This is a genomic window from Treponema sp. OMZ 799, from assembly GCF_024181365.1.
In the GTDB taxonomy this organism is placed as follows: Bacteria; Spirochaetota; Spirochaetia; order Treponematales; family Treponemataceae; genus Treponema_B.
In genome coordinates, this window is sequence record NZ_CP051301.1 from 1,384,115 (window position 1) to 1,441,785 (window position 57,671).

Annotated in this window: 55 protein-coding genes (1 of these 55 cut by a window edge); 43 read left to right on the plus strand and 12 right to left on the minus strand. The window is 37.3% G+C overall.

Annotated elements, in window-relative coordinates:
- The 19 genes from ftsA to E4O04_RS06320 all read left to right on the plus strand — a co-directional run.
- Positions 1-1,034 carry the 3' portion of a cell division protein FtsA gene (gene ftsA, locus E4O04_RS06230; protein WP_253684832.1) on the plus strand. It extends 211 nt beyond the left edge of the window, so 1,034 of the gene's 1,245 nt are visible here — the last part of the coding sequence; its start codon lies beyond the left edge, outside the window; it ends in the stop codon at positions 1,032-1,034.
- A 25-nt stretch (positions 1,035-1,059) separates the two neighbouring features.
- Entirely contained in the window at positions 1,060-2,343 is a 1,284-nt protein-coding gene (ftsZ, locus tag E4O04_RS06235) for a cell division protein FtsZ (RefSeq protein WP_253684831.1), read from the plus strand.
- A 13-nt stretch (positions 2,344-2,356) separates the two neighbouring features.
- Positions 2,357-3,271 carry a site-specific tyrosine recombinase gene (locus E4O04_RS06240; protein WP_253710819.1) on the plus strand — a complete coding sequence of 305 codons (915 nt, stop codon included), beginning with the start codon at positions 2,357-2,359 and terminating at the stop codon, positions 3,269-3,271.
- Positions 3,268-3,990: a tetratricopeptide repeat protein gene (locus E4O04_RS06245; RefSeq protein WP_253684830.1), complete on the plus strand. Its 723-nt coding sequence runs from the start codon at positions 3,268-3,270 to the stop codon at positions 3,988-3,990. The genes E4O04_RS06240 and E4O04_RS06245 overlap by 4 nt, the downstream gene beginning before the upstream one ends.
- A gap of 4 nt (positions 3,991-3,994) precedes the next feature.
- Complete coding sequence (dprA, locus tag E4O04_RS06250) at positions 3,995-4,927, plus strand: DNA-processing protein DprA (RefSeq protein ID WP_253684829.1); 933 nt, start codon at positions 3,995-3,997, stop codon at positions 4,925-4,927.
- An 18-nt stretch (positions 4,928-4,945) separates the two neighbouring features.
- Positions 4,946-7,111: a type I DNA topoisomerase gene (gene topA, locus E4O04_RS06255; RefSeq protein ID WP_253710601.1), complete on the plus strand. Its 2,166-nt coding sequence runs from the start codon at positions 4,946-4,948 to the stop codon at positions 7,109-7,111.
- A complete protein-coding gene (gene xerC, locus E4O04_RS06260; protein ID WP_253710603.1) occupies positions 7,104-8,021 on the plus strand; it encodes a tyrosine recombinase XerC in 918 nt (305 codons plus the stop codon). Before topA ends, xerC begins: the two co-directional genes overlap by 8 nt.
- Before the next feature lie 71 nt (positions 8,022-8,092).
- Positions 8,093-8,629, plus strand: a complete 537-nt coding sequence (gene hslV, locus E4O04_RS06265; RefSeq protein WP_253679685.1) for an ATP-dependent protease subunit HslV — start codon at positions 8,093-8,095, stop codon at positions 8,627-8,629.
- Positions 8,629-10,092 (plus strand): ATP-dependent protease ATPase subunit HslU, encoded by a 1,464-nt coding sequence (hslU, locus tag E4O04_RS06270; RefSeq protein ID WP_253684826.1) that lies wholly within the window; start codon positions 8,629-8,631, stop codon positions 10,090-10,092. Before hslV ends, hslU begins: the two co-directional genes overlap by 1 nt.
- Positions 10,093-10,143: 51 nt before the next feature.
- On the plus strand, positions 10,144-10,563 hold the full coding sequence (flgB, locus tag E4O04_RS06275) for a flagellar basal body rod protein FlgB (RefSeq protein WP_253684825.1): 420 nt from the start codon (positions 10,144-10,146) through the stop codon (positions 10,561-10,563).
- 23 nt (positions 10,564-10,586) lie between these two features.
- Positions 10,587-11,042 (plus strand): flagellar basal body rod protein FlgC, encoded by a 456-nt coding sequence (gene flgC, locus E4O04_RS06280; protein ID WP_253684824.1) that lies wholly within the window; start codon positions 10,587-10,589, stop codon positions 11,040-11,042.
- Between the two features lie 20 nt (positions 11,043-11,062).
- Positions 11,063-11,428, plus strand: coding sequence for a flagellar hook-basal body complex protein FliE (gene fliE, locus E4O04_RS06285; RefSeq protein ID WP_253684823.1), 366 nt, complete (start codon positions 11,063-11,065; stop codon positions 11,426-11,428).
- A 65-nt stretch (positions 11,429-11,493) separates the two neighbouring features.
- Complete coding sequence (gene fliF / locus E4O04_RS06290) at positions 11,494-13,197, plus strand: flagellar basal-body MS-ring/collar protein FliF (protein ID WP_253684822.1); 1,704 nt, start codon at positions 11,494-11,496, stop codon at positions 13,195-13,197.
- 1 nt (position 13,198) lies between these two features.
- The gene (gene fliG, locus E4O04_RS06295; RefSeq protein WP_253684821.1) at positions 13,199-14,248 is read left to right on the plus strand and encodes a flagellar motor switch protein FliG; all 1,050 of its coding nucleotides are present in this window, start codon (positions 13,199-13,201) and stop codon (positions 14,246-14,248) included.
- Between the two features lie 20 nt (positions 14,249-14,268).
- On the plus strand, positions 14,269-15,195 hold the full coding sequence (gene fliH, locus E4O04_RS06300; RefSeq protein WP_253684820.1) for a flagellar assembly protein FliH: 927 nt from the start codon (positions 14,269-14,271) through the stop codon (positions 15,193-15,195).
- 9 nt (positions 15,196-15,204) lie between these two features.
- A complete protein-coding gene (gene fliI, locus E4O04_RS06305) occupies positions 15,205-16,629 on the plus strand; it encodes a flagellar protein export ATPase FliI (RefSeq protein ID WP_253710605.1) in 1,425 nt (474 codons plus the stop codon).
- Positions 16,629-17,072, plus strand: coding sequence for a flagellar export protein FliJ (fliJ, locus tag E4O04_RS06310; protein ID WP_253710607.1), 444 nt, complete (start codon positions 16,629-16,631; stop codon positions 17,070-17,072). Before fliI ends, fliJ begins: the two co-directional genes overlap by 1 nt.
- Positions 17,066-19,498: a tetratricopeptide repeat protein gene (locus tag E4O04_RS06315; RefSeq protein ID WP_253710610.1), complete on the plus strand. Its 2,433-nt coding sequence runs from the start codon at positions 17,066-17,068 to the stop codon at positions 19,496-19,498. The genes fliJ and E4O04_RS06315 overlap by 7 nt, the downstream gene beginning before the upstream one ends.
- 13 nt (positions 19,499-19,511) lie before the next feature.
- A complete protein-coding gene (locus E4O04_RS06320; protein WP_371922267.1) occupies positions 19,512-20,714 on the plus strand; it encodes a glycoside hydrolase family 3 N-terminal domain-containing protein in 1,203 nt (400 codons plus the stop codon).
- On the opposite strand, the gene E4O04_RS06325 is transcribed toward E4O04_RS06320, so the two are convergent.
- The 5 genes from E4O04_RS06325 to E4O04_RS06345 are packed head-to-tail and all read right to left on the minus strand — an operon-like array spanning position 20,707 to position 25,151.
- Complete coding sequence (locus E4O04_RS06325; RefSeq protein WP_253684815.1) at positions 20,707-21,375, minus strand: metal-dependent transcriptional regulator; 669 nt, start codon at positions 21,373-21,375, stop codon at positions 20,707-20,709. The genes E4O04_RS06320 and E4O04_RS06325 overlap by 8 nt on opposite strands.
- Before the next feature lie 25 nt (positions 21,376-21,400).
- Positions 21,401-22,501, minus strand: a complete 1,101-nt coding sequence (locus E4O04_RS06330) for a metal ABC transporter permease (RefSeq protein WP_253684814.1) — start codon at positions 22,499-22,501, stop codon at positions 21,401-21,403.
- Between the two features lie 4 nt (positions 22,502-22,505).
- Entirely contained in the window at positions 22,506-23,411 is a 906-nt protein-coding gene (troC, locus tag E4O04_RS06335; RefSeq protein ID WP_253710615.1) for a transition metal ABC transporter permease subunit TroC, read from the minus strand.
- A complete protein-coding gene (locus E4O04_RS06340) occupies positions 23,408-24,178 on the minus strand; it encodes a metal ABC transporter ATP-binding protein (protein WP_253684812.1) in 771 nt (256 codons plus the stop codon). Before E4O04_RS06340 ends, troC begins: the two co-directional genes overlap by 4 nt.
- Before the next feature lie 28 nt (positions 24,179-24,206).
- Positions 24,207-25,151 carry a metal ABC transporter solute-binding protein, Zn/Mn family gene (locus E4O04_RS06345; protein ID WP_253710616.1) on the minus strand — a complete coding sequence of 315 codons (945 nt, stop codon included), beginning with the start codon at positions 25,149-25,151 and terminating at the stop codon, positions 24,207-24,209.
- Positions 25,152-25,294: 143 nt separating this feature from the next.
- On the opposite strand from E4O04_RS06345, the gene E4O04_RS06350 reads away from it, so the two are divergent.
- The 5 genes from E4O04_RS06350 to E4O04_RS06370 are packed head-to-tail and all read left to right on the plus strand — an operon-like array spanning position 25,295 to position 28,706.
- Positions 25,295-26,563, plus strand: a complete 1,269-nt coding sequence (locus E4O04_RS06350) for a YncE family protein (protein ID WP_253710619.1) — start codon at positions 25,295-25,297, stop codon at positions 26,561-26,563.
- A gap of 41 nt (positions 26,564-26,604) precedes the next feature.
- Positions 26,605-27,177, plus strand: coding sequence for a GNAT family N-acetyltransferase (locus tag E4O04_RS06355; protein ID WP_253684809.1), 573 nt, complete (start codon positions 26,605-26,607; stop codon positions 27,175-27,177).
- Positions 27,170-27,697 carry a pentapeptide repeat-containing protein gene (locus E4O04_RS06360; protein WP_253684808.1) on the plus strand — a complete coding sequence of 176 codons (528 nt, stop codon included), beginning with the start codon at positions 27,170-27,172 and terminating at the stop codon, positions 27,695-27,697. The genes E4O04_RS06355 and E4O04_RS06360 overlap by 8 nt, the downstream gene beginning before the upstream one ends.
- Positions 27,694-28,281 (plus strand): MBL fold metallo-hydrolase, encoded by a 588-nt coding sequence (locus E4O04_RS06365; RefSeq protein ID WP_253710621.1) that lies wholly within the window; start codon positions 27,694-27,696, stop codon positions 28,279-28,281. Before E4O04_RS06360 ends, E4O04_RS06365 begins: the two co-directional genes overlap by 4 nt.
- Before the next feature lie 2 nt (positions 28,282-28,283).
- On the plus strand, positions 28,284-28,706 hold the full coding sequence (locus tag E4O04_RS06370) for a hypothetical protein (RefSeq protein ID WP_253710622.1): 423 nt from the start codon (positions 28,284-28,286) through the stop codon (positions 28,704-28,706).
- 15 nt (positions 28,707-28,721) lie between these two features.
- Here the strand turns inward: E4O04_RS06370 and E4O04_RS06375 are convergent, their stop codons facing one another.
- The 3 genes from E4O04_RS06375 to E4O04_RS06385 form a co-directional block, all read right to left on the minus strand.
- Positions 28,722-30,464 carry a capsule assembly Wzi family protein gene (locus E4O04_RS06375; RefSeq protein WP_253684805.1) on the minus strand — a complete coding sequence of 581 codons (1,743 nt, stop codon included), beginning with the start codon at positions 30,462-30,464 and terminating at the stop codon, positions 28,722-28,724.
- A 36-nt stretch (positions 30,465-30,500) separates the two neighbouring features.
- Positions 30,501-32,123, minus strand: a complete 1,623-nt coding sequence (locus E4O04_RS06380; RefSeq protein ID WP_253684804.1) for a hypothetical protein — start codon at positions 32,121-32,123, stop codon at positions 30,501-30,503.
- 66 nt (positions 32,124-32,189) lie between these two features.
- On the minus strand, positions 32,190-33,326 hold the full coding sequence (locus E4O04_RS06385; RefSeq protein ID WP_253684803.1) for a glycosyltransferase: 1,137 nt from the start codon (positions 33,324-33,326) through the stop codon (positions 32,190-32,192).
- A gap of 132 nt (positions 33,327-33,458) precedes the next feature.
- Between E4O04_RS06385 and tpiA the strand changes: the two genes are divergently transcribed.
- The 8 genes from tpiA to E4O04_RS06425 all read left to right on the plus strand — a co-directional run bounded on the left by tpiA (position 33,459) and on the right by E4O04_RS06425 (position 41,743).
- Entirely contained in the window at positions 33,459-34,208 is a 750-nt protein-coding gene (gene tpiA, locus E4O04_RS06390; protein ID WP_253684802.1) for a triose-phosphate isomerase, read from the plus strand.
- 132 nt (positions 34,209-34,340) lie between these two features.
- The gene (locus E4O04_RS06395) at positions 34,341-34,709 is read left to right on the plus strand and encodes a hypothetical protein (RefSeq protein WP_253684801.1); all 369 of its coding nucleotides are present in this window, start codon (positions 34,341-34,343) and stop codon (positions 34,707-34,709) included.
- A gap of 79 nt (positions 34,710-34,788) precedes the next feature.
- Entirely contained in the window at positions 34,789-35,139 is a 351-nt protein-coding gene (gene secG / locus E4O04_RS06400) for a preprotein translocase subunit SecG (RefSeq protein ID WP_253684800.1), read from the plus strand.
- Between the two features lie 155 nt (positions 35,140-35,294).
- Positions 35,295-36,236, plus strand: coding sequence for a PhoH family protein (locus tag E4O04_RS06405; RefSeq protein WP_253710624.1), 942 nt, complete (start codon positions 35,295-35,297; stop codon positions 36,234-36,236).
- On the plus strand, positions 36,223-38,517 hold the full coding sequence (locus E4O04_RS06410; protein ID WP_253710626.1) for an HD family phosphohydrolase: 2,295 nt from the start codon (positions 36,223-36,225) through the stop codon (positions 38,515-38,517). The genes E4O04_RS06405 and E4O04_RS06410 overlap by 14 nt, the downstream gene beginning before the upstream one ends.
- Complete coding sequence (gene ybeY, locus E4O04_RS06415) at positions 38,510-38,977, plus strand: rRNA maturation RNase YbeY (protein WP_253684797.1); 468 nt, start codon at positions 38,510-38,512, stop codon at positions 38,975-38,977. Before E4O04_RS06410 ends, ybeY begins: the two co-directional genes overlap by 8 nt.
- Positions 38,978-38,979: 2 nt before the next feature.
- Positions 38,980-39,756 carry a hemolysin family protein gene (locus E4O04_RS06420; protein WP_253684796.1) on the plus strand — a complete coding sequence of 259 codons (777 nt, stop codon included), beginning with the start codon at positions 38,980-38,982 and terminating at the stop codon, positions 39,754-39,756.
- Positions 39,757-39,766: 10 nt separating this feature from the next.
- Positions 39,767-41,743 (plus strand): tetratricopeptide repeat protein, encoded by a 1,977-nt coding sequence (locus E4O04_RS06425; RefSeq protein ID WP_253710629.1) that lies wholly within the window; start codon positions 39,767-39,769, stop codon positions 41,741-41,743.
- Here the strand turns inward: E4O04_RS06425 and E4O04_RS06430 are convergent.
- Entirely contained in the window at positions 41,740-42,738 is a 999-nt protein-coding gene (locus E4O04_RS06430) for a tetratricopeptide repeat protein (RefSeq protein ID WP_253710631.1), read from the minus strand. The genes E4O04_RS06425 and E4O04_RS06430 overlap by 4 nt on opposite strands.
- A gap of 135 nt (positions 42,739-42,873) precedes the next feature.
- Between E4O04_RS06430 and E4O04_RS06435 the strand changes: the two genes are divergently transcribed.
- Genes E4O04_RS06435 through E4O04_RS06465 form a run of 7 tightly spaced genes read left to right on the plus strand, consistent with a single transcriptional unit; the run spans position 42,874 to position 49,194 of the window.
- Positions 42,874-43,818, plus strand: a complete 945-nt coding sequence (locus E4O04_RS06435) for a DUF58 domain-containing protein (RefSeq protein ID WP_253710633.1) — start codon at positions 42,874-42,876, stop codon at positions 43,816-43,818.
- Positions 43,803-44,738, plus strand: a complete 936-nt coding sequence (locus E4O04_RS06440; protein ID WP_253684792.1) for a hypothetical protein — start codon at positions 43,803-43,805, stop codon at positions 44,736-44,738. Before E4O04_RS06435 ends, E4O04_RS06440 begins: the two co-directional genes overlap by 16 nt.
- The gene (locus E4O04_RS06445) at positions 44,731-45,729 is read left to right on the plus strand and encodes a VWA domain-containing protein (protein WP_253684791.1); all 999 of its coding nucleotides are present in this window, start codon (positions 44,731-44,733) and stop codon (positions 45,727-45,729) included. Before E4O04_RS06440 ends, E4O04_RS06445 begins: the two co-directional genes overlap by 8 nt.
- On the plus strand, positions 45,726-46,694 hold the full coding sequence (locus tag E4O04_RS06450) for a vWA domain-containing protein (RefSeq protein ID WP_253684790.1): 969 nt from the start codon (positions 45,726-45,728) through the stop codon (positions 46,692-46,694). Before E4O04_RS06445 ends, E4O04_RS06450 begins: the two co-directional genes overlap by 4 nt.
- Entirely contained in the window at positions 46,678-47,292 is a 615-nt protein-coding gene (locus E4O04_RS06455; RefSeq protein ID WP_253710635.1) for a tetratricopeptide repeat protein, read from the plus strand. Before E4O04_RS06450 ends, E4O04_RS06455 begins: the two co-directional genes overlap by 17 nt.
- The gene (locus E4O04_RS06460; protein WP_253710638.1) at positions 47,241-48,671 is read left to right on the plus strand and encodes a hypothetical protein; all 1,431 of its coding nucleotides are present in this window, start codon (positions 47,241-47,243) and stop codon (positions 48,669-48,671) included. The genes E4O04_RS06455 and E4O04_RS06460 overlap by 52 nt, the downstream gene beginning before the upstream one ends.
- Before the next feature lie 10 nt (positions 48,672-48,681).
- Complete coding sequence (locus E4O04_RS06465; protein ID WP_253710640.1) at positions 48,682-49,194, plus strand: Smr/MutS family protein; 513 nt, start codon at positions 48,682-48,684, stop codon at positions 49,192-49,194.
- Here the strand turns inward: E4O04_RS06465 and E4O04_RS06470 are convergent.
- On the minus strand, positions 49,186-50,373 hold the full coding sequence (locus E4O04_RS06470; protein WP_253684786.1) for an HD-GYP domain-containing protein: 1,188 nt from the start codon (positions 50,371-50,373) through the stop codon (positions 49,186-49,188). The genes E4O04_RS06465 and E4O04_RS06470 overlap by 9 nt on opposite strands.
- Positions 50,374-50,425: 52 nt before the next feature.
- Here E4O04_RS06470 and E4O04_RS06475 point away from each other — a divergent pair, with 52 nt between their 5' ends.
- Positions 50,426-51,238: a hypothetical protein gene (locus tag E4O04_RS06475; protein WP_253710642.1), complete on the plus strand. Its 813-nt coding sequence runs from the start codon at positions 50,426-50,428 to the stop codon at positions 51,236-51,238.
- 49 nt (positions 51,239-51,287) lie between these two features.
- Here E4O04_RS06475 and E4O04_RS06480 read toward each other — a convergent pair whose 3' ends face one another.
- The gene (locus E4O04_RS06480; protein WP_253710645.1) at positions 51,288-51,683 is read right to left on the minus strand and encodes a GrdX family protein; all 396 of its coding nucleotides are present in this window, start codon (positions 51,681-51,683) and stop codon (positions 51,288-51,290) included.
- 66 nt (positions 51,684-51,749) lie between these two features.
- Positions 51,750-53,174 (minus strand): alanine/glycine:cation symporter family protein, encoded by a 1,425-nt coding sequence (locus tag E4O04_RS06485; protein ID WP_253710646.1) that lies wholly within the window; start codon positions 53,172-53,174, stop codon positions 51,750-51,752.
- Positions 53,175-53,408: 234 nt separating this feature from the next.
- Here E4O04_RS06485 and E4O04_RS06490 point away from each other — a divergent pair, with 234 nt between their 5' ends.
- The 3 genes from E4O04_RS06490 (at position 53,409) to E4O04_RS06500 (ending at position 57,645) form a co-directional block, all read left to right on the plus strand.
- On the plus strand, positions 53,409-55,196 hold the full coding sequence (locus E4O04_RS06490) for a phosphotransferase (protein WP_253710649.1): 1,788 nt from the start codon (positions 53,409-53,411) through the stop codon (positions 55,194-55,196).
- Positions 55,186-56,751, plus strand: a complete 1,566-nt coding sequence (locus tag E4O04_RS06495) for a BCCT family transporter (RefSeq protein WP_253710650.1) — start codon at positions 55,186-55,188, stop codon at positions 56,749-56,751. The genes E4O04_RS06490 and E4O04_RS06495 overlap by 11 nt, the downstream gene beginning before the upstream one ends.
- Positions 56,752-56,841: 90 nt before the next feature.
- Positions 56,842-57,645 carry a zinc dependent phospholipase C family protein gene (locus E4O04_RS06500; protein WP_253710653.1) on the plus strand — a complete coding sequence of 268 codons (804 nt, stop codon included), beginning with the start codon at positions 56,842-56,844 and terminating at the stop codon, positions 57,643-57,645.
- Positions 57,646-57,671 lie beyond the last annotated feature (26 nt).

The window sequence follows — 57,671 nt, forward strand, 5'->3', positions numbered from 1 at the left end:
ATATTTTTAATTGCACCGTCGGATTGGGCGGAGTTCACATAGAGGGAATTAATTCTAGAGGAGTTTTCCCTATAAGAGATAAGGGTAAAAATAATAAGGAAATTGACCGCTCCGATATAGATGCCGTAATTAATTCTGCACAGGCTGTTGAGTTCACAGGAGACAGAGAAATAATTCATGTGGTTCCTCAGTCCTATACGGTAGACAAGCAGCGTGGAATTAAAGATCCGTTAAATATGATAGGTACCAGACTTGAAGCCGAGGTTCATTTAATAACAGGTGTAGCTACATCTATGAAAAATATACCCAACTGTGTTCAAAGAGCTAATTTAAATATAGACGGTTTAATGCATAACGGTTTGGCAGATGTAAGAGCTGTTATGACAAATGATGAACAAGAGCTTGGTTCTATTTTAATAGATATTGGAGCGGGTACTACCGACATAGTTGTTATGCAAAACGGAGGGCCTGTAATTACGGCCTCCTTACCTGTCGGAGGAATACAGGTTACCAACGATCTTGCAATAGTAAAAAGTATTCCCTTTGATATGGCAGAAAAAATAAAAATATCAAGCGGATGTTGTTGGATGCCCTTTGTTGAACATGATGAACAGGTTTTGATTCCGGCTTTTGGAGGAAGAGGACCTGAAGAAATTTATAGAAGTGAGATCTGCGAAATATTGCAAGCCCGCATGGCTGAAATTTTTGTAATGGTAAAAAATAAGGTGGATAGTCTTATGCAAGGTTCCCGCCTCGGCGGTTCTGTTGTAATATGCGGAGGCGGAGCCTTGTTAAACGGCACAACGGAATTAGCGGATGAAATATTCGGTATGCAATCTGCCAGACTTGGAATTCCTTCAACTATAGGAGGAGTTGTAGGGCAATATAGAAGCCCGGAGTTCGCTACAGTTTTGGGATTAATATTGCATAGATTGGATGATCAAAATAAGTTAGGGTTGGTTTCAAGTTCAAGAAAAGAAAATTCGGGACTTGTTTTTTCAAAAATAAAAAATTTTATAAAAGAACTATTTTAAAATTGCATACGGGAGGGTTATTGGTATGTTATATGAAGTAATGGAAGACAAGGTAAATGATGAAGTTGTTGATGCAGGTACTCCGGCTATAATCAAGGTTATAGGTGCAGGAGGAGGCGGTTCAAATGCCGTAAACAGGATGATGTCCAGCAGTATGAGGTACGTTGACTTTATAGTTGCAAATACCGACTTGCAGGCTTTAAGTCATTCAAATGCTCCATTAAAATTACCTATAGGAACAAAGATCACTAAGGGGTTGGGTTCAGGAGGAGATCCCGGAATCGGGGAGCAGGCTGCTATCGAAGATCGCGAAATAATTGCAAATGCAATCAAAGATGCGGATATGCTTTTTATAACGGCAGGTATGGGCGGAGGTACAGGTACCGGTTCAGCTCCCGTTATTGCCGAAATTGCCAAAGAACAAGGAATATTAACTGTTGCAGTAGTTACAAAACCTTTTGCATTTGAAGGCCGTAAAAGAATGAGTCTTGCAGAGGAAGGAATTAAGAAATTAAGAGAATCCGTAGACACAGTAATTACTATTCCGAATCAACACTTATTAAACATGGTAGATCCTTCAACACCTGTTGTGGAAGCTTTTAAAAAGGCTGATGATGTTTTGCGTCAGGCTGTTCAAGGCATCTCCGATTTAATTTATCAGCATGGAGAAATTAATGTTGATTTAGCGGATGTAAAGGCTGTAATGAAGGAGCAGGGTAATGCTCATATGGGTGTAGGTATAGGTGAAGGACAAAATAGGGCGGTGGATGCGGCAACAAATGCACTTAACAATCCTTTACTTGAAGAAGCCAGGGTTGAAGGTGCCAAAAAGCTTTTGGTAAATATTTGCGGAAGCGAAAAACTAACCATGCATGAGCTTGAAGAAATCATGAATATAATTAATGCCGGAGCTGATCCTGATGTTGCTACTTTTTTCGGTACAACCATAGATCCTTCTGTAGAAAACAAAGTTGTTGTTACTCTGATTGCAACTGGTTTTAGATCAAACGATAAGTTTCCTATTGATGATGCAGCATCTAACCGTAAGCCTATTCGTGACAATGCAGAAAACTTGGTCTTCACAGATGATTCTTTTATGACATCTAGGGAGTGGACTAAGGTAAATAAAACAACGCCTCCTACTCTTTCAGGACTTGGATTAAGAAATAGAAGTGAGAGCGCTTCCGAAAAAAACTATGAAGAGATCTATGTTGCAGAAAGAAAGCCTTCTTTTAGTTCTATTGTTCCGCCGATGGAAAGTGATTTGGAAACTCCTGCATATTATAGGAATCAAAATATTTTAAGATAAGGGGGAAAATAAACTGACAAAGATACAGCTTAGGGCTTTTTACGGATTTTTAATTTCAGCAGAATCTCATTCTAAGACAACAGCTCAAACTTATATTAATACTTTGCAATTATTTCAAGAGTATATGTCCGATGCCTTAATTGAAAATGCGTCTGAAGTCGACTGTATTAATTTTATTTTGCATAGATCCGAATCCGGAATTATGGCTAAAACCATAGCCAAGGATATTGCAGCTCTTAATTCCTTTTTTCGATTTTTGATTATTGAAGGAGTTAGAAAAGATAATCCGAGTGAAGGTATTGAAAGACCTAAAAGAGAAAAAACCTTACCCAGAGTTTTATCTCCCGATGAGGTCGACAGTCTTTTTGCTGCAATTCCTTTGGATTCGCCTAATAATATTAGAGACAGGGCTCTATTTGAGCTTATTTATTCGGCAGGTCTTAGAGTAAGTGAAATTGTTAATTTAAAACTGGAAGATATTTTTTATGATGAAGATTTAATTAAGGTTACGGGAAAAGGCAACAAAGAAAGAATTGTTCCTTTTGGAAGGGCTGCAAAGTATTGGTTGAAACAATATATACTTGAAGCCCGTACCGAATTATTAAAGCCTAAACATCCTGAAAATACTTTGACTTCCGGTTCCGTATTTTTAAATAACAGGGGAGCTGTTTTAACCAGAAAGGGAATTTGGAAAAGAATAAATGAACTTTCGAATTTTTCCGGTATTGAAACAAAGGTACATACTTTAAGGCATTCTTATGCCACTCACTTGCTTGCCGGAGGGGCTGATTTGAGATCCGTACAATGTCTTTTGGGGCATTCCGATATTTCTACCACTCAAGTTTATACGCATATCGAGGATAAATCTTTGCAAATGTATCATAATAAATTTTTTGATACTAAAAAGTTAGAAAGAGGTATAAAATGAAAAAAAGTTTTTTTCTTGTAATAATTACTTTGTTGTTAATTCTTATATTGGTAGGCTGTAATAAGGTTACAAGTATCCGCAGACTGCAGGAGCTGGAAGAGGGAGTAAGTAATCCGAATACGGAGGCCGAATTAAAGGATGCCATAAAGAAGTATGAAAAAAGAGTTGACGATATAATTATTGCAGAAGGAAGAATAGGCATTTGGTATAAAATACTCGGATCAAGATATATGGATCAAAAAATGTATAAAAAAGCATTAAAGGCTTTTCAAACAGCTTTAGAGTACTATCCCGAGAATCAAAATTTATTTTATCAAGCCGGGCTTGCTGCAAGTTTAACGGCAAAGAATTCTTTGGATTTTGAATTGACGGGAACCGATATAGAGAAAAAAAGATATTTTTCTCTTGCCGTTTCCGCCTATACCCGTGCACTTGAAATAGATCCTAAACATTCAAAAGCTGTTTATGCTTTGTCGGTATTGTATATATTCGAATTAAACAGACCTGCAGATGCGATTCCCATTTTAGAAAAAATTGCCGAGTGGGAAAAGAAGCCTATAGATCATTTATTTTTACTCGGTGCTGCTTATTATATGACGGGTGAAAATGAAAAAGCTATTGCAGTTTATGAGCGCATTATCGAAATTTCAAGCAGTGCAGAAAAAAAAGCAAAGGCGGAAACTAATATTAGGGAGATTAGGAGCTCGGGAGGAAAATAAAAGAATGAATATATCCGAAAAAGAAAGATTGTATATAGGATTATCTCATTGTTATTTTCTTAAAGGAAAAGAAAAACTTCTTCTTTCCGAAAAGCTTGACTCCTTATCTTCTCTTGTATCGCTTTCGATAAAAGATATTTCCGAAATTATCGGCCGGCAAGTAAGACCTAAAAAATGGGATAAGGATTTACTTAATTCTCTTACGGATTCAAGTATAAAAATTATGAATTCATATGATGTGAGAATGCTTTATTTCTATGATTCAGGATTCCCTCCGCAGCTTAGAGAAATTCCCGATCATCCATTTACGGTTTTTTATCGCGGAAATCTTCTGTCTCCCGAACAGCCCATGCTTGCAATGGTAGGAACCAGACGGCCTACGGGAGAAGGAATTGCGCAAGCCTTAAATTTGGGAAAAGAAGCCGGCGAAAAAAATATTCCTGTAGTGTCTGGATTAGCCTTCGGTATAGATGCTTTTTCTCACAGGGGCTGTCTTGAAGGTATGGGAAAAACTGTAGCTGTTTTGGCTTGCGGGCCTGAAATGATTTATCCCCGCTCAAATAAAAAACTTGCTGCAAGTATTTTAGAATCGGACGGCTGTATTTTAAGTGAATATGCTCCGGGAACAGAGCCCCTTTCTTACCGTTTTCCCGAACGCAATAGAATTATTTCGGGGCTTTCGCGTTCCGTTTTAATTGTTGAAGCTCCGAAAAAATCGGGGGCTCTTATTACCGCAGATTTTGCCTTAGAGCAGGGCAGGGATGTTTATGTATGTGAGCCTATTTTACATTCTTTACAAAATGAGGGGTGTCTTAGTCTTTACGAACAAGGTGCCTTTGCTATAAAATGTATAGATGATATTATGCATGATTGGCAATATCCTACAGAAAGTCATTTAAAAAAAGATCAGCAAAATATGCTGTTTACCAATTTATAGATTATGAGGTGTTGATTTATGGAAAAAACATTGGATGAAACAAAGAAAACTAAACGTACTGCAAAAAAAACAAAACAGCATTGCTTGGTTATAGTAGAGTCTCCTGCAAAGGCTAAGACTATCGAAAAATATTTAGGTAACGATTATATAGTCAGAGCCTCAATGGGGCATCTGATAGATTTGCCTAAGTCCAGATTGGCAATAGATATAGAAAATAATTTTACGCCTGAGTATATCACGGTTAGGGGACGGGCTAAAATTTTAAAAGAACTAAAAAAAGAAGCAAAAAAATCTTCAGGTGTCTTTCTTGCAAGTGATAATGACCGTGAAGGAGAAGCGATAGCCTTTCATTTACATGAGGCCTTGCTTGAAGAATGTTCTTCACCTATAAAAAGAATTGTTTTTAATGAAATTACTCCCAATGCAATTCAAGAAGCCGTAAAAAATCCTATGGATATCGATATGGGAAAGGTAAATGCTCAAAAATCGAGAAGGGTTTTAGATAGGCTTGTAGGATATAACTTATCTCCTCTTCTTTGGCAAAAAGTAAAAAACGGCCTATCGGCAGGCCGCGTTCAATCTGTTGCTCTCCGCTTAATCTGCGAGAGGGAAGAAGAAGTTGAAAATTTTATACCTGATGAGTATTGGACTCTTGACGGAGATTTTAAATACAATAAAACTTCTTTTGAAGCTCAGCTTGTAAAGTACAACGAAAATAAACCCGAATTAAAAAATCAAAAAGAAGTTGATGCAATTATAAAAGAGTTGGGTTCATTACCGGCACTTGTCGACGATATTAAAATTACGGAAAAAAGCATCAAGCCGCGTCCTCCATTTACAACTTCTACATTACAGCAGGTTGCGGCAAACCGAATAGGTTTTACTTCCAAAAAAACAATGCAGGTAGCCCAGCAGCTTTATGAAGGCGTTGCAGTCGGTTCTACCCGTGTAGGTTTGATTACCTATATGCGTACCGACTCTGTCAGAATATCCGATATCGCGATAGATGCAGTGCGTAAGTGGATAACCGAAAATCATCCTAAAGAATTACCCGATGAGCCGAATGTGTACGCAACGGGAAAAAAAGCTCAAGATGCACACGAAGCAATCCGGCCTACCTATGTTGAGTATACTCCTTCTTATTTAAAAGAATTTTTAACTCGAGATCAGTTAAGGCTTTATTCGTTGATTTGGGAACGCTTTGTTTCAAGCCAAATGAAAAATGCAAAAACAAAAACATCGAGTTACGAAATAAAAGTAGGGAATGCAATTTTCCGCGCTGCTTCTACAAAGATAACCGAAAAAGGTTTTTACACCGTTACAAAGACCTTGATTTCAAAAGATGAAAAAGGAACTGTTCTCCCTGCAATGAAAGTCGACGATGCAATTAGCATTGAAGGTTTAAGACCCGAACAGCATTTTACTCAAGGCCCGGCCCGTTATACGGATGCAAGTATCGTAAAGATGCTTGAAGAAAAAGGAATAGGACGGCCTTCAACCTATGCTCCTATTATTTCAGTTTTGCTTGACCGCTATTATGTAACAAGATCGAATAAGCAGCTTGTTCCGACACAGTTGGGAAGAATTATAAACAGCCTTTTGGTAGAAAATTTTTCAGAAATAATTGACGTTAATTTTACTGCCGGAATGGAAAACCGCTTGGACGAAGTTGCAGAAAATAAAATAGAATGGCCTAAGCTAATGGAAAGTTTTTACGGTTCGTTTAAAGAAAAAGTAGATACTGCCTTGGAAAATGTAGAAAGCATTAAGGGTTCCTTGGATGAGGTTACCGACATAGTCTGCGAAAAATGCGGAAACAAGATGGTAAAAAAACTCGGACGCTTCGGAGTGTTTTTGGCTTGCAGCGCCTTTCCCGAATGTAAAAATACAAAATCCATTCCCTTGGCAAAATGTCCGCGTGAAGGCTGCGGCGGCGACATAATCGCCCGTAAATCAAAAAAGAGGGGAAAAGAATTTTACGGATGTACTCATTTCCCCGAATGCGATTTTATTTCTCACTTTAAGCCCATCAATGCATCCTGTCCTAAATGCGGATGGTTTATGGTAGAAAAATATGATAAGAAAAACGGAAACTATAAGGCCTGTATTAATCCTGATTGCGATTACTTACACAGCGTAGTTGAAGGCGTAGAAGATGTGGAGGTAGATAGAAGTAATGAATGAAGTATTTGAAAACTACCTCACTTACAGTGCGGGAGTCAGGCAGTTTACAAAGGCAACAATAGATTCTTATAAAAACGATTTAATTATTTTTGAAGAATGGTTAAAGGAACTTGAGCTTGATGTTTTTGAATTAAAATCTTCAGAGGTCAGAATTTTTATCGCAGAACTTGCAGATAAAAAATTTGCTCCGGCTTCAATCAACAGGATGATGTCTACCCTCAGAGGCTTTTACAAATATGCTTTAAGGTTTAACCTGACAAAAACAAATCCCATATCGTCTGTTAGGAATTTAAAACTTGCTCAAAAGCTCCCTGTGTTCATGTTTCCTAAACAGGCTCAGGAATTTTGTAAACTGCCTTCAAATGCGGACATTCTTTGGGAGGCAAGAGATGCTGCCTTATTCGCTTCTCTTTATTCTACAGGCTGCCGTGTTTCGGAATTAGCCGGACTCGATATAAAAGATTTGGATAAAACTTTTTCTTATGCCATCGTTTTTGGAAAAGGAAAAAAAGAAAGAAAGGTGTTTTTTGCAGAATTTGCAAGGGATTATTTAAAGGAGTATTTAAAAGAAAGAGCTGAGCTGCTTGAAAAACACAAGGGGCAGACTCAAAAAGATAATAAGGGAAAAATAAGGGATGCTCTTTTTATAAATCAAAAAGCTCAGCCCTTAACAAGTAAAGGAATTCGGTATATAATAAACAGATATGTTGAACTATCTCCCGAATTAAAACATCTTTCACCCCATGCTTTTAGGCATAGCTTTGCATCTACTCTAATTACAAGAGGTGCGGATATAAGGGTTGTACAGGAATTGCTTGGACACGAAAGTGTTTCCACTACGCAAAGATATACGCATATTACGGCTGAGCAGCTTCAAAATTTATATAAGACTGCTCATCCTCATTCATAGGAGGTTTGATAAACAGTTCGGCAGAAATTCAGCCTTACTGTTTATCTACTAAGTTTTATAGGAGTTTTAAAATGGATAAAAAGATACGAAGTACGACAGTGCTTGCTGTACGTAGAGACGGAAAAATTGTTATGGCCGGAGACGGGCAGGTAACTATGGGCGAAACCGTTATGAAGGGGAATGCCCGAAAGGTAAGAAAAATTTATGACGGAAAAATTATAACGGGCTTTGCCGGAGCAACGGCTGATGCCTTTACTCTTTTAGAAAAATTCGAAATACGGGTAAAAGAATTTTCAGGCGATCTGACTCGTGCTGCCGTAGAGCTTGCAAAGGATTGGCGTACCGATAAGATGCTTAAAAATTTACAGGCCCTCCTGCTTGTCGCCGATGCAAAGACTACTCTTTTAATTTCGGGTAACGGAGATGTCATAGAGCCTGAAGAAGATGTACTTGCAATAGGCTCCGGAGGAAACTATGCCTATGCTTCGGCTTTGGCTTTGATGCAAAACACAAATCTTTCCGCCCGTGAAATTGCAGAAAAGAGTTTACAGATTGCAGGAAAAATCTGCATCTACACAAACGGAAAAATAGTTATGGAGGAAATATAATGAACGAAGAATTAAAAGAGCTGACGCCTAAGCAAACTGTTGCGGAATTGGATAAATACATCATAGGACAAAACAAGGCAAAGAGGGCCGTTGCTATTGCTCTCCGTAACAGAATGCGCCGTCTAAAATTGCCGGAAGAAATAAGGGATGAAATAGCTCCTAAAAATATTTTGATGATAGGGCCTACAGGTGTGGGTAAAACCGAAATTGCAAGGCGGCTTGCAAAATTGTCGGGAGCTCCCTTTTTGAAAGTTGAAGCTACAAAATATACCGAGGTAGGCTATGTCGGCCGCGATGTCGAATCCATGATCAGGGATCTAATGGCTGTGGGCTACACAATGGTGAAAAGCGAAATGCAGGAAAAACTAAAAGAACAGGCAGAAAAAAACACGGAAGAATCCTTATTGGATTTGCTTTTACCCGGTTCAAATAAAAAGAAATCTGCTGCACCGGCCGCTGCCGTTCCTGCACAAGAGAGTTCTCATGCCTCCGCCGGGACACCGATAGCCATTCCGAGTATGAGCTCTGCAGCTCCTGCCGAAGATGATAAGGCTCAGCATGAAAACGATATGAGCGGTACTCGCGAAAAATTCCGAGTAATGCTCCGTGAGGGTAAGCTCGAAGATAAGATGGTTGAGGTTACGGTTTCTCCATCGGTCGGAATGCCTACATTCGAATTTTTTGCAGGCGGATCAAATATGGAAGATATCGAATCTGCCATGTCGAATATTTCGAATATGATTATGGGAGGCGCAAAATCAAAACGCAAAAATGTAAGCATAAAAGAAGCCCGCGAGATTATAATGACCGAACAGCTTGACCGCATGGTCGATCACGATAAGGTTACGGATGAGGCAAAGCAAAGAGTCGAGCAGATGGGAATTATCTTTATCGACGAAATAGATAAGGTCGCTTCCCGCTCCGATCGCGGAGGAGGGCCGGATGTTTCAAGAGAAGGTGTTCAGCGCGACATTCTTCCAATCGTTGAAGGCTCTAAGGTTTCTACAAAATACGGAGTAGTAGATACCCGTCACATTCTTTTTATAGCGGCCGGTGCTTTCAGCGTATCGAAGCCGAGCGATTTAATTCCGGAGTTTCAGGGGCGCTTTCCCTTGCGTGTAGAGCTTGAAGCCCTTCATGCAGAAGATTTTAAACGGATTCTCCTTGAACCTAAAAATGCTTTGACAAAGCAATATGCGGAACTTTTGGAAACCGAAGGCGTAAAAATAGAATTTTTGGATGAAGCCATTGATAGAATGAGTTTTTTGGCTGCCGATGTAAACAGCAAAAACGAAAACATCGGAGCAAGGCGGCTGCATACGATTATGGAGATGCTTTTGGAAGATATTTCGTTTAATGCAAGCGAGATGAGCGGTGAAACCGTAAGAATCGATGTGTCTTATGTGGATGAAAGATTAAAGGATATAGTACAGGATCAGGATTTATCCCGATATATTCTATAATATGGTTAAGGGGTATTTAAAATTTGCCGAAAATATGCTTAGGAGTGAACTATGGGTTTTAATAGTTTTTTAAGAACAACGGATATACTTCACAGAGCCTTGGATGTAAGCTCTTTGCGCTATACCGTTACATCGAACAACCTTGCAAATGCGGATGTTCCTAATTTTAAACGGACTGAGGTAAATTTTGAATCAGAGTTAAAGAGAGCCTTCGATTCCGAAAAAAATGCAAAAGGCGCTTTTCAGCTTGCAACAACTCATCCCTTGCACATAAAATCAAATGAGCCTATAGATTATCGAACGGTTGAGCCTGTACGTGTTTTGGATTATTTGAGTTCCGAAAAGGCAAACGGAAATAATGTAAATCCGGAAGATGAGGCCATGAAGGTATTGAAGGTTCAAATGCAGTATCAGCTTTTAAGTATGATGGCAGGATTTCAGTACAATCAGGTACAATCGGTTTTAAAGTAAAATAAGGAAGCGGAGGAAAAAATATGGGATTGTTCACAAGTATAAATATTGCAGCTACCGGAATGGGAGTAGAGCGTCTTAGAACAGATGTAATATCAAATAATATTGCAAACGCTTCCAGCTTGGAAACTCAAGAAGGCGGCCCCTTTAAAAGAAGCCGTGTAATAGTCGGTCAAAAGAAAAGCGGTATCGACTGGCAGACTCCTTTTACTCCTCAAAATGTAGAAAGAGGTGTAGGCGAGGGAGTTAAGGTTCTTTCGATAGAAAAAGATACTTCCGATACCCGCTGGGTTTATGATCCAAGCCATCCTAAGGCCTTAAAGTACGGCCCCAAGGAAGGATATGTAGAGTATCCCAATGTAAACATAGTTACCGAAATGGTTGATTTGATTTCGGCTTCAAGAGCTTATGAAGCAAACCTTGCTGTTGTAAACGGTGCAAAGGATATGTTCCAACGAGCCTTGGATATTGCACGATAAAATGAGGATGGGAGGAAAAAATGGTAAACGCTGTAAATGTTGCAAATGTAAATTCGGTACCCGGCCTTTTAGATGTTCCGAAAATTAATGCCGTTGTTACCGATAATTTTAGAGCCAAGATGGTTTCGAATACGGACATGATTGAGCTTGCCGTAAATAAAGAAGCTTCAAGTTTTGAGCAGACAATTTTAAAAGCCTTTGACAGCATGAATGCAAAGCAAACAAACATGGATAAATTGGGAGAGCAGATGATTGTCGATCCCGAATCGGTCGATGTTCATGATATAACGATGGGAATGGCCGAAGCGAGTTTGTCGCTTAAATTAGCACAAACTATAATCGACCGTTTGGTAAAAAGTTGGAATGATATTACCACAACGAGATAAAAGATAGCCTCGCAAGACTTTAACCTTAAAGTATTGCAAAGCTCGTTCAGTACATGGGGGGAAACATGAACGAAAAATTTAACAATCTAAAAACAAAGTTTGGGACGCTTTGGGGAAAATGGACAAAGCTCCAAAAAGGCATCATCATCGGGGTAGTTGTTATTGCTCTGGTGCTGGTTGTCGTTCTCAGTAGATGGTCTTCAAAGCCGACCTCGGTGCCGGTAATAGACATGGCGATAACCGATGTTGATCTGCGGGATCGAATTATCTTGCGCATTAATGAAGAAAACGTAAAAACTACAATCTCTTCCGATGGTATAATCTCTGTTGCAGATGAAACAACTGCGCGAAGAATGAGGGCCATATTGATGCGTGAAGACTTGATACCTACCAATACAAGTCCTTGGGCTTTCTTCGATGTGGAAAGATATTCCCGCACCGATTTTGACCGTGAGATTGATTTACGCCGTGCCATTACCGAAGAAGTTAGAAGACACTTAAAAGCTTTAGACGATATTGATGATGCAAATGTTGTTGTCCGCATACCGGAAAAAGCCTTGTTTGAATCGGAGCAGCTTCCTGCAACGGCAACGGTCGTAATTTCTCCTGCACCGGGAAGCGATATTTCCAATAACCGCAAAAAAGTAGAGGGTATTCAAAAGATGTTGAGGCTTGCGGTTCCCGGATTAAAAGATGAAGATATAACTATAAGAGATACTTCAGGTATTACTTTAAACGATTTTGAAGGTATGAAAGATGCCGATCGATTAACCTTAATTGAAAAGCAGCAAAAGTTTATATCTAAACTTGAAAGACAATACGGTGAAAATATATTGATACCTTTACAAAAAATATACGGTGAAGACAGAGTTAGGGATATAAACGTTAAAATTGACATGGATATGTCTGAACGTTCTGCCGACACAACCGAAATACGTCCTATAGTTATTAAACCGGATAATCCTGAAACTTCTTATGACGACTCGGAAGTTGTAAAATCGGTTACGGTAAGCTCCGAAAATGCAACTACGATTTGGGAAGGAAGCGGAATCAATCCTCAAGGACCTACGGGAACGGAAGGACAAACGCCGCCTTCTTATCAGGATACAAGAAATTTGGTCGGCCGCTCAACTCAGACGATTACAAAAGAAAATCATCTTGTAAGCTCAAGTCAGATAAAAGAGAACTTTCTTCCTAAGATGGGAAGAAGAACCGTATCCGTAAACATAGACGGTCTTTGGGTAAAGCAAAAGGATGTTAACGGAAAATATATTATTAAGAACGGGATGATTGAAAGAGAATATAAACCTCTTTCTCCTGAAGAAATAAAACAGGCCGAAAAAATAATTAAAGATGCCATAGGATTTGATGCAAGCCGCAAAGATTCTGTGAGCGTTTTAAATGTTATGGTAGACAGGTCTTCACAGTTTGAACTTGAAGATAAAGAATATTTTAAGTCACTGCAAAGACAAACTATATTCTTACTTTCTCTCGCCGGTATAGCACTAATATTATTGCTCTTTATCTTGTATAGAATTATAAGTCGTGAGCTTGAAAGAAGAAAAAGGCTCCGCGAAGAAGAGCTTTTGCGTCAAGCACAGCTGGAACGTGAAAGAATGTTGTATGATCAGCAGATGGCTGATGCCGATGTTTCAATGACTGTTGAAGAGCGAAGAAGGCAGGAGCTTCAAGAAAATGCCATCAATATGGCTAGGGAACATCCTGAAGATGTTGCTCTCTTAATTAGAACTTGGCTCATGGAGGAATAATATGGCTGTAACACCTGCAAAAGAAAGAGGCAGTGCAAAAAAAGGTAAGGACATTAATTCTCTTACCGGAAGACAAAAGGCTGCTATATTTTTAGTATCTCTGGGAGGTGAAATCTCCGCTAAAATAATGGAAAGGCTTCGTGAAGATGAAGTCGAAAAAATAGTTTTTGAAATTGCAAGAACCGAAACAGTAGAGGCGGAATTAAAGGATGCCGTTCTCCAAGAGTTTCAGGATCTAATGACCGCCCAAAACTTTATAACAACGGGCGGTATAGATTATGCAAGAGACGTTTTGGAAAAAACATTCGGAAGTCAAAAAGCTATCGAAATAATTAATAGGCTCACGAGTTCTCTTCAAGTCCGTCCTTTCGATTTTATAAGGCGTACGGATCCGGCTCACCTCTTGAACTTTATCCAGCAAGAGCATCCGCAGACGATAGCTTTGATTCTTGCATATCTTGAACCGCAAAAAGCATCGGTGATTTTGCAAAATCTTCCCGATGAAATTCAAAGCGATGTTGCAAGACGTGTTGCAACCATGGATACTACTTCCCCCGATGTTCTCCGTGAAGTTGAACGCGTTTTGGAAAAGAAACTTTCTACGGTTTCGAGCGAAGACTATACGGCTGCCGGAGGTGTCGACAGTATAGTTGAAATTCTTAACCTTGTTGACCGCTCTTCAGAAAAATCGATTATCGAATCTCTCGAAGATGAAGACCCCGATTTGGCAGAAGAAATCAAGAAGAAGATGTTCGTATTCGAAGACATTGTTATGCTTGACGATAGATCCATCAGTAAGGTATTGCGCGAAGTTAATAACGATGAAATGGCTAAGGCTCTTAAACAGGTTGATGCTGAGGTCCAAGATAAGATATTCAGAAACATGTCCAAGCGCGCCGGTGCTATGCTCCGCGATGAAATGGAATACATGGGCCCGATACGTGTTAAAGATGTCGAAGAAGCTCAGCAAAAGATTGTTTCGATTATCAGGCACTTGGAGGATAAGGGTGAAATTGTTATCGCCAGATCCGAAGAGGATGAATTGGTATAAAATAAAACGGAGAATTGCTTATGGCTAAGACTATTTTTAGAGGCTTTGAGGTAAATAAAAACAACAACGATGTAGTATTTTTACAGCTGAATAAAACTTTTCAAGAAGAGCCTGAAGAAATTATTGAAGAAGAGGTAGAAGTTTACCAAGGGCCTACCATTGAAGACTTAAAAAAAGAAGCTGAAGATTTTAGACTCGAATGGGAAAAGCAAAAAGAAAGAATGCTTTCCGATGCTAAAGCTGAAGCCGATAAGATTATTCAAGGTGCACAAAATGCTGCCTTTGATGAAGTAAAAAGGCAGACTGATGAGGCTCAAGTTATAGCGCAAAATGCAAAAAAAGAAGCCGAGGATATTATAGCCGAAGCCGAGCAAAAAGCCCGAGATATAATAGCCGATTCCGAGAAAAACAAAGATTCCGTAAATCGTGATGCATATAAAGAGGGTTTTAACCGCGGCCGTGAAGAAGGTTTTAAAGAAGGAAATCTTGAAGTGCAGCGCCTGACCGATCGTCTTCATACGATAATAAATAAGACAATGGATAGGCGCCAAGAAATTCTTTCGGAAACCGAACAGCAAATAGTGGATCTTGTTCTTTTGATGACAAGAAAGGTTGTTAAGGTTATTTCCGAAAACCAAAGGAATGTTGTGGTTTCCAATGTTGTCCATGCCTTGCGTAAAGTTAAAGGAAGAGGCGATGTAGTCATCCGAGTAAATCTTGCTGATGTTAAAATGACTACAGAGCATACTCAAAACTTTATATCCGCTGCAGAAAATATTAAAAATATTACGGTGGTTGAAGATTCCACAGTTGATCAAGGCGGCTGTATCATCGAAACCGATTTCGGTGCAGTGGATGCACGCATTGCAAGTCAGCTTAACGAACTTGAACAAAAGATTTTGGAAATATCGCCTATTAAAACAAAGATAAAAACCGGAAATATTTAGGGTACCGATATGGTAGATCTTTTTGATAAATATACCAACGCTATCTCAGAAACCGATCCGATAAAATTTACAGGACACGTTGTCCGCGTTCACGATAAGTTGATTGAAAGCGAAGGCCCTGTGGCTTCCGTAGGGGAGCTTTGCCAGATTATTACCGATGATAATCCTGAGGGATTAAAGGCTGAGGTTGTGGGCTTAAACGGAACTATAGTTCAGCTGATGAGCTATACCGATGTTCAAGGCGTAAAAATAGGTGATCTTGTTATTGCAAGCGGCGAAATCCTATCAGTACCTGTGGGCGATGTTTTGCTGGGCCGTGTCGTTGATGCCTTATGCAAGTCGGCTGACGGTAAACCTGAGCCTTATTCCGCTAAAAGATATCCTGTTGTAGCCCCTCCTCCCGATGCTATGACCCGCAAGCCCATAAGGCAAAGAATTGTTACAGGTATCCGAGCTATCGATGGTCTTTTGGCCGTGGGGCGAGGACAGCGTTTGGGTATTTTTGCCGGAACCGGAATAGGAAAATCTACCTTGCTCGGAATGATAGCCCGAAACACAAATGCCGATGTAAATGTTATTGCTCTTATAGGAGAGCGGGGCAGGGAAGTTTTAGATTTTATCGAGCATGATCTGGGACCTGAAGGTTTAAAACATTCGGTAATTGTAAGTGCAACTTCGGATCAAAGTGCTCTCGCAAGAATAAGAGGCGCATATACCGCTACGGCAATTGCAGAATATTTCCGCGATCAAGGAAAGGATGTTATGCTTCTTTTTGATTCGGTAACACGGTTTGCTATGGCTCAACGTGAAATAGGGCTTGCCATAGGTGAACCTCCTGCAACACGAGGATATACTCCCAGTGTTTTTAGTTCGCTTCCTAAACTGCTTGAAAGAAGCGGTACTTCCGGAAAAGGTTCCATTACAGGGTTTTATACCGTTTTGGTAGAAGGTGACGATATGAATGAACCTATTTCGGATGCCGTGCGAGGTATTTTAGACGGTCATATTGTATTGGATAGAAACCTTGCCGAAAGAGGACAATATCCTGCAGTCAATATTTTAAAAAGTATTTCGCGTTTAGCAAACAGAGTGTCCGGACAAAATACAAAAGCAGCTTCAAAACGTATGCGTACCTTACTGAAAGACTATACCGAATCGGAGGATATGATAAATCTCGGTGCTTATCAAAAAGGAAGCAGCCCGGCAATCGATGATGCTATAGACCACTATCCGCGTATTTACGAGTTTTTAACTCAAGAGGTTGATGATCCTGCAAAACTGAAAGATACCTTACAAAAACTTTCGGATATTACGGGTATAGATATTCCGCCCGAAGAATTTGATGAAGCCGGATTGGGTGTCGGGGCAATAAAAAAATATGCTCAAAGCTCTGAAGCCTCTGCATTGTATAAACCGGATCGAGAGGTTAAGTAATGAAAAGGTTTGAGTTTCGGCTTGAAAAACTTTTAAACTTACGCGAATTTTATGAACATCAGGCAGAGATTGACTTGGCTCATGCTATTGCTCATAAGGACTATATAGATCTCGAGCTAAAACAAATTGCTAAGTTAAAAGCAAAAACAGGAGCCGAATTTAATCCTGAATCCGATAAAATAAATATAACAGATCTTCATAATGCTCAAAATTATACCATCCTTTTGGATAAAAAAAAGGATGAGTTGCTGGAAAAATTAGTTTTCGCAGAACAAATTATTGAAGAAAAAAGAAAGATTTATATTGAGGCTGCATCAAAACGTAAAGTAATTTCAAAACTAAAAGAAAAAAAACGTGCGATATGGGAAAAAGAAAATATAAAAATGGAAGAAAAATATATCGATGATATTATTACTTATAAATCAAGGGCCGGTACATGTTAAGTGTTTTTTTAGAAATAATATATGAAAGACAATTACGTAAAATTAATTTAAAAATTCTTACCGATTTTATTAACCTAATAAAAGAAGAGGCTTTATCAAACGGAGCGGAATTTATACAGGCTCAAGGCGGTTTTTACTTTTTATTTAAAAAAAAATCAATTGCTTATGCCTTTTCTACTGCTCGGTTTTTATATAATGTAAATAAAATATTAGTTTCATATAAAAATAAAATCTCAGAAGTGAGATGTATTACAGATTATTACGAAGAAGAAGTTTCAAATGAGATTTTATTCGAATCCTTATTACTATATAAAAAGCAATTAATACCGGAGATGGGTATGTTTGCTTCAAAGTTTGCTTCCGATAAACTTTCAAAATATATTGATTTTAATGAAATAGATTCTTCCGTTTTATTATGTAATGCATTTAAATTTTTTGAAAATATTAATTTAACTTATAATAAAAATATTGAAAAAAATGCTTCAATAATACTGCATAGAAATGATAATTATTTTTTGGCTCTATATAATTTCATTTTGGCTAATCCTTTAGATAATGATTGTTTAAAAGCTATGAGTAATGAAGATAGAGCTTCTTTTTTAGCTACAAAAAATGTTTATATCTATCTAAAAAAACATAGATTTTCTAAAGATATGCCTCAGTATTTTATTGATGCCTTTTTAACAAATGCTGCAATATACTTGAAAAATTATATAAAAAAACAAAATGGCGGAAAACACGTAAAAGTTCTAATAGATAATATAAACGATAAAAAAAATTTGGAAGAAGCAGAAAAAATATATGCAGTTAATAAATATATAAAAATAGAAGCTTTAGATTCTTCCCTGCCTTCAATATATAATATTCCTGATGATTTGTTACAGTTGATATATATTATTCTTTCTTCAGGTAAATATTTTTTTTATGATGAAATTACCGATTTTTTACTTTCATTGAATAAAAGTAAGAATTTTTTTGATGATATTTATGCTTGGATGTATTCAATAGGAATTATTTTGGTTGAAAATAATATCTACGCCGTTCCTTATGGTTTGCCTGAAATTATTGAAAGACGTATTAATCCCGGCAAAAATATGGCTGATTCGAATATAACGGAATATTTATGGGCTAAATATAAAAAAGGAATTCTAAATGCAAATTCTGAGGCTGAAAAAATATTTGATTCTTTAAATTTTAAATGTAAACCCGATTTTTTACTTGCATCAATATTCCATAATTATTCGGATTCTTCAATTGAAGGTTTAGATTTAAAGAAATATAAAAACGAAAGTTTTTATGATGCATTAAGGTATTATCAAAATTCGATTATTGCAAATATAGATGACAGTACAGCAAAGTCTTATGCATATTTAAAAACTGCAATCGGTTTTTTTCAAGAAAATAAATTGGAGTCGGGGGAGTATAGAGCTTTTTCGTTGCTGGCTTTTTTTAATTTAACGGAAAATAAAATATCCGATGCTATTACTTATTTTTCTTATGCTCTTGATAATGCTGAACATTCTCATGATACGTCTTTTATCTGTGATGCATTATTTAATATTAGTGTTGTTTATTTTTTACAAAACAACTTAAAACAATCTATAACTTTTTTAGATCGTTTAGCCGCTTCTGTTGATGAATATTTTGAACAAGATTGGAAAATTCCATATCTTTTTATGAAAGGGCGAGTCTATTTACAAATAGGAGAATTTAATAAGGCAGCAGAAAATTTTAAGACAGCGTCTGATTTTGCAAATTTATATTTTGATAAATTAGAGCCCTTATGTAAATCTTGGTATGCCCGTTCTTTAATTTATATGGGGCAAATAAAAAACGGACAAGAGCTTTTACTAAAATATATAGATTATACCGATGACGCTTTATTGTTTTTACTCGAATCATTTTTATTTTATCCTGTTTTAAAAAATGATTTTGAAAAATTGGATTTGGATATATCTTCGATTTATAGTGAGTACAATAATTCCGGACTTATGGAATTTAAAAATTTAACATCAGGTTTTAGTATTACTGAAGATTTGATTTGGTCCAATATATATAACAAATCTATCGGTAAGAAGATGTTTGATGCCTTTTATAATTACTATAATTGTAAAATTAACTTTTCAAAAATGTATGATATTGAAGAATGTAAAGTTTTTTTATCGGATTTGGAAACATCGGCTGTTGAATCCTTATATCAGAATGATCCTTATTCATCTTTATATATGTATCTATGCTATGATTTATCCGTTAAGTTATACGGAGAAAGTTCTTCACAAACCATTGCTTATCTAAGCAAGGCTTTTAAATCGATGCAAAAAAACGTATTGGCTATAGGTGAAAACGATATACGCGATAAGTATATGCAAAATAATTTATGGAACTCCAGACTTTTTAAGATTGCAAAAAGTCAAAAACTTATTTAATCTTGGGATATTTATGAAACGCTATTTTTTTGCTTTCTTTTGTTGTTTTTTTGTTTATTCTTTTCTTTTTGGCGATGATTCAGATATTCGATCTTATATTTCAAAAATGACTAGTGAAGAAAAAGCTTCTCAGGTTTTAATGATGAGTATTGAGGGGGAAAAAAAATTTCCTCCTTATTTAAGTTCCTATTTTGACTCTTATACGCCGGGAGCTTTTATTTTATTCGGATATAATTTTTCGGATACGCCTCAAGCTTGTGCTTATTATATAAAATCGGTAAAGCAGTCTGTACAAAATTTGTCCAAATCAAAAACGTTTATACCACCTTTTTTTGCATCCGATTTTGAAGGCGGACGTGTTTATCGAATACGAAAAATTGGATCACCTCTCCCTTCACCTAAAAAAATAGCGAAAACATTAACGGAAGAAGAAGCCCTAGCCCTATACACGCATACGGCAGAGCAAATCAATTTATTGGGTATACATTTAAATTTAGCTCCTATTGTTGAAAAAGAAAGATCACAAGGTTCCGGTTTTTTGGATGACCGCATTTTTTCTAATGATGAAGATGTTTTAGTAAGATATGCTAAAGCTTTTATTTCCGGGATGAAAAAGGGCGGGATGCTTTCTACAGTTAAGCATTTTCCCGGAAATGCGGAAACAGATCCGCATCTTTCAAAAAGTATTATTGATGTTGATCAAGATATTTTTTATAGGGATTTTATTAATCCTTTTCGCCGAATTATTTATGGCAGTGATGAAGTTGTTTTAATTTCTCATGCTGAAGTTTCATTTATAGAGAAAAAGCCTTTTTGTTTTTCAAAAATCGGAATAGAAAAATTTTTACGTAATGAATTAAATTTTAAGGGCTTAATTATTACCGATGATATGGCTATGAAGACCCTTAAAACGGATGGGCGATCTACAGAGGATAATGTGCTTTTAGCTTTAGCAGCAGGCTGTGATATGGTAATGTGTTCCGAACCTAAGTTTAAAGAACTCGTAGAGGTAATTTCAAAAAAAATGAAAGCAGAATCCGATTTTTTAAAAAGAATAGATGATGCGGTATTTAATATTTTAAAAACAAAAATAAAAATGGGTATTATTGACGAAACATGTAGGCCTATCGAAAAATATAAATTTAATAAAGAAAAATTTTATAAAGCAAAAAAAGATGCGGAGAATATTTTAAAAAACTCAAAGCAGTCTAAATAATAATTTTTTCGACGAAGATGTTTTTTAAAATCATTGTGGAGCATGAGACTTTATTTTCATCTATTATTATTTCGGCCAAACCGCTTTCTTCATTTTTATTTTGAAGTATGATCTTAGAATTTAATTTTAGATTTATTTTTTTATAATATTCAAATTGAGCTTCCGAACCTGTAAGCCTCGCTATTGAGTATTCTATTCCGCAAGCTGCTTTATTTAAATTTAAGTCTATAGATGTATATTCTTTTTGATTTTTTTTAGGTATCACCGCCCCATGCGGATCTCTTTTAGGCTTTCCCAAGTATTTGTCTATTTTATCTATTAAGATATCAGAGGCTGCATGTTCTAAATTTTCCGCTTCGTTATGAACATCCTTCCAATCCATTTTGAGAGTTTGAAATAAAAAGGTTTCGATTAGCCTGTGACGTCTTAAAATATTAAGGCCGTATTTTTTGCCTTTTTCGGTAAGGCTGCATCCTATCCGATTTTGATATTCTATGTATCCTTCTTTTTCAAGCTTTTTTGCCATCGAGGTTACCGTACCGGGTGTAACATGTAATAGTTTTGCGAGCTCACCGGTAGTAATTATATCTTTATCGCTTTCCGATAAAAATTTGACAATAGATTTTAAATAATTTTCGGTTGCAATTTGCGAGATTTGCACTCTTCCTCCTAAAAATTTATTCAACTTAAATATTTGTTATCGATTTTTCTGCTTCGTCCCTTCCTAATGGAGACAAAAGAAGTAAACCGTTTTCTTTTTTTATATATCCCAGCCGTTTTGCCGCTAGTACTACTGTATGGGCTTTTTTTTCTGTCCAGTTAATATGCTCGCATAAATGTTTTTCCCGGCATTCGCTGTCCATATTTTCTTCACCTTGATGATGCAAAAGATGCACAATGAGCATCTTGACGGCAAAATCTATTTTTAGATTTTTTTGTTCGGCCCTTCGTTTTACCAATCCGTCCTTTGGAGAGAATAGGTAAGCAAGTAAAAAAAACAGCCCTGTCATCGCTGCCATTGAACCCGATATGCTTCCGTCGATTTTTACTGCAAGGTAGAAGCCGCTTATTGAAGCCGCCGAAGCAATAAAAATTGAAATTGCTATCATATAAAAAAGACTGTTTGTCAATAAGAGGGCTGCTGCAGCCGGAGCTATCATCAAGGCTGTAACTAAAACGGCTCCGACAGAATCAAAGGCTCCGACGCAGGTAAGGCTCACTGCAAACATTAATCCGTAATGCATAATTGCAGGCGAAAAGCCTATTGATTTTGCCAAGTTAGGATCAAAGGTTGTCAGCTTTAATTCTTTAAAAAACATTATGATAAAAAGTAAATCGAATAAAAGAATTCCGCTCATTTGAACCAAGCTTTTGGGAAGAGAAAAATTAAAAAAATTTATTCGGTCAAAGGGTGCAAAGGCTAATTCTCCCAATAAGACGGAATCGGTATCCAAATGAACATTTCCTGCATAGAGTGAAACCAAGATAACTCCAAGGCTGAATAAAAACGGAAAAACAAGACCTATGGCTGCATCGCTTTTTATAAGCTTTGTTTTTTGTAAGGCTTCTGTAAATATAACCGAGGCCATTCCGGCTATAACGGCACCTGTCAAGGGTATGCTTGAAGATAAGGTTTTGCTTATAAAAAAACCTAGTACGATTCCTATTATGATTGAGTGGCTTATTGCATCGCTCATCAAAGACATTCTTCTTAAAACTAAAAATACTCCGCAGAGAGCACATGAAGCGGAGACAATAATTGCAATTAATATTATTTCCATATTCATATATTTAATTCCCTATGTTTTTAAGTATTTTATTTTTAATATAAAGTTTTTTTATCCTTGCCTGAATAATTCCTCTATGAGGACTAAATAGGATTGAAATAAGTGTAAAGGCCGTTAAAAAGCAAACTATTACAGGGCCTGTAGGCATTTTTAAAACTTGAGAAGAAATTACCGCTCCGCCCATTCCGGATGCGGCTCCAAAAAAGGCAGATAGGATGCACATTATGCTTAATCTATCCGTCCATTGTCTTGCCGCAGCAGCCGGTGCAAGTAAAAGAGCACTCATCAAAATTACTCCGACAGATTGTATTCCTATAACTATTGTAATTACGATTAAAACCGTCAAAATTAATTCCGTTATTTTAGGTGAAAAACCTATTGATTGAGAAAATCCCGGATCAAATGTAGATAGTTTTAATTCTTTCCATAAAAGTGCAATAATTATAAGGATAAATGCTTCGACTATAAAAATTATAATCACATCTTGTTGTGTGATAGTTGCCGCCTGTCCGAAGATAAATTTGTCAAGACCGCTTTTCCCGGCTCCCGGCAGTTTTTGGACGTAGGTTAAAAGCAAAAAGCCTAAGCCTAAAAAAACACCCAATACAATCCCTTGAGCCGCATCCGTGTCAACCTTTGAGTTATTTACAATGTTGTTTATAAAAAATGTTCCTATTAGTCCCGTAATACCTGCACCTAGTAAAAGAGGCAGAGTCATTTTAGAGCCTGTAAGTAAAAATGCTATTACTACTCCGGGGAGAGCTGCGTGTGCAATTGCATCTCCGAGTAAACTTTGTTTACGTAAGACGGCAAAGCTGCCTACCACACCCGATCCGATTCCTAAAAGCATCGTTCCTAAAAAAACATTTCTCAAAGTATAGTCGGCAAAAAAATTTATTATCTCATTCATTTTTTTTCAGAATTGTAGGCGATTCTGCCTCCATAGGTTTTGCGCAAGTTTTCTTCGGTAAAAACTTCTTCAACGCTTCCCTCGGCTATTAATCTTACATTCAATAAGAGAACCCTATCAAAGTAATCCTTTACTGTCTGAAGATCGTGATGAACAACCAAAAGAGTCTTTCCGTTTGCTTTTAGTTCTTTTAAAAGTTTTACAATAGCCTGTTCGGTCGCTGCATCGACTCCTTGAAAGGGTTCATCCATAAAATAAAGATCCGCATTTTGAACAAGAGCCCTTGCCAAAAAAACTCTTTGCTGTTGGCCGCCTGAAAGCTCGCTTATCTGGCGTTTTGCGAACTCTGCCATGCCTACCTTTTCCAAGGCTGATAGGGCTTCTTTTTTTTCTTTTTGCCCGGGTCGTTTTATCCATCCTAAATTCCCGTATGAACCCATTAAAACAACATCAAAGACGGTTGTAGGGAAATCCCAATCGACCGAACTTCTTTGCGGTACATAGGCTATTCTTTTCCTTTGAGATTTATATGATTTTCCGAATATTTTTATTTCGCCTGATGCTATAGGAAGAATACCCATCATTGCTTTAAGCAGGGTCGATTTTCCGGCACCGTTTGGGCCGACTACGGCTTCCATTGCTCCTTGCGGGACACATACGTCTATGTCCCAGAGTACAGGCTTTTCGCGGTAAGCCAAGGTTAGGTCTTCAACGCAAAAAGCCGGAATTAAATTTTCTTGTGAATGTTCGGCACAGCAATTGTTCATAAAATCATCCTTAATTAGAATAAACCTTTTATTTTTTTAAGGCATCTATTATCGTGTTTATATTGTGGGTCAGCATTCCTATATATGTTCCTTCAAAGCTGCCCTCATCTCCCATTGCATCCGAAAAAAGTTCTCCGCCTATTTCAACATGATAGCCTCTGGACTTTACAGCCTGCTGCAAGGCTTTTACGTTTTTTTCGGGCACCGAGCTTTCAACGAAGATGGCCGGAAGTTTTCTTTTTGTAATAAAGTCTGCAAGCTCCTGCACGTCTTTTGCTCCTGCCTCGCTTACTGTGCTGATGCCTTGTAAGCCTCTGACTTCAAAACCGTAGGCCTTGCTGAAATAGTTGAAGGCATCATGGGCGGTAACAATAACTCTCTTTTCCTGCGGAATCTCCGAAGCTCTTTTTTTGATAAATTCGTCAAGTTCATCAAGTTTTAAAATATAGGCTTCATAGTTCTTCTTGAAAGCCTCTTTTTTTTGCGGAGTAAATTCTGCCAATGTTTTATATACGGATTCCGTTGCATATTTCCATAGCTTGACATCAAACCAAACATGGGGATCGAATTCGGATTCCTCGAAGGGTAATAGATGCTCCTTGGGGATACTTTCGGCAACTGCTACAGTTTTGCGGGTAGAAGATATTTTTTGCAAAACCTCTCCCATCTTTGCTTCAAGATGAAGCCCGTTATAAAAAATGATATCGGCTTTTTGAAGCTTCTCCATATCTCCTGCACTTGCCCTGTAAAGGTGGGGATCGACCCCTGCTCCCATTAAGGCTTGTACATTTACCTCATCTCCGCCGATAACCTTTGCTATATCGGCAACCATACCTATTGTGGCTGTAACTTTTATCTTACCTGAATCCTTAGTTTCGCTTGTTTTCTCTGTTTTAGAACATGAGAAAAATACCAAACTTAATAATATAGTAAGCACTGCTAAACTTGATCTTATTAATTTTCTTTTTGTCATTTAAAATCCTCTGTTTTGATGTATCAAAATTATAATTATAATATATCAAAAACTAAAAAAAAGGTCAAGTGAATCCATTGACAAGGCTTCATAAAAAAAGCAAAATAAGATTTATGAAACTTTCTATTTATTCTTTATCTTTTATGAAAAAAAATTTGTTGATATTTTGCTTTTTTGTTTACGCTATTTCGGCTTTTGCCGATTTTGTTTTAGATCTTAATCTTCAGCCTTATAAAAATGCGGAATTTTTTGCCGATGGACATAAGGTTGAACCTAAGCTTATATCATCCGATAAGACCTTAGGATTTTTGAAGTTTAATTTAAAAGATACGCCGGCTTCCCTTGTTATAAAAAAAGAAGGCTTCCGTACCCATACTTTTGATTTGACTTTAATTCAAAATAAAAAAGCCTTTGTAGTTCTCTCTCCGGAAGATTCAAAATACGATGTAGTTAAGGTTTTTCCTACAGGAAAAAAGCCTAAGAGCGTAACCTTTGTAAACAATAATACCGTTGCAGCAGCCCTTCTTGACGGATCGGGCATCGATATTATAAATATTGAAACCGGAAATACAAAACGAATTTCGCCCCCAAAAGAATACGCAGAAAAATTCGGTTTTGTGGAATCCTTGGTTTTAAAACATAAAAACGAATTATGGGTTAGTCAAATGCCGACGGCTTCAATTCATGTTTTTGATCTTACATCTTTTGAATATAAAAGGACTATAAAGACTTCAGGCACTTGGAGTAAGGTAATGGCCTATAATGCCGCTATTGATCGGGTCTATTTGAGTAACTGGACTTCGCAGGATATAAGCATCATCGATCCTTCTACTTATAAAGAAGAAAAAAAGATAAAAACTAAGGCAGTACCGAGAGGCATGGCTTTTTCTCAAGACGGGAAATTTATCTACTGTGCCCAATTTGAAGACTCGGCCGGCAATTCCCAATGCAAACTTATAAAAAAATCTTTGGCCGATTATAAAACCGTTTACGAGGGCGGGGTAAAGGGAGCAAAGCGGCATATCGTTACAGATTATGAACGTAAGCTCATCTATGTTTCGGATATGAAAAACGATATTGTTGAAGTTTATTCTACGGATAAGGATGAACTTGTTGCAACTATCAAGGTGTTTTTTAATCCCAACACAATTCAGCTTTCACCCGATAAAAAAATCCTCTATGTTTCATGCAGAGGGCCGAATAATCCCGATAAGGGCTATTTGTACAAGGGGTATGTCTTCGGCCGTCTCGATATAATCGACACAAAGACCCTCACCCGTATCGAAAGCATTGAAGCCGGAAATCAGCCTACAGGTTTGGATGTTTCCCCCGACGGGGAAAAAATAGTCCTATCCGATTTTTTGGATAATCGAATAAAGGTTTATGAATTAAGGTCTTCACTACTTGAATAAGAAGTTTTTTTTAGTTTAGAATAGGATAACAAGGAGCCCTTATGGAATACAGAAATGCTAATATTGATGACATTAAAATGGTTGCTGAACTTCAAAAAAGATATCATGTGTCTACCGTGAGTGAAGAAGATAAAAAAGACGGTTTTGTAACTACCGAATTTACCTATGATCAGTTTAAGGCTATTATCGAAAAAGAAAACGGATTGACCATAGCCTGCGACAATGGAAAGGTTGTGGCCTATGCTATGGCCGCTTCTTGGGATTTTTGGTCAGCCTGGCCTATGTTCCAATTTATGATTAAGGATCTTCCTAATGTAAGCTATCTTGGCAAGCAGCTGACAACGGAAAACTCTTTTCAATACGGGCCTGTTTGTATTGACAAGGCTTATCGCGGAAAGAATGTAGTGCGCAATTTATTTGAAACCTCTCGCCGAGAGATGAGTAAACGCTTTCCGATTTTAATTACGTTTATAAACGAAGCAAATCCCCGTTCCTTTGCAGCCCATACAAAAAAGGTCGGCTTTGAAGTTATAAAAAAATTCGATTATAATAATAATCATTATTATGAACTGGGTTACGATATGTCCAAGCCTGTAGAAGGAGCTGATGTTTAGTTTTGATAGAAAAACGGAATACCAAGATTTTCTCGCTCTTTTAAAAAAATCGGATTCTTTAAACGGTTTAAATTTATCCGGTTTGGAATTTGAAGATTTAGATCTTTCAAAAAAATCCTTTACAGGATGCTTATTTTCAAACAGCAAATTTAAAAACTGTAATTTCACTAATCTGCATCTTAGAATGTGTTTTTTTGATTTTTGTGAAATAAACTCTTGTAATTTTCAAGGTTCCGATATTCAGTTTTCCTCCTTTGGCGGAGCAAAGATTATCCGTACGGATTTTAAAAATTCCGAGCTTTTACAAAATAATTTTAACGGAATCAATGCTGAAGAAGTTTCTTTTAATGATTCTGATCTTTACAGCTCGCGTTTTATGTTTTCGTTTTTAAAGAATGTTTATTTTCAAAACTGCAACTTAAAAAAGACCTTATTTTTACATGCGGAAGAAGACGGGGTTTCTTATAAGTCATCCAATACCCGTGAGGCTGTTTTTACTGAAGGAGATGAATTTGTATGAAAGTTTATCTTCATTTTTCGCCCCAACTTTTTGCAAATACCTATCTTATCGGAAATGAAATCACAAAGGATGCCGTTATCATCGATCCTGCAAAGATAACGGAAAAGATGATTCATCAAATCGAACAAAACGGCTTTAATTTAAAAGCCGTTTTATTGACGCACAATCTTGAAAGCCCTTATGAAACAGGGCTTAATACCATTTTAAAAATTTACAGCCCAAAGGTTTACGCCGGAAGCTGTTTTTCTGAAAATGTAACAATAAATACATTGAGAGGTGACGGGATTATAGATGTAGCCGGTTATCCTGTAAGATATTTTGCAATTCCGGCACACTCATCATATTCTTACATGTTTCAAATTGAGAATATTGTATTTACCGGAACATCCTTATCTGCAGGAATGATCGGCGAAACTTCTAATACATATGCAGAGCGGACTCTGCGCAATATTTTAAAAACAAAACTCATGGGTTTGGAAGATAATCTTATTATTATGCCTTTTTACGGCCCTCCCTCCTCTGTAGGGGCAGAGCGTAAATTCAATCTTTCGTTTTTTCAAGATTTTGAAAATAAATCTTTTTAAGTATGAAGGAAACTTGTCTTTTTTTACCCGATAATTTGATGACGGTCCTCTATGAGGAGCAAAAGTTGATTCAAAGCCTTTTGGATTTTCCATTCCGTAAGACAATTCCTTTTTTTAAAACAAAAGAAAAATTTGATAGCCTTACAATCTATCCTCCTATTCTACATAATTCTTTAATTGTGAGGCCTTGTAATTCTATCGATTCTTTTGAACTTAACGGCGGTTTTGTTTTAGGGAATGCAAGAGACAAAGCTGAAAGTATTATTTTAAAACTTGAAAGCTTAAAACCAAAAACAAAACTATCTGTTTTTTCCGAGATAAGCTGCCGCAGCTGGTATTATGCAGATGTCGAATTTCATGAAGAAAAAAGCGGCCTATGCACTTGGAGCATTAAAAATAAGCTCTGGCAAAAAGCCGCTAAATAATTACGTGCTTATTGTTTAATAAGAGATTTTTACGCCAATGTTAAAGTAGTGATTAAACTCTTTCCCTTTGGCTTTTTCTCTCCAAGCTTCTAGTTGGTTATTAGCCTCATTGATGGTTTTGTTTATTATTTGTTCCTCATCTAAACCTGAAAAATCAACTTTTGTATTATAAATATGACTATTCACTCCGGGATTTATATTTGCTTCAAAGGTATAGCCTAGCTTAACCTGTATTAAACCTCCCGATTTTAAGATTGGGAGGTTAACTACACCCTCTAATCCAAGCTGATTGACATATTGAATTGTCTGCTGGGTTAGGAAGGGGGTAGAATAAAGAAAAGCATGTTTCTTAGCTTTTGTTTCTGCCCCTTCTCCCGTGGTTACAGCTGAATGATTGAATACTGAGCCGTCAGTTGAGTATGTACCATATTGAAGATATTCTTTTAATATAATTGGGTCATATACGCTTTCAGTAACATTGCCATGACGTATAAAAGTGTTTGCTATATTTATTGAAAAACCATCCAGAGGTTTGAATTGAGCTTTTACTAGTATACGATCAGAATTTGGTTGTAAGTTACTTCCGATAGGGCTGCCATTATGTGTATAATTTTGATTATTTGGCTTCGTAAAATCACCATTGTCAAAATGGGTATAGCAATAGGGGGTAACAAAGGTATAACTTGCATCGACAAGCGTGAACCAATGCGTTTTAGGCATTGTATAAGAAATTCCGAATTGACCGGAAATCCTCCATTTTGCATCTTTTTTAAATTTGACTATTTCATTGAACCCTATATCATCAGAATATAATGCTCCATCAATTCTTAGGCCCTGAATAGGTTTAATTGTAAACATGCCTCCGATTAAGCTATTATCAGGAAATCCGTATAAACCTTGACTTATAAAATATGCAGAAAAAGGTATAAGATATATCGGTTCAAGCCTTCCTCCATATATGACTGAATCAACAATACCAATTGATAACCAAGGCAGAGGTCTAAAATTTAATGAATGAAGTGCTAGAAATTTATTGGGGTATGTATAGCCGTCTCTCAAATCATTTTTTGCAGTAAGAGTAAGAAGACTTTGGGTGTATGTCCATCTTTCTTGATTAGCTACAAAATTAAATTGTCCTTGATGCAGAGCTTGTGATCCTATAAAAATATTGGAATTATCGAAAGGGCCGAAGTCTGTTCTTGCAACAGCTGCACTGAAGTAGTAGTTATGGGTTCCTACAGCAGCACCTGTGTTAAAAACAGGCAACAGAAAGAATTTTCCTATAAATACACCATCTTCTGATATATCATGTTTTGAGTATTGAAAAGCAGGCTGAGGTGATTCAGATGGTATTTTATTTGTTAAAAAGACATTAACATTTCCTGAGATTGTTACATATTTGAAAATCTCTGCATTAATATCCATAAACGGAGACAATACAAATTCTTGATCTTTTTTCGGAATCCGTATATTCAACTCTGTTCTGCCGCCAAAATGGATTTTTCTGTTAAAAAAACGATTATAGTGATCTTGTGCCGTTTTCTTTTGTTGTGTATCACCTTTTTCAATGACAATGTTTAAAATTCGTTTTATTTCTTGTAACGGATACGGTCTTAGCTGAGGAGTGTCATTAAGTAATCCTATATTTTCCCATATCCTTATGTCTTCATATAAGGGATCAAAGATGTCCACTGCAGCTTGAGAAAAAGCACAAAGCCCCATAACGATAAAAACAGCGATAAAAATTTTATTTTTCATAATTTATTCCCTTAATTCTTAAAATAGATTATCTAATCAGCGGATAGAATATATGATACCGCATAAAAAGTCAACAGAATGTCCGTTTATTTTTCCGTGTGCTATGGTCCATGACAGTCCTCCATTGATATGAAGATTTTTTAAAAGACTGTACTCTCCCGTTAATTGTAAGGTGTGAAAATATGTAGGGTTTCCTGAAGGCGTTTTATACTTAGCCGGAGCAGGATTAGTTTCGGAAGGATAGTATTTTTCCTCCGCTGTGAAAAACTTTTCTTCATTTTCACCCTTGGATACAAACCTATACATAAAATCGGCCTTATATTTATGCGGTAAAATTAAGGATGTTTTTAAAAATGCCGTAATACTGTCAGGTCCGTAAGGGTTTGCAAGCCAATACTCTATTAGCGATTTATCATAGTCGGATGATGCATATACATTTTCTTTTCGGTAGGTGTAAAAGCTTATGTCTTTTGTCATACCTATGTATAACCATGGATCAGCATACATAAACTCTCCCGTAAGTACAAGATAAGCTATAGGCAGGGAGAAGGCATACTCTATTCCGGCTATGCCTCCCATGCTGTTAGGAATATAAGACGCTCCTCCGGCTAGTTCTGATGGGGTTTGAAATTGGTTCATACCGAACTGACCGTAAAGTCTTAAGCCTTTTATAGGTACAATATTTATATCTACTCCTAATTGGCAGCCCATAGAATTGTCATCATGAGGAGGTACATGATTTACGTAAGGTTCTTTCCATGCCGCATAATTATGAAAAATCATCAGAGGATTTAAAAACTTTGGATCAAAGAGAGATGCGAGCATTATCCCTTCATGTACGGTTATTGAAAATTGTTTTACAGGCTTAAAGCTTAGAGCATGTGTTATAAAAAAACGCATTGGTTTTAATTCTGCAATGGTGGTATCCATCTTTATATGTTTTGAAAAAAGAGAAGCTGTTATGTAGTCATGTCTGTCAGGTATGTCCGAAATAAGCATACTTCCGCTTAAGGTTCTTCCTACATTCAGTCTTCCTCTTCCTATGTGTACATTAAAGAAACTATTTCCTACAGATAGCCCCGCTTTTTTTGGAAAATGATAGTCTAAGGCTGTTTGGCTTAGGGGCAGGTTTGTATAAGGATAGGATAAACGGAACCCGCTGAAATTTTTTTCGATTATTAGGTCTGTGTATGAATAAACGTACTTAGAAAAGCCCAGTTCTATAGGAATCGTCAAAGGAGCCGGCATCTTGTTGTATTTTATAAATTTGTCGACTCCCGGTGTTTTATCCGGATTATAAAAGTATTGCCCCTGCAGAGCTAAGATTAGATTTGCATTAAAACTAAAATTGTCATGGGAAAATAGCATATTATTTTTAAAAAGAAGCTTGTTTAGATTTCCGTATAATGCTTCTCCATGCTTAGATAAATGTTCCGGCTCTATTTCTTTGTGGAATAGTGCAATTTCAGCAAAAGAAAGAGGCTTTTTATATGAAAGCATTGCTGAACCGTTTTCAAGCGACATAAGATGTAGATCATCATAATAAGGAGAATCATGATCATAAAGTATTTTGGCGTAAGAATTGATATCTTGACTGTGAAGATTAAACAAATTCAAAAATATGATTAAAGAGTAAAAAAGCGTCCTAAATCGTTTCATGGTTTAAGTATATATTTTAAGCTCTTTTTTTTCAAGAGGATTTATTTTGATCAACAATACAAAATTTTATTTGAAATTATATATAAAGTTTGCAATCTCTTGTAAGCCGTTTTTTATATTCATTTGTTTTATATGCTTATGTATATCTTCAAGATTTTTATCATCGGAAAATATCTCCGATACTTTTTGAACAACATCATCAGGTTTAGGAATGTACCAGCCAAGCTTATTTTGTGTAATATAAAGCATATTTCCAAGCTCTTGACCCCTTATATATGTAGAAATTATAACAGGTTTTCCTATAGAAATAGCTTCCATAAGTGTCGCAGGACCTCCTTTTGTTATAAGGCAATCTGCTATATTCATTAAATCGGGCATGAATGAAACAAAGCCGAATATTTTAATATTCTTAAAAAATGAAAACTGAGTTAAATATTCAAGGCTATGTCTAAGGGGTCTGTTTTTTCCGCATACGACAATTAAAAATGCATCTATAGATTTTTTCATAAACGAAAGGACTATAGGAGCTGCTTGTTTTAATCCTTCACCTCCTCCTGCAATAAGTACAATCTTTTTATTTTTAGGAATCCCAAGTCTTTCCTTTACTGCAATTATTTGTTCTTTGGAGTAAGGCTGATCAAACTGTTCGGATAGCATCAGCGGAAATTGATGAATCCTCTTAGGATCCAGACCATATTTTTCTGCGGCCTCCTTTCGTATTTTTTGAGAAAAAACGACAAGCTCCGTATTTTTTTCAAAAAACCATAGAGGATGAGCCGTGAAGGGATCCATAACAATGCTTATTAGCGGGATATCCTTATTAATTCTGTTTATCGCATCCCGGCAAAGAGTGATAAGTATTTGATGTAAGCAAACAACCTTTGTTATCCTATTTGCCTTTAAAAATTCTGCTAATTTTCCAACAGTATATGGGGCCACAATTTTTTTACTGCATCTTATAACTGATTCTAAACCTGTAAATTGATAAAAAGCCACATATCCGGGCTCAAAATAGTTTGTAGTTCCAAGATAGCCTTTTTCAAAAAAAAGCTTAAAAAAAGGAACTCCCTTATCAAAAGCGTCTTTTAAAGAACATTCAACATTATCGGGGTATAAATCAAGTAGTTTGCTGGATAGAGCTTTTGCACCAGATAAATGGCCTGCTCCGGTTTTAAGGTATATAAATCCGATTCTTTGCTTCATTGCTATACTATACGAAAAAACCGAAAAAAGGGCAAGCGATTGGTCTTTGTACCATATTGACAACTCAGGCATAAAAGGATAACCTGTTTTAAGATGAATGAGGGCTTTTGGCCTAAATTTTAGGAGGAAAAGGTGAAAAAGTTTTACATTGCGGCAAATTGGAAGATGAACATGAATAGGGCTGAGGCCAAGAGCCTTGCAGAGGAGATGAAGGCCGGTCTAAAAAACGGCAGAAACAAGTACATGATAGCTCCTTCATTTACCCTTTTACAGGATGTTGCATCTGTGCTTAAGGGTTCTAATATCCTGTTGGGTGCTCAAAATATGGGCTTGGAAGAAAAAGGAGCTCATACGGGGGAGGTTTCTATCCTTCAGCTTTTGGATGTAGGAGTTCAAACCGTAATTTTAGGTCATTCCGAAAGACGTCATATATATAAAGAAACCGATGATCTTATCAATAAAAAGGTAAAACTTGCATTAAAACACGGTCTTGAGGTTATTCTATGCGTTGGAGAACTTCTCGAAGAGCGCGAAGCGGGGCATGCCGAAGCAGTATGTGAAAGGCAGATTAAAAAAGGACTCGCAGAGGTATCCGCAAAGGATTTGGATAAGGTAACGATAGCTTACGAGCCTGTTTGGGCAATAGGAACAGGGAAAAATGCAAGCCCTGAAGATGCCGATGCGATTCATTCTTCAATAAGGAAGACCTTAGCCTGCATTTACGGCGAAAAAGCTGCTAAAGAGATGATAATCCAATACGGCGGTTCTATGAAACCTGAAAATGCCGAAGGTCTTTTAAAAAAGCCTAATATTGACGGGGGCTTAATAGGAGGTGCCGGCCTTAAAGCGGAAACATTTTTACCCATAGCCTTGTTTTCGTAGTAAAAATTAAAACAATCAATGTTTTTGTTTTCTACTTGAAAAAATGGCAATAAAATGCTAGTATCTTAGGAGCTGTGATAGTTGTTTAGCTTTACAGTATAATAAAATAACTTAAATTGGAGGGTTATTAACATGAAAAAGAAGTTTTTTGCAATTAGTATTATGGCTTTATTGGTTTTGGCTGTTTTTGCCGAAAATCCTGCTCTTGTAAAGCCAAAAACAGAAAAAATTGAGATTAAAGCAAGGCCTACAGCCCTAATTTATTGGACAAAGATGGATGTTCCCGGGTTGGAAAATCAGGTTGAGTTTTATCTTACTTATGAAGAAGATAATGATACCTATAATGAGGCCGACTGCGAAAAATTTATTATGGAATTTATCGCCGAATACAAGCGAATTAACGTTTTTTCAAAATTTGAAGTTGAAGATTTAAAGGCTGCCTCAATAGGAAAAACAAAGACAACAGTCTTAAAACGGGTTATTTTCAGAAAGGGCCGCTAAAATATTTAATAAGAGCTCTTGAAACTTTTATAATTTTTTTGTAAACTGTAGGGTATATTTTTATAATTGGAGTTAGATTATGGGTGGTTTAGGTATTGCTTTGTTGGTACTTTTTGTCATAATTTGTGCGATTATTATCTTTTTGGTTTTATTACAAAATGAAGAAGGTGATAGCTTGGGCGGCCTTTTTTCGGGCGGAAGCAACTCAGCCTTCGGTTCAAAATCGAGCAATGTATTAACAAGAGCTACTTATGTTGTAGTTGCCCTGTTTTTTGTAACGACCTTTTTATTGGCCCTTATTACAAAAAGCCCGTCGGATTCAGGTTTATCCGAAGAGGCAATGAAAAAACAAACCGAAACATCAACCGAATGGTGGAAAAGCGGCAGCGATACTGATAGCGGCGGCGAAACCAAAAAAGACGGTGAGTAGTTTAAAAGAGATACCGATAAATTCGGTATCTCTTTTTTTTACTGAAATTTATGTATTTTATACCTAATAATTGAAAGAAAAAGTATCAAATAAGGCCTAAAGGCCTTGACGGAACCGCTTTTTTCCATTTACAATAGACTACTAGAGGTTTATATTTGGAAGACGCATATACAATAGTGTTAAAAGATGAACAAGTGCTTTCCGCTCTTTGCGGTACCAATGACAGAAATTTAGATTTTCTTGAGCAATATCTTGGTGTTCCTGTCGTGTGCCGAGGGAATGAGGTAAGTGTTTTGAGCGCCGATGATGAGGTTTGTAAGAAATTTCAACATGTGGTTGATAGGGCTGTGAATTCATCGGAAATCAAATCCGGCAATTCATCGGAATATATCGAATCTCTTATATCTACCATAACTGTTTCCGAGCAACAGGACCTTTCCTCGGGCTGTATCCATATTCCAAGAGGAATACGCTCCGTATATCCTAAAAATCCTCATCAGCTTGAATTCATCGGTTCTATCCGTAATAACGATATAAGTTTCGGCCTTGGCGCTGCCGGTACCGGAAAAACCTACTTGGCCGTTGCCTGCGCCCTCCAAATGCTTATGTCGCACCAAGTACGTAAGATTGTTTTTACAAGACCTGTAGTAGAAGCCGGAGAAAGCTTAGGCTTTTTACCGGGCGACCTTGTTCAAAAGATTACTCCATATTTGAGACCTCTTTATGATTCTATAGAACTCTTAATGCCTTTTGAGCTTATACGCCAAATGGAGGAGTCCAATATGGTTGAGGTGGCTCCTTTGGCCTATATGAGGGGCAGAACCCTCCATAACGCCGTTGTAATTTTGGACGAAGCTCAAAATACTACCAAAGAGCAAATGAAGATGTTTTTGACGAGAATGGGTGAAGGTTCCAAGCTGATTATAACCGGAGACCCTTCACAATCCGATATTTCATCGTCAAAAAATTCCGGTCTGGTGCATGCGGCAAATCTTTTATCGAAAATTCGGGGTATCGGTATCGTAAGGTTTTCTTCGGAAGATGTTGTACGGCATTCCCTTGTCCAAAAAATAATTAAAGCCTATGATAAAGAATAAAAAAGAAAGTAAATTTAAAGAAAGAATATCTTCTCTCAGTCTGATATTTAAAAGAAACAAGGCCTTTGTGATTTCGGTTGTAGTAAGTTTTTTGATCTTAGCTGTAATGATCTATATCAACGCTTATGAGAATTCGGGATTTTCCAAATTGACTATTTCCGATTTTGAAGTCGGGATGGTTTCCGATAGGGATGTAATATCAAACCGAAATCTTGAAGTCATTGATGAAAAAGCTACGGAAATAAGAAAGGTTGCAGCTAAACATTCAGTCAGAGCTGTTTTTTATAAAGATAATTCTGTTTCCGAAAAAATGATAAGGGATTACTCCGAATTTGCAAGCTATATAATAGGTCTAAAAGATTCTGCAAAGAGTTTTACCGCCTTTAAGTTCATGGTTATGGAAAAATACCCTGTTCTTCTTTCGGAAAATGATTTGGAAAGCATATATAAGACTAAAGATTTTTATGAGATTACCTCTCTTTCTTTGAGCATGTTAAAACAGCTTTTTGATATAGGTATAATAGAGATGCCTCTTACCGGTATTGAAAATTTAAATGATGCCGAGATAAGTTTGAGGACAAACCAAAATCAGTCCTATACAAATGTATTTATTGCAAACCTTGTTTTGTTTTACAATGTGCAAGATCAGATAAAAAGCTTCCTTTCAGATGTAAAAAAATCAAAGCTTGAGTCCTATGTATTGAGTATGGTGCTCCCCTTTGCCCAGGCTAATATTTTATTCGATACAGAAGAAACCGAAAAAAGGGTAGAAGAAGCCTTAAAAAAGGTAGCCCCCGTAAAAATAAATATAGAAAAAAATCAAAAGATTATAAAGAGGGGTTTTATAATATCCGAAGATGCCTATACACGTTTAAAGGCCTATGTAGGGGATGGAAGATACATAGATTTTAGGCAGATTGCTGCCGCCTTAATTTTTTTAAGCTTAGCTCTTATAACAAGTCTCTTTTTGTTTTCCGAAAAGATTATCGGGCAAAGTTTGGATTTTAAATTCAATTTGCTTATTTTAATCTCTTTTGATTTGATTTATATTTTGGTTCTTTTTATTTCAAGGCTTTCTATATTTTCATATCCACTTGATATAGTTCCTATATTGCCCGTTACCTTTTTGACTATGCTGATTGCGGCTTTAATCTCAAGAAAGATTTCGGTCTTTGCAGTTTTTGTTTTTTCTCTTGCCGTTTTCGGTGCAACCGGGTTTAAAATTCAGCCGGCCCTGTTTGCTATCCTTTCAGGTCTTGCCGGAGCCGGCATGGTAAATATTAAGGGCAGAAGGATGGACCTGATTAAGACTGCTTTAGGCTTAATCTTGGTGCAGCCCATAATTTTGCTATGTATGTTTGCCATTTTCCCCGGTTCGGCAAGCGATAAATCTATTCTTTTATTGGGTGCTGCAGGCAGCGGTTTTATAAGCGGTATCTTGGTTTTGGGCTTTTTGCCTATTTTAGAAACCTTGATGAATGTTCCCACAAGCTTTAGGCTCATGGAATTGTCGGATCTTAATTCGCCTATCATGAAAAAAATGCTTATAACCGTTGCCGGAACCTACAATCATTCTATGATGGTTGCCTCTTTGTCAGAAAGTGCCTGCCGCGAAATAGGAGCAAATTCGATTTTGGCAAGAGTGGGAGCCTATTATCACGATATCGGAAAGATGGAGCAGGGCGAGTACTTTGTAGAAAATCAGACAAATTATAATAAGCACATGGATATAAATCCTCGTCTTTCGGCTACGGTAATACGAAGTCATGTAAAGATAGGTATAGAAAAAGCAAAGCAATTGCGGCTGCCTCAGTCCGTTATAGATATAATCGCCGAACATCACGGGAACAGCTGTATATCCTATTTTTATGCAAAGGCAAAAGAACTTGATCCTAATGTGGATATCGAAGACTTTTGCTATCCCGGAACACCTCCGCGCTCAAAAGAATCGGCTGTTGTCATGCTGGCCGATATAGTTGAAGCTGCATGCCGTACCTTGGAAAAACCCTCGGTTCCCCGTTTGGAAAAATTTATAGATGAGCTTGTTTCGGGAAAAATCAATGCAGGTCAGCTTGATAACTCTGAGCTTACTTTCCGCGAAGTCAGAATAATAAAGGCTGCCTTCGTAAAAATATTAGCCGGCTACTATCATTCCAGAATAGAATATCCGAATCAAAAAAATCCTGATGATGAGGAAGCAAAGCCTTCAAACAAAAACGGTCAAAAACTAGAGGCTGAAACTAATCAGGTACAGCCTCAAAAGGAAAATAATAATGTCTAATTCGATTAGTGTGTCATTTAATGATGAACCTCCGGGGTCTATAGACCCTGTAAGAGTTGAAAATTTTATCTCTGAGGTTTTAAACGGTCTAAACTTGAAAAATTGGGATATCTCCTTGTTGTTTTGTGATGATGCTTTTATTCGCAATCTTAATAAACAATACAGGGATATCGATTCGCCGACAGATGTCCTTTCCTTTGAGCAGGGAGACGAGTACTTTGATGAGGACGGTGAAACAAGGTTTATGGCCGGGGATATAGTTATAAGCCTTGATAGTCTCCGCTTTAATGCCGAAGAATTTAAGGTAGATATAAATGAAGAGCTCAAAAGACTGATTGTACACGGCATTTTGCATTTGAAAGGAATGGATCATTCGGATAATTCCCCTGAACAGGAAATGCTTAAATTTCAAGAAGAATTGCTTATGCAATATCAAAATATAGAGATTTATCGGGTATAGTTATGGGTATAATAGACTTATTTAAAAAGAAAGGCAATGTAAACAATATTCTAAAAGAGGGATTAAATGACGAAAAACGGGATATGATCCGCGGTGTTGTGGATTTATCCGATACGGCAGTAAAAGAGGTTATGATTCCGCGTATTGATGTTGATTTTTTAGCCCTTGATACGCCTAGCGATGAAATCTTAGACCGAATATCCGAAAGCGGCCACTCCCGTTTTCCTGTGTACGATGAATCCATCGACAATGTTATCGGGATTCTTTATGTTAAGGATATTATTAAACTTTTGACAAAGAATCAAAAAATTGAGCTTGATAAGATAGTACGCCGTGCATTTTTTGTTCCGGAGTCAAAACGGATTGATGCTCTTTTAGCCGAATTTAAAAGGCGCCATGTTCATATTGCCGTTGCCGTTGATGAATACGGCGGTGTTTCAGGCATTGTCTGTATGGAAGACATTATAGAAGAGATTGTAGGCGATATACAGGACGAATTTGACAATGAGGGAGAAGATATTACCGAAATAGCCTCAGGAGTCTGGCTCTGCGATGCCAGAGTCGATTTGGATGACCTGGCCGAAACCATTAAAAGCGATGACCTGCCTGTAGACGAGTTTGAAACCTTAGGCGGCTTTGTATTCGATCTATTCGGAAAAATACCTGCCAAGTATGAAAAAACGGCATGGAATGACTATGACTTTATTGTTCAGGATATGGACGGCCACAAGGTAAAGACCGTTAAAATTGTTCATAACAAGAATTCTACACAAAACTAGGGAGGGGTGTATGAAAAAGCCTTTTTTCGGATTTATATTTATTGCTTTATTTTCAGCTTCTTTATTTTGTAATCCTGCAGACCTATATCAAAAAGGTGCGGAATATCAGGCTAATGAAGATTGGTATGGGGCTATCGAAATGTACCAATCCGCTTTAAAGGAAAACCCCTCTTATAATTTGGTATATCAAGGGCTTGCAGAATGTTTTTATGCCCTCGACGAGTATGACCAGGCCCTGTCCTTTGCAGAATCGGCGCGCAAATATAAAAAAGATGATCCCGATTTACAAAACCTCCACGGGTTTATCTTGGTCGGCCTTGGAAAGATTGATGAAGCCAAAGCTCTTTTTAATCAAGTCTTAAAAAAATATCCCAACAATCCCGAAGCCCGTTTCGGCTTGGCCGAAATAGAGGTTTCCCAAGGAAAGCTCTATCTTGCTTCCGAGATGTATAAGCAAAACCTTCAGCGCCAGGGCGAAAACAGAAAGGCTCTTCTTTCCTTAACCCTCGTAAGCTATGAGGCCGGAAATGTTAAGCAGGCTGAAGACTATATAAAAAGAGCCTTAAAATACCATGGGGATAACCCTCAAGTCCACTATTTTGCCGCCTATTTAAATTCCCTTGACGGAAGACTTGAAGAGGCAGAAGGCCGTATTTATTCGGCTCTTAAACTAAAAGAAGATTATGATGAGGCCTATGCTCTTTTAGCTTCAATCCTATATGCACAAAGGCGTTATGAAGAAGTTATAAAGATTTCGGACATGAGGATTTCAAAAAAAAGAGACAGGGCCGATGCCTGGTACTTAAAAACCTTGAGTTTAAGGCGGCTTGAACGGTACGGCGAGGCTATAAATGCCGCTAAGGTAGGCCTTTCCTTGGATGCCGATGACGAAATAATGCGCTGTCTTTTAGAAGAAATCGCCATAGAAAATTTAAATTTTGAAGATTCCTTCCGTATGGAGCTTTCAAAATACCACGCCGAAAGAGCCCTCGGCTTTTCCCGCAGAAATATGACGGACAAGGCCCTCTATGAGTACAGGAGAACCTTAAAAATATATCCTTATGATGTTGAAAGCAGGGAGGCCTATGCCGGTATCTTGCTCCGTCTAGGCTATCCCGAAAGATATTTGGAGCAGATGCTCTTTATTCAGTCCATAGCAAAGAGCAATACAAGGGTAAATGATGCAGTTGAGGCCTATGAAAAGCATCTTTTAGGTTCCATTCAATCAAAGTGGCGTATAGATCCTCTTTATTTGGATAAGGCCCACATATCCATAGGCCTATTTTACGCCATGGAAAGCTCGAATGTTTTACATCCTGAGGCCGAGCGTATAACTCAAATCCTTACCTCGGATATTTTTTCTTATAATCCCAGACTCAAAATCACCTCTTATTCGGATAAGCCTGTAACCTACAGGGAGGCTTCAAAAAAATCTCGTACCGAAAATCAGGACTATTTCGGTATTATAAGGCTTAAAGAGAACAGAAGGGATATTCAAATCATATTGGAGCTTTATGTTTCGCGTACCGGTTCTCCCGCAAAAACATTTACCGTTTACCGTTCGGGCAATGACCGCTTTTCAAACGGTATAAGACGGCTTTCTTCAATGCTTAATGAGGCAATGCCCATTGTAGGCAAGCTTATAAACCGCTATCAAAATGAGGCTGTCATCGATATCGGCAAGCACGATTCGGATTTTAAGGATTTAAAAATTGCCGTTATACGAAAGGACCGCTTGGTCATCGAAAAAGAAGGTTTAGGCTTGGTCTTTGACCCATCGGATCTCTTGGGTTATTTTGAGCCTTCAAAGTCGGAGGAAAATTTATCCGAGGGGATTTTAAAGAGAAACGGTTACTATGATAGAATGAATGCAGGCGATTCCGTAATTATTTTTAGCGAAGAGACAAAACAAAAAGCGCTTGAAGATTATACGGATACCGGCCAAAAAAATTCTTTGTTACTCTTACTTCTTAGGAGAATTCGCTAGCGAAAATTCGCCAGCTCTACAAGGCAATAATGTGCCCATTCTTTTGCCTGAGACGGATAAAGGTCTTGGGCTGTCAAAAATTCCAATAGGGCTTCGTCATAGAGGTTTTGGAAAAAGAGAGTCTGCCCTATATAAAAATGTGTCCTTGCGGAAACTCTGGAAGTTCTGCGTATTCTTAAAAAATTGCTGAGCTCAACCTTGCATTTTTGCCAGTTTTTTGTATAAAAATGCTCATTCAGAATTCTTTGCAATTCCATACCCTCACCGCCGTCAGGCGTTTTTTTGTCGTCAGGAAAGATGTAGGGTTCAAGCCTTTGAGAAGAGATAATAAATTCCCTAAAATCCCTTTTTTCCGCCGTAAGGGCGTTTATAATGGTTTCGGTTTGAGAGGAAAAAAATTCCGTCCTTTTTTTTGTGTGCCTTGAAGGGTTTAAAAAGGGGAGAGGAATAGGGCGGTTTTGTACGGCAATATGTTTTTTCTCTTGTTCTTCGGAAGAACCGAAAACTTCGACAGGACTATTAATCGTGTTTATTCCGTTTATAAACTGAATCTTGCCTGAGGCTATTTCGTTTTCTTCGGCAATAGCATAGTAATAGGGTATTCCGGGAATCGGATAATCGAAAAAGGGAAGTCCGTCATCGGTTATGTTTGCAATCGGAACAGCTTCGGCAAGGGAGGTGATTGATGAAAAGGCCGTTGTCGACCTGTAAAGGATTAGATTTCTTCCCTCAGGCCTTGCTTTCCAACTGATCATTACAGACCTTTCCCTTGTAAGGAGCGAAAAAGATAGAAAGGCAAAGTCCTCATTTTTTTGCAGGTCTTGCGGCTTTTCGGAAAATTCTATTTTTTCGGAACCCGTTTTATCGGGCCTTACCTCAGGCACGAGCTGCGGCTGTTCATTTTCACCTGCAAGGGCTTCCCCTGTAAGAGCGGCTTCCTCTGCAAAACAAAAAGATACAACAAAAAATAAAAATATAATAAACCCTTTCTTCATACCTTATATTTTCGGCCTTTTTTTAAAAAAAATCAAGAGGCCGATATGGTTTCTCCGGCCGGTTTAAGCGGCCGCAGCCGATACCGTTTTTGCATATCTTGAATAAAACTCGTTTTAATACTAAAATATAAACTTATGAAAACCGGTTTTATCGCGGAAAGGGCAAAACAGCTTAAGATCTCTTCTCTTTCGATTTCTGAAGGCTTACGGTCGGGCGAGTTCAGTTCGGCGTTTCGGGGGCAAGGAATAGAATTTGACTCGGTGCGGGAGTATGAGACGGGGGATGATGTGCGTTCTATCGATTGGAACCTTACGGCACGCAGCGGTAAGACCTTTGTTAAGATGTACCGCGAAGAAAGGGATTTAAGCATTTTTATGTGCTTGGATTTTTCGCTTTCGATGGAGCCGGGGCTCGATAAAATAAGTCCTAAGGAAAAAGCTATCGAAACGGCGGCCCTCCTAGCCTTTGCAGGGAGGCATATGTTTTCCCCTGTCGGAGCTCTTTTTTTTGACGGAGAAAAGGGGCCCTTATTCCTTCCTCGGACCGGAGAAGAGCATATTTTGGCCATATTAAAATCTATGGAAGATTTTGCCTTTTGCAAAAACCGAAAACCTGTAAGGGGAACACGGCTTGCTTCTTCAATGACGGCCGCTTCCAAGATTTTGCGGTCACGCTCCTTGGTGATAATCATTTCGGATTTTAAGGTTGAGGGCTATGAAAAGGAACTTGGACTCTTGGCCGCAAAACATGATGTTGTGTGCGTTAGGATAAGCGGTTCCATTGATTCTTTTTTACCTGAAGCGGGTTCGATAAGATTTAAAGATCCCGAAAATAATTTTAGGATGCTCTTGCCTACGGGCTCTAAAACTTTTCAGATGGAATATAAAAAAAATTTTACTGAAGAAATATCGAGATGGGAAAATACGTGTAAACATTCCCTTGCAAATCCTGTCTTACTCGATGTAAATGAAGATACCGTAAAAGTATTGGGCGACTTTTTTTTATCGAAGCAAAGCAATCAGCGTATTTCAAAAAATAATTTAGCAAAGTTGGGAGCGGATGTATGGAAGGCATTTTAATCCCCCAACAGGTTTTTGTGGGAGACTCCGCAGAATTTTTATTTCCCATAGATGCCTTGCAATCTTTTGATCCTTCGGTTCTGATGTCCGGCTCTTTTAAGATTGATAAGATAAACCAAAATACTTTTATGGATATAACTTCCATTCAAATTAAAAAACAGGAAAAGAAAGAATACATATCCATAAATTTTACTCCATGGGAAACGGGTTCTATTTTTTTTCCTCCATTGACCGAGGCCGGTATTTACGACTCAATGCCTCAAGTTTTTATTTCTTCAATATTGGAAACGGCAAAGGTTGAGGTTATTCAGCCGCCGCGGCCTCCTCTTTTACTTCCGGGTACAAGTTACCTGCTTTATCTTATAGCTTCCGTAAGCGGTGTATTTATTTTTACTTCGATAATGGTTTTTTCTGCTGTGCGGAAACATTTTTTTGTTTATTCTTTTTCGAGAGCTCAAAGAATAAGGATTAAGGCCTTGAGTAAGTCTTTGCGAAAATTAAAACGGCAAGTGTCTTCCATTTCTTCTTCCGATAGTCTTGAGCCAATTACAAAAAGAAAGGACTGGTTAAAGAAATTTGAATTTGCTTTTAGAAAGTATTGCTTCAGCTTGACCTCATCTGAAAAGGTGTTAAAATCGGAAGAGGGTGACTGTCTTACCTACTCGGAAATCTTGGAAAGCCTTAGACGGAAGTTTGAAACGACATACGGAGTTTACTTTGAATTTGAAAAAATCTTTTTTAAGCTTCAAGCTCTCCGTTTTGGAAATGCGGATCTAAAAGAAATAAATTTTGAAATGGAAAGCATTTATTTTTTAAATCAAACTTTTAAACTTATGAAAATAGCAGAATCCGAAATTCAAAAAATTATAAATTCCTCTCAAAAAGAAAAATTAAAATACAAGGCGGATGCAAATGATTAGTTTTAACCATCCCCTTATGTTTTTATTGATTTTATTTTTTCCCCTGTTTTTTATATTAAAAAAAAGCGGTCTTATTACAAGCCCCGAGTTAAAATTAAATTTGGTTAATTGGAAGGGCTTTTTTCCTAAAAGAAATAAACTTATGGAATTCGGGAATTTTTTATCTTATTTTCTTTGGTACTGCGGAATTATTCTTTTGATAATAGCCCTGTCGGAACCTGTTATTTTTAAAAACAAACAGGTTTATACGGATTCTGGAAGTTCTATTATGTTTTTGTTGGACATAAGCCCTTCTATGGCAGCAAAGGATATGAACGGAGAAACAAGGATTGAAAGTGCAAAAAAAATTATAAGGAAATTTGTTGCAAAGTATCCGGGGGATTCTTTCGGCTTGACGGCTCTTTCAAGTTCTGCTGCTTTGATTCTTCCTCCTACAATCGATCATAAGGTGTTTTTATCCCGCCTTGATTCTTTGAGCATAGGAGAATTGGGAGACGGTACTGCAATAGGCATGGGGCTTGCCGTTTCTTCAGCCTATATGACGAGGGCTAAGTTAAATTCCTCATACATTGTCTTACTTACCGACGGCGAAAATAACACGGGCGAAATAAATCCGAAAACTGCGGCAGAGGTTTTGGTAAATAAAAATATAGGCTTTTATGTTATAGGAATAGGAAACTCGGGATATACTACCTTGGAATATACCGATCCAAAAACGGGAAAGACTTACTCGGGCTCTATTTTTTCAAAGTTCGATGAGTTTGAGCTAAAAAAAATAGCTCAATACGGGAACGGAAAATATGCGTCAGCCTCCTCACCCGAAATACTTGAAGGTATATTTAATACGATATCGAAGCAGGTACCTGCTGCTCAGTCTAATTTTACACAGATTATCGAAGAGAATTTATATGTATACTTTTTATCGGCTGCGATTTTTTCCTTTGCGCTTGTGTGGTTTTTACGCAGAATTTTTATGAGGGTATATATATGATAAGTTTTGAAAATTCTGTCTTCCTGTTTTTTATCTTATTTTTACTTCCTGTTTGGTTTGTGTTTTATCTAAACTTAAAAAAGATAAAAAAGGCCTATTCAAGCTTGGAAAACACAAAAAAGATAATCAAAAAGGCTAAAATAAGAGCCCTGTTTTTTTCTGCTGCATGGATTTTTTTGATTTTGGGTTTGGCCTGTCCCCTTTGGGGCTCTAAGCCTGTTTCAGTCAGGCGCAGAGGAGTATCGGTGATGTTTGTTTCCGATATTTCAAAAAGTATGAACCTTCAAGATATTCAGCCCAGCCGTATTGCCGTACAAAGGCAATTTTTAAAGGTCCTGCTCGAAAAAATGCATAAAACATCGGCTGAGCTTGCAGCGGGGCTTGTAATTACAAAGGGGGAGGGCGTTTTATCTGTGCCCTTAAGCTTTGAAAAAAATGCCCTATCATCTGCAATAGATGCCCTGTCTCCGATAATCCTTTCTTCCACAGGTACTAACCTTGAAGCCGGACTTTTAAGGGCCTTGGATTCTTTTGGAGAAAACAGGGGAAATTCAAAAATAATAGTTTTATGCACTGACGGAGGGGAAACATCCGGCTCTCTTTTACTTGCTGCAGAAAAAATAAAAAAAACGGATGCGGTTCTTATTATTGCAGGCTTCGGTACCCTTGAAGACATTAAGATCAGTGTCCTTGATGAAAAAGGAAATACTCAGTTAAAGGATGCAAGATTGGAAGAAGCTTTTTTACAAAAGGCTGCAAGTATAGCCGGCGGTGAAAGTATGTATATCCCGGCTTTAAGTTCAGGATCTATAGAAAGCATCTTAAAAATAATAGATACCGGTGTAGAGGGAGTAGAAAAAATGGTTTATATACAGGAACCTGTAAAAAGAAATTTTGAAATGCTTTTACTTTCTTTTATTTTTTTATGTTTGGGCGGAGTATCCTTTTATGGTAAAAATAAATAAAATAATCTGTATGAGCATCCTTATTCTTTTGATATCCTCATGCAGTAAAATAGATAAGGCCAGGCTTAATTTTCTTTCGGGATATATTGCATGGAAACAAAATGATTGGAACAAGGCTGCATCAAAATTTTTTAAATCGATAGACCTAAGTAAAGAGATTGAAGATGAGAGAGTAAAAGACTATTCGGATTTTGCAATAGGTTCCATCTATCTTATGCAAAATGAAGATGCCTCGGCTCTTTCCCGTTTTGAAAATATTGATGAAAATATTGATAAAAAATTGGATTCCTATATTTATTATCAAAAAGGAATAATAGCATTTAAAAGTCATGAATACGAAAAAGCGGTAATGCTTTTTAAAAAATCTTTGGAACTAAAACCGGATAGTGTTGATGCCAAGATTAATTTTGAGTTGAGTATGCGTTATCAAAAGAAGCAAAAAGATAAGCTTCCTAATTCCAAAGGTCCCGCCGTTATTGAAAATAAAGAAGACAATTTATCTGAAAAGACGATTTTAAATTTAATACGAAAAAAGGAGAAAGAACGATGGCAAAAGAAAGAGCAGGAAAACAAGCAGCCTCAGGCATTCGATTATTGATTCTTTTTTTTCTTTTTTCTCTTTGTCCGTGCCTTACCTATGCCGGAATAGAGGAAGACATGGAGCTCTCGTTTTCTTCCGGACCTCTATCTATAGATTCCGTTTTTGAAATAAAAATCAAATTGGACGAATATTCTTACAGATCATCGGATGTACCTAAACTTATTATTTTGGATGATGATGAAGTTCTGGAATTTTTGGATTCGGGTATAAATTCATTATACGGCGGCGTTTTAATTACAAACAGATATAAATTAAAAAAAATAGGAAGCTTTGAACTTATTCCGTATTTGTCCTTGGGAAACTATCAAATTAAACTTAAAAATTTTTCTATTCAGGTTGAACCTCCGGCCTTATCAAAGGATACAATGTTTAAATGGAAAATATTGGATGCTGTTTCTTATTACCCCGCAGAAAACATTATACAGGGAAAAAAATATCTCATCGTTTTAATGGGCTTTTTTTATGACTATTTTCAAACCGAAGGCAGGGCTTCCGGCTTGGATATACACTGTCAGGCTCCTGAATATTCCATTTTGGAAGCTGCCGGGAATATTAAAGAATTTGCCGGCTCTAAAATAGAGCATACAATTATAAATGAAACAGGCTGGAAGGCTGTCTCTTATTTTTTGTGGACTCCTCTTAAAGCCGGCGATGTCGGTCTTCCGGTACCGCAAATAAGTATTGCTTCCGAATCGAAAGGTTCCCGCAAAATTTATATTAGAGAGCAAAGGGTGACCGTTATAGCGGGAAGCCTTGAACAAAAAAAAATAAGTGATGATGAAAAAAAAGCTTATGAAAGTTTAAGCCTTGCCTTAGACATCAATAAAAACGAAGTTCGTCAAAGCAAGCTGAAAAATACTAAAGAAAATTTTGAACAAAAAAAAGAAAAGGCCTTACTAATTGCACAGCTGCGTACAAAGGAAGCCGGCCGGCTTTTTTCTGGAAAGATAAAAAATAAAAGACTTGAATATGAAAAGGATCTTAATTTAAAAGAAAGCTTTTCCGTTAGGTCTGCAATCCTAAAAAAAATATTATGGTTTTTATTTTTTATTTTATTGCTGTTATCAAGCTATTTTATTTTGTTTAAAAAGAAAAATATCGGATTTAAATTTGTTTTAATTTTAAGTATTGTTTTGGTCTCTGCCTTTATTTTTGTGTATTCAAGGCAATATGAAAGAGCTGTTTATAGACCGCTAAACTATGATGAGTCTTATTCACTTTATCATATACCGGAAATAAGCGGAACTATTGTAAGCTCTTTGGAAATTGGAGAGACCGTTATCATAAAACAAAAAACTTCCGAATGGTTTTTTATCGAAAAAAAAGACGGTACCGGCGGCTGGCAAAAAAGATGCGAATTTATTATAAGCGATTAGGATGGAAAGTATGAGTAAAAATTTCGGAGATATCTTGGACGAGTGGGAAAAAATTACGGGAAAGCCCTACGGAAAAAAGCAGATAAAAAAAGACGAACATTCAAATAAAAAGACCCAAACAATCAGGGTTAAGGAAGATAATTCAAAAAAGATAAACCCTATGGAAATGTGGCTAAGGCGGTACGGTGTAGAAGATAAGGATGCTCAAGAAGAATCGGCCTCAGTCGATTATGCAAGACAGCGTAAAATTTTGAGGGAGATGCGCTGTGAGGATGAGATAGACTTACACGGCATGACCTGTGATGAGGCCGAAGCCGCTTTAAATGTGTTTTTTGAAAATTCCATACGCCGCTGTTTAAAAAAAATTTTAATTATCCACGGCAAGGGGAACCACTCAGGAGGAGGAGCCGTTCTGGCCCCCTTTGTCCGCAGATATCTTGAAAAGCATAAGAGGGCAGGAGAGAGCGGGCATCCTAAAGGTGCAGACGGAGGAACAGGTTCTACCTGGGTAATCCTAAAATAGGGAACTTGAGTTACGGTCAATACTTTTTAGCTCTTCTTTTGATAACTGCCTTTTTACGGTAATCTCTTTTGCCTTTGTTTGTACAATAACGGGGTCCCCGGTTGGAGTTGTTTGGCCGTAGATCTGTACAACAGGAAATCTGGGATCATCGGGATTGACATCTATTACCTTTGCAATTTTTCCGTTAGAAAGATGAACATACATTCCGACAGGATAGAAGGATAGAGAATAAAGAAGGGCCTTTAAAATGGTTTCATCATATTGTCCGTTCGTATTCTTTATCATTTCCACGATGCCTGAAGAAGCATCTTGAGCTTCCTTGTAAGGACGCGGAGATGTAGCAGCCTCATACGAACATGCAACGGCTATTATTTTACCGTACATTGAAATTTTTTCTTTTGTCAAGCCCCGCGGATATCCGTGTCCGTTTTCTCTTTCGTGATGCTCCAAAACTCCTAAACATACGGGTAAAGAAAAGGAAGATGTTTTTAAAATATTATAAGATAGAACAGGATGTGTAAATAAGGCCTTTTTTCCTTCCTCGCTTAAGGGGGCATCATACATATAATATTGAGGCGGAAGTCTGAACATGCCTATTTCGTGTAAAAGACAGGCTGCACCAAGCTCTATGAGCCTATGAGGCGGCATTTTAAGCTGAATTCCTATAATGATGGCAAAAATTGAAGAGCGCAGCGAATGCATGACCAAATAGTTTGTCGGAGAGCTGTATTTTTGCATTTCGATTAGAAGGATGTTTTTTCTATCGTTTTTTACAAAATCGCAGAGCTCTTTTATTTTATCAAAAACAAAACGGGGATCCAAAATCTTTTTCATTGTATAATCGGTAAAAATTTTATCCGTAAATCTCAAGAAATCCCAGAATTTATTTTCCGTTTCTTCCATAATTTCCTTTTGTTTTTTTAACTTTTCGGAAATCATTTCGTTTTCCTTGCTTGAGTCCAGAACATCCTTACCTGCGGAAGTATCCGTTCTTACGCTCATAAAACTTGAAGGTTCTCCGTCAGAATATAGGAGAGAAAAATCCCATTCGTTTAAAATAGCCTTCAGCTCGGCCGTCAAAGGTGTTTCCGGGATTAAAAGCAAAAATTTTTTATCCAAATAAACATTTTTATTAAAAAATGATAAATCTTTTGTATGTTCTGCATTATAGGTATTCACTTATTTGCTCTCCTGTAGTACAATATATATATACCATTATAAAGGATTTTATATGAAATTAAAAGTACTATTTATTATTTTTAATATCGTCCTAATTTTGCTATTATTTACCGTTTTTTTTCTTCCTTTGTTTTATGCTGACGGCTCTTTTATGCGGGAATTTTGGAAGACTAACTGGTTCTTTGGACCTGTGTTTTTGATTCTGATTTTGTTTGTAAATATAATGTTCTTAAAAAACAGACTCTTGATCAAATATATTGAATCTGAAGATTGGTCCTCTTTAGCCTCTTTACTTGAGACTAAAATTTACACAAAAAAACGAATTACTTATAAAAATTCGCGTCTTTTAGCCGAATCTCTCCTTCTTTTAGGTGATTTTGCTTCAATGAATAAATTTTGTGACTTTTTAAGGGATAATAAACCCGGTTATTTATCAAAATTGGGGCCGAAATTTGCTGCGGCTAAGATGATTTCGGGGAATTATCAGGATGTTTTTGAATTTACATCGTCTTTGCCTGTTTTAAAAACAACGGCAAGTGAATGGATTGTATTTTATTCGGCCCTTGCCCTTCAAATGATGAAAAATTATGAAAAAAGTGCAGCTTCATTCGCTAAGATATCTGATTCGGCTAAAAATCCTCTAATTAAGTGTCTAAGCACATATTTTGTTGTTAACGTTTTACAAGCTTATTCGCAATTGACTGAGGATGAAATAAAAGAAAAGGCTCTTCTATTGCGTTCAAGAATAAATAAAAGCTATACCCATGATTCATGGAAGACTTACATCGAGTCTGAAAAGCAAGAGATACATGTAATGATTTTAACAAAAATAATAGATGATGTAGGTTCGTGGCTATTCTTCTAAATTCACCAAAACATTACCTTACAGCTTGTAAATGAATTTAGAAGATTTTTTAAAATTTTACCGAGCCTGAAAACAAGTTATAGTCTAATTCTTGGAAGTCTTCCAAGACATCATCCGGATAGGGAGGTGTTTTACCTCTTTTCACTCGTTCCATTGCCGATTCCCACAAAATAAGAGAGTTTGTATCAAGATTTTCCTGTTGTTCCAAAGCCATGCTTCTATACGGGTGTTTATGAAGCGGAATGTTTCCTGCCATGGCATGGTTTAAAAGTTTCCAGTTTGAATGAATCAAATCCCTTACCGTCTTAAAAACTTCATCTCGAGAATCAAAAAATTTCAGCTCATACCTGTTCTTTAAGCCTGTTCTATCTTCTTCATAGAAGGTCTTAACCTTGGGGTTATTTGTAATAATAAGTCTTTGATTAAGTTGTGAATCTTTTTGCATATTTTGTGTATTTTGAAAAATAAAAGTAAATATAAAAGGGCAGCTTAAGCTGCCCTTTTTTAGTGCTTATTTATACCGGCTTGCGTCGTAGGGGAGACCCTTGTTGTAGTCTTTTAAGATCTTAGCAACGGTTCCGCTTAATAATAGCAAGGCTATAAGGTTCGGTATAACCATAATTCCGTTAAAGAAGTCCGTCAATTCCCAAACCAAATCGATTTTAAGCAAGCTTCCTATAAAAATAAAGATAACTACCAGTATCTGATAGGGGATAAGGCCCTTTGTCCCAAATAGGTATCTGATGTTTGTTTCGCCGAAGTAGTACCAGCCGATGATTGTTGAGAAAGCAAAGAAAAGAAGACAGATAGCAATAAAGAGATATCCGAATGTGGAGCCGAACAAGTGCTGTGAGAATGCTTCTTGTACCAGCTTGATTCCCTTCATAGTAGCTTCTCCGTTTTCAAATTTTACAACGCCTGAGCTTAAAACGGTAAATACCGTAACGTTTAAAACGATAAATGTGTCGATAAATACTGCAACAATACCTAGTACACCCTGTTCGACGGGGTGTTTTACGTCAGCAACAGCGTGGGCATGCGGTGTAGAACCCATACCTGCTTCGTTGGAGAAAAGACCTCGTGCAACACCATATCGTACTGCGCGCCCCATTCCGAAACCGAGGGCTCCGCCCCAAACAGCTTTCGGGTCAAAAGCACCCTTGAAGATCATTGCAAACATTGCGGGTATCTGTCCGGCATTAATGATAACAACTATAAGACCCACTACAATGTAAACAATAGCCATAAGAGGAACTACTTTTTCGGTAACCGAAGCAATTCGCTTAACACCGCCCATGAAGATAACACCGGCAATAATTGCAAGAACTGCACCTGTAATCCATGTGGGAACGTGGAAGGCATTGTGGAAGGCATCTGAAATAGAGTTAGCCTGAACCATGTTACCCATAAATCCGAGAGCAAGAATAATTGCTATGGCAAAGAAACCGGCAAGGAATTTTGCGAAGCCGTCACCGACCTTGTTTTTTAAACCTTCGGAAATGTAGTATGCAGGACCTCCTACTGTCTGTCCCGAATCATCCTTGGTTTTATAAATTTGAGCTATAGCGGCTTCTGCAAAGTTTGTTGCCATACCGGCAAGTGCTGCAAGCCACATCCAGAAAATGGCTCCGGGACCGCCCATGATGAGGGCTGTCATGGCACCTACGAGGTTTCCTGTTCCAACTTGTGCAGCAATAGCTGTTGCAACAGCCTGGAAAGAGCTCATACCGTGCTTTCCGGCTTCTTTACCGCTTAATGAAAAGTTGCTGAAGAGGCGTTTCCAGCCGCTTCCGAATTTTGTAAACTGTACTCCTCCTAACCGGATTGTAAAGAACAAACCGGTACCGCATAGAAGCGGAATGAGGAAGTAAACTCCCCAAATAAATCCGTTAGCCGAAGAAACCAGGCTTGTAAGATTTTGTAAAAATTGTTCCATAGTGCGATTACACTCCTTTTACGCATATAGCGATATAGACTTGTTAAAAACAAGCGGTTTAACTATACAATCAAAATTGCAACTTGTCAAGATATTCATATATAAAAATAAAATACTTTTATTTACTATTTATGCCTATAAATAAGTATGCTGCGGTATGCTGATTATAACTAATGTTCACTTTTTTGTAATTTAATACTTGACTTTGAACGCTATTTTTGTATAATATAAGGTATGAAGAGACGATACTTTCAAATTATAAAGCTAATGCAAAAAGATATGGATATTTCTCAAAGAGATGTTGCAAAAAGATTAAAAATATCCTTAGCCTATGTGAATAAAATCTTGTTTGATATGGAGCATGACGGCTTTTTGAATACCGAAGGAGTTCCGCCTTTCGGAAAAAAACGTCTTACCGAAAAGGCTTTAAATGTCTTTGAAGAGTGCAGGGTGGATAATGCGATTATTATGGCTGCCGGTTTCGGTTCGCGTTTTGTTCCATTGACCTATGCAACGCCTAAGGGCTTGTTGGAAGTTTTTGGGGAACGGATGATCGAAAGGCAGATTGAACAGTTAAAGGCTGCCGGTATTAACGATATAACTATAGTCGTAGGCTATCTAAAGGAAACCTTTGAATATTTAATAGATAAGTACGGCGTAAAGCTCGTATATAATCCGGATTTTAAGAGCAAAAACAATCTTTCAACCCTGTATCATGTAAGAGAGAAACTTAAAAGCACCTATATTCTTTCAAGCGATAATTGGCTTAGGGAGAATATGTACCATTCCCATGAGTATGATTCATGGTATTCGGCAGTTAGGGTAAGCGGCAAAACAAATGAGTGGATTTTAAAGACAGGCTTACACGATAAAATTATGGATGTAAAGGTCGGAGGCCGAAACGGCTGGGTTATGTACGGCCCTGTTTATTTTTCAAAAGAATTTTCCGAAAAGATACGCCCCTTGATTGAAGAAGCCTATGAAAGGGATGATACCGATGATTGGTACTGGGAAGATGTTTATATGCGGAATATCAAAGAGCTTACCATGTTTGCAAACAAACAGGGAGAGCATCAGGTTTATGAATTTGAATCCCTTGACGATATCCGCCTATTCGATTCATCCTATCTTCTTTCATCCCATGATAAATGGCTTGAACTTATCTCAACTGTTTTTAAACGTCCTGAGCACAGCATAACAAATCTAAAGCCCTTAAAATTCGGAATGACAAACAAATCTTTTTTGTTTGAATTTGAAGGTGAAGAATATATTTTTAGAATACCTGGAGAGGGAACCGAAGCCCTTATCAACAGAAAGGAAGAATATGAGGTTTACAAGGCGATTTCTTCTTTAAATTTAAGCGACTCAATTATTTACTTTGATCCCGAAAAAGGGGTGAAGATAACCAAGTTTATTCCGAATTCTCATAATGCCGATGCCCGCAATCCTGAAGACTTAAAAAAATGTATGAAGGTTGCCCGCCGCCTGCATGAGTCAGGTTTAAGGGTGGAACATTCCTTTGATCTCCGTGAGCGTATGGACTGTTATGAAAAAATTGCAAACGAAAAAAACGGTATTTTTTATCATGACTATCATGAGATCAGGCTTTTGATGAATGAGCTTTTGGAACTAATCGAAAGGATGGAGAAACCTCAGGTTTTAAGTCATATAGATCTTGTGCCGGACAATTTTATAATTAATGGAGAAGATGTCCATTTAATTGACTGGGAATATGCTGCTATGTGCGATCCTCTTATAGATTTGGCTATGTTTTCCATATACGCTTATTACGATAACAAAGAACTTGAGAACTTAATGGAAATTTATTTTGAAAGACCTGTAAAAAAAGAGGAAAGAATACGTGTTTATTGTTATGTCGCTCTTTCAGGTTTTTTATGGGCTCTTTGGACTTGCTATAAGGAGGCCTTGGGCGTCAGCTTTGGGGATTACGGCTTGAAGATGTACCGATATGCAAAGGATTATTATAAAAAAGTAAAGGAGATTATGGATAATGAACACTGAAGATGAATTAGGCGTAAAGTCGCTTGAATTAAAGGATAAAAATGAAATTGACTGGCTTATAACCGTATTACCCCTTGCGGTAATAATATGTTTGACTGTATTAGTTTTGTTTTTTCCGGTAGAATCGATGCAGGCGGTTGATGCCTTGTGGTATATTTTTGTAAATAAACTGGGTTTTTTTTATATACTGCTTGGTTTGGGCCTTGTTTTTACGGCCATAGGTTTAGCATTTTCCCGTTTCGGTACTGTAAAACTTGGGAACCTTGAAAAACCCCGTTACGGGAATTTTGCTTGGGGTTCCATGATTTTTACCTCGACTATGGCCGCCGATATTCTTTATTGGTCTTTGATAGAGTGGGCATACTATTTTGGCGAAAGTCCTTTTGGCCTATCTTCCCTTTCGCTTGCTGAAAGACAGGATTGGGCTGTTGCCTATCCCTTATTTCATTGGGGGATAACGCCCTGGGCCTTTCACATAGTTCCTGCCGTCGCTTTTGCCTACATGCTCCATGTAAAGGGGAGAACAAAGCAAAAGCTCTCAGAAAGCTGCCGTCCGATTTTCGGGGATAAGATTGACGGACCCATAGGAAAGATGATAGATGTTTTTTCCGTAATAGGCTTATTGGCAGGAACTGCCACAACCTTTTCGCTTGCGACTCCTCTTTTGTCCTTAGCTGTGTCCACTATTTTTGGTATTCCGCAAGGAAAGATTTTAACCCTTTCCATTCTTCTTATAATAGCGGCTGTATACACGGCTGCCGTTTTATTGGGGCTAAGAGGAATTTCTCAACTTGCAAAAATTTCGGTCGTGTCTTTTTGTGTTCTTCTCGGCCTTGTCTTTATAGCTTCGCCTAAAATCTATATAATAGAAACAAGTATAACCGGCATTGGAAAGGTTATCCAAAACTTTTTTGCCATGTCCACATGGATGGATCCCTTGCGTATTTCGGGAGGAGGCGGAGCCGGATTCCCTCAAAACTGGACCATATTTTATTGGGCCTACTGGATAGCATGGTTTGTTGCAACTCCATTTTTTATCGGAACAATTTCCGAGGGCCGCACAATAAAGAACACCATAATAGGCGGGCTTATCTGCGGTATAGCCGGAACCTATTGCTCTTTTATAATACTCGGAAATTACGGGCTTCATTTACAGGCTCACGGAATTTTAGATGCTGCTTCAGCCATAAAAGAAATGGAGGCTTCTCAAGTTATTTTGCAAATTCTTAACACTCTTCCATATGCAAAAATTGTTTTGGGCGTTTTGATAATTACTATGATAGCCTTTTATTCGAGTACCTTTGATGCAATTACTTTGGTAATAGCGTCCTATTCACAAACCAACTTGGAGAAGCATGCAGAACCTAAAAAGGGCTTAAGGGCTTTTTGGGCTATAGTTTTTATAATGCTGCCGGCTGCCTTGATTCTTGTGGGAACTAATTTAAACCAGCTTCAAAGCCTTTCGATTATAGCAGCCTTTCCTTTAGGGATTATCATAATTTTGATAGTTATAAGTCTTTTTAAGGAACTCAAACACAACGGAGGATATAGGTAGCCTAATCTTTAAATAAAAATGTAAGAATATTTACAGGATATCCGATATATAAAATATAGAGAACTTGTATTTTATATATCGGAGGTTCTTATGCCTGATTTTTACGCACATTATATGCATGGACAAAGGGTTTTTGCTCTATTGTCTCCGGAAATTGCCGGCGGAATTTCAAATAAAAATTTATATAATCTCGGTTTACAGGGGCCTGATTTTTTGTATTTTCATAAGCCCTTTAAAAAGAATAATAATCTTGTTTTGCAGCTTGCAAAGGATATCCATAATAAAAATTGCACTGATTTTTTTGATTCTGTATTAACCAAGATAAAAATTGAACCGAAAACCGATGAATTTTCATATATCATGGGCTTTATAGGTCACTTCGGTTTGGACAGCTGCTGTCATCCCTATGTAAATGACATGGTCGTAGAAATGAAAAGGGATCATGCCGAGATTGAAATGGAATTTGAAAAATTTTTATTAAAGCAGGATGGTTTCCATCCTTTTAGGTATAAGGCTCATGATTATATAGATATAAGTGAAAAAGAAGCTGAAGCCGTTGCAAATATTTACAGATGTCTTCTGCCCTCAATGGCAAAAGAAGATATTTTACGCTCATTCCGAACATTTAAAATGGGAAAACGTTTTTTTTATGCACCTACAAAATTCTCTCAAGGCTTAAAACTTTTTTTAATTAAGATTTTAGGTCTTTATGATTTTTTACAGGGACACATTATCAGAGCGGCTGATCATGCTAAAAGTGAAATTACAAATAAAAAACTTTTTTCTCTTTACAATAACTCTATAGAAATAACAGCCGAGTTAATGGAAAATTTTTTTAAAAACCTGAAGGATAATAAACCTTTTTTAGACCGTTTCAATTATAATTTTGCTTAAAAATTACAGTTAAAACTTGCCGTTAA

Coding starts and splice junctions, on each gene's coding strand:
- E4O04_RS06245 (WP_253684830.1), top strand. CDS start 3,268: ATGAAAAAAAGTTTTTTTCTTGTAATAATTACTTTGTTGTTAATTCTT.
- E4O04_RS06420 (WP_253684796.1), top strand. CDS start 38,980: ATGGGTATAATAGACTTATTTAAAAAGAAAGGCAATGTAAACAATATT.
- E4O04_RS06445 (WP_253684791.1), top strand. CDS start 44,731: ATGATTAGTTTTAACCATCCCCTTATGTTTTTATTGATTTTATTTTTT.
- E4O04_RS06430 (WP_253710631.1), bottom strand. CDS start 42,738: ATGAAGAAAGGGTTTATTATATTTTTATTTTTTGTTGTATCTTTTTGT.
- E4O04_RS06375 (WP_253684805.1), bottom strand. CDS start 30,464: ATGAAAAATAAAATTTTTATCGCTGTTTTTATCGTTATGGGGCTTTGT.
- E4O04_RS06395 (WP_253684801.1), top strand. CDS start 34,341: ATGAAAAAGAAGTTTTTTGCAATTAGTATTATGGCTTTATTGGTTTTG.
- xerC (WP_253710603.1), top strand. CDS start 7,104: ATGAATGAAGTATTTGAAAACTACCTCACTTACAGTGCGGGAGTCAGG.
- flgC (WP_253684824.1), top strand. CDS start 10,587: ATGGGATTGTTCACAAGTATAAATATTGCAGCTACCGGAATGGGAGTA.
- fliE (WP_253684823.1), top strand. CDS start 11,063: ATGGTAAACGCTGTAAATGTTGCAAATGTAAATTCGGTACCCGGCCTT.
- E4O04_RS06365 (WP_253710621.1), top strand. CDS start 27,694: ATGAAAGTTTATCTTCATTTTTCGCCCCAACTTTTTGCAAATACCTAT.
- E4O04_RS06355 (WP_253684809.1), top strand. CDS start 26,605: ATGGAATACAGAAATGCTAATATTGATGACATTAAAATGGTTGCTGAA.
- E4O04_RS06465 (WP_253710640.1), top strand. CDS start 48,682: ATGAGTAAAAATTTCGGAGATATCTTGGACGAGTGGGAAAAAATTACG.
- E4O04_RS06475 (WP_253710642.1), top strand. CDS start 50,426: ATGAAATTAAAAGTACTATTTATTATTTTTAATATCGTCCTAATTTTG.
- E4O04_RS06350 (WP_253710619.1), top strand. CDS start 25,295: ATGAAAAAAAATTTGTTGATATTTTGCTTTTTTGTTTACGCTATTTCG.
- ybeY (WP_253684797.1), top strand. CDS start 38,510: ATGTCTAATTCGATTAGTGTGTCATTTAATGATGAACCTCCGGGGTCT.
- fliJ (WP_253710607.1), top strand. CDS start 16,629: ATGAAAAGGTTTGAGTTTCGGCTTGAAAAACTTTTAAACTTACGCGAA.
- topA (WP_253710601.1), top strand. CDS start 4,946: ATGGAAAAAACATTGGATGAAACAAAGAAAACTAAACGTACTGCAAAA.
- E4O04_RS06460 (WP_253710638.1), top strand. CDS start 47,241: ATGGCAAAAGAAAGAGCAGGAAAACAAGCAGCCTCAGGCATTCGATTA.
- fliH (WP_253684820.1), top strand. CDS start 14,269: ATGGCTAAGACTATTTTTAGAGGCTTTGAGGTAAATAAAAACAACAAC.
- hslV (WP_253679685.1), top strand. CDS start 8,093: ATGGATAAAAAGATACGAAGTACGACAGTGCTTGCTGTACGTAGAGAC.
- E4O04_RS06385 (WP_253684803.1), bottom strand. CDS start 33,326: ATGAAGCAAAGAATCGGATTTATATACCTTAAAACCGGAGCAGGCCAT.
- E4O04_RS06320 (WP_371922267.1), top strand. CDS start 19,512: ATGAAACGCTATTTTTTTGCTTTCTTTTGTTGTTTTTTTGTTTATTCT.
- ftsZ (WP_253684831.1), top strand. CDS start 1,060: ATGTTATATGAAGTAATGGAAGACAAGGTAAATGATGAAGTTGTTGAT.
- E4O04_RS06380 (WP_253684804.1), bottom strand. CDS start 32,123: ATGAAACGATTTAGGACGCTTTTTTACTCTTTAATCATATTTTTGAAT.
- E4O04_RS06455 (WP_253710635.1), top strand. CDS start 46,678: ATGGTAAAAATAAATAAAATAATCTGTATGAGCATCCTTATTCTTTTG.
- E4O04_RS06450 (WP_253684790.1), top strand. CDS start 45,726: ATGATAAGTTTTGAAAATTCTGTCTTCCTGTTTTTTATCTTATTTTTA.
- E4O04_RS06500 (WP_253710653.1), top strand. CDS start 56,842: ATGCCTGATTTTTACGCACATTATATGCATGGACAAAGGGTTTTTGCT.
- E4O04_RS06360 (WP_253684808.1), top strand. CDS start 27,170: ATGTTTAGTTTTGATAGAAAAACGGAATACCAAGATTTTCTCGCTCTT.
- E4O04_RS06485 (WP_253710646.1), bottom strand. CDS start 53,174: ATGGAACAATTTTTACAAAATCTTACAAGCCTGGTTTCTTCGGCTAAC.
- fliF (WP_253684822.1), top strand. CDS start 11,494: ATGAACGAAAAATTTAACAATCTAAAAACAAAGTTTGGGACGCTTTGG.
- E4O04_RS06410 (WP_253710626.1), top strand. CDS start 36,223: ATGATAAAGAATAAAAAAGAAAGTAAATTTAAAGAAAGAATATCTTCT.
- E4O04_RS06315 (WP_253710610.1), top strand. CDS start 17,066: ATGTTAAGTGTTTTTTTAGAAATAATATATGAAAGACAATTACGTAAA.
- E4O04_RS06440 (WP_253684792.1), top strand. CDS start 43,803: ATGGAAGGCATTTTAATCCCCCAACAGGTTTTTGTGGGAGACTCCGCA.
- E4O04_RS06480 (WP_253710645.1), bottom strand. CDS start 51,683: ATGCAAAAAGATTCACAACTTAATCAAAGACTTATTATTACAAATAAC.
- dprA (WP_253684829.1), top strand. CDS start 3,995: ATGAATATATCCGAAAAAGAAAGATTGTATATAGGATTATCTCATTGT.
- secG (WP_253684800.1), top strand. CDS start 34,789: ATGGGTGGTTTAGGTATTGCTTTGTTGGTACTTTTTGTCATAATTTGT.
- E4O04_RS06345 (WP_253710616.1), bottom strand. CDS start 25,151: ATGACAAAAAGAAAATTAATAAGATCAAGTTTAGCAGTGCTTACTATA.
- flgB (WP_253684825.1), top strand. CDS start 10,144: ATGGGTTTTAATAGTTTTTTAAGAACAACGGATATACTTCACAGAGCC.
- E4O04_RS06425 (WP_253710629.1), top strand. CDS start 39,767: ATGAAAAAGCCTTTTTTCGGATTTATATTTATTGCTTTATTTTCAGCT.
- hslU (WP_253684826.1), top strand. CDS start 8,629: ATGAACGAAGAATTAAAAGAGCTGACGCCTAAGCAAACTGTTGCGGAA.
- E4O04_RS06435 (WP_253710633.1), top strand. CDS start 42,874: ATGAAAACCGGTTTTATCGCGGAAAGGGCAAAACAGCTTAAGATCTCT.
- E4O04_RS06495 (WP_253710650.1), top strand. CDS start 55,186: ATGAACACTGAAGATGAATTAGGCGTAAAGTCGCTTGAATTAAAGGAT.
- E4O04_RS06370 (WP_253710622.1), top strand. CDS start 28,284: ATGAAGGAAACTTGTCTTTTTTTACCCGATAATTTGATGACGGTCCTC.
- E4O04_RS06340 (WP_253684812.1), bottom strand. CDS start 24,178: ATGAACAATTGCTGTGCCGAACATTCACAAGAAAATTTAATTCCGGCT.
- fliI (WP_253710605.1), top strand. CDS start 15,205: ATGGTAGATCTTTTTGATAAATATACCAACGCTATCTCAGAAACCGAT.
- troC (WP_253710615.1), bottom strand. CDS start 23,411: ATGAATGAGATAATAAATTTTTTTGCCGACTATACTTTGAGAAATGTT.
- fliG (WP_253684821.1), top strand. CDS start 13,199: ATGGCTGTAACACCTGCAAAAGAAAGAGGCAGTGCAAAAAAAGGTAAG.
- E4O04_RS06490 (WP_253710649.1), top strand. CDS start 53,409: ATGAAGAGACGATACTTTCAAATTATAAAGCTAATGCAAAAAGATATG.
- E4O04_RS06330 (WP_253684814.1), bottom strand. CDS start 22,501: ATGAATATGGAAATAATATTAATTGCAATTATTGTCTCCGCTTCATGT.